Genomic DNA, 43,145 nt, shown 5'->3' on the forward strand with positions numbered 1-43,145 from the left:
CCCCCAGTTGCGAATACACCGCCACCCGCCCCCCGTGCGACTCCACGATCTGGCGGACGATGGCCAGGCCCAGCCCCGTGTGGCGGTCGCGGCGGCTGGCCTCGCCTCGCCAGAAACGGTCGAACACGCGCTGCTGGTCCGCCTCTCCCAGCCCGGGCCCGTCGTCGCGGACCGCCACCCACAACCAGCCGTCCGCCCGACCCGCCGCCACGCGGATCGTGCCGCCCGGCGGCGACAAGCGCACGGCGTTGGAGAGCAGGTTGGCCACGGCGCGGCGCAGCGCGTCGGAGTCGCCGGTCATCTCCAGGCCGGCGCCCAGGTCGCGGGTGATCCGCACGTGGCGGGCCGCGGCCGGGGTGGCGTGCTCCTCGCACGCCTCCGCCGCCACCCTGGCCAGGTCCAGATCGGCGTCGGCGAACGCCGTGCCCTGACGCCTCGCGCTGGCCAGCAGGTCCTCGACGAGCCTGGTCATGCGGGTGGTCGCGCGGTCCACGATGGCCACGGCCCTGGTGCGCTCCTCGTCGCTGGCGTCGGGCGCGGACAGTACGGCGTCCACGTTCGCCCGGATGATCGTCAGCGGGCTGCGCAGCTCGTGCGAGGCGTCGTCGATGAGCTGGCGCTGCGCGCTGAACGCCTCCTCCAGCCGGTCGAGCATGGTGTCGATGGTGTCGGCCAGGTCCTTGAGCTCGTCGCGCGGCCCGTCCAGCTTGATGCGCCGGGTCAGGTCGGTCGCCTGGATCTCCTCCGTGGTGCGGGTGATCGACCTGACCGGACGCAGCACGCGGCCGGCCAGCACCCAGCCGATGCCCAGGCTGGCGAGATAGAGGCCGACGAGCGTGACCAGCGAATAGTCGCGCAGCGTGGCCAGCGTCTTGACGTTGACCGCGTTCTCCACCTCCTGGACGAAGACGACCTCGCGCCTGCCCAGGTACTGGTCTCCCGAGTAGGCCTTGGCGTACTCGGTGGTGTAGGGGCGTTGTTCGGTGGATTTCGAGACGGCGACGTAGATGCCGCCGAGCACGAGCGCGGCCAGCACGAACAGCAGCCCGGAGTAGAGCACCGTGAGCCGGAAGCGGATGGTGTGGATCATGTCGGCTCCTTGAGCCGGTAACCCCGGCTGATCACCGTCTCGATGAGGCCGTCCTCCTGGAGCTTGCGCCGCAGGTTGCCGACCGTGACGCGCACGGTGTTGGTGAACGGGTCGGCGTGCTCGTCCCAGACGTGCTCCAGCAGTTCCTCGCTGGACACCACGTGGCCCGGCCTGGTCATCAGGTAGTGCAGCACTCCGTACTCCTTGGGGGTGAGCGCCAGCGACCTGCCGTCCAGCGACACCTCCAGCCTGGCCGTGTCGATGCGCAGCCCGCCCACCTCCAGCACGGAGGTGCCGCCGACGCTCTCCCTGCGCAGCAGCGCCCGCACCCGGGCCAGCAGCTCGGGGAAGGCGAACGGCTTGACCAGGTAGTCGTCCGCCCCCTCGTCGAGCCCGCGCACGCGGTCGTCGAGCCGGTCGCGGGCGGTCACCATGATGATCCGCACCCCCTGCCCCGCCGCGCGGACGGTGCGGCAGAGCTGGAAGCCGTCGCCACCGGGCAGGTTCAGGTCGAGCAGGACCAGGTCGTACGTGTTGACCTGCAACTTCTCGTTGGCGGACGGCGCGTCGTAGGCCACGTCCACCGCGTAACCGGCGCGGACGAGGCCGACCCGCAACGCATCGACCAGGTCCTCCTCGTCCTCCACCACGAGCAGTCGCATGCTTTCGACCCTAATTTCGCATGAGGCGTTCCGCGATGGGCGCGGCCCGGTCGATGGGGATGGCGAAACCGATGCCGATGTTCCCGCCCCCTCGCCCGGCCGCGATGGCGGTGTTCACCCCCACGACCTCGCCCCGGTCGTTCACCAGCGGCCCACCCGAGTTGCCCGGGTTGATGGACGCGTCCGTCTGCACGGCCGTACGCTGGGCCCCGCCCAGCCGTACCTCCCTGTCCAGGGCGCTGACGATGCCCGCCGTGACCGTGCCGGACAACCCCAGCGGCGAGCCGATGGCCAGCACCCGGTCACCGACGGACAGATCGGACGAGCGGCCGAGGGTGGCGGGCGTCAGCTCACCCGGGCGGTCGGCCACCAGCACGGCCAGGTCCTCGTCGTCGTCCGCGCCGACCACGCGGGCGCTCAGCCTGCGGCCGTCGTTCAGCACCACGGTCGCCATGCCGCTCGCGCCCACCACGTGCGCGTTGGTGAGGATGTGGCCGCTCCCGTCCACCACGAAGCCGGACCCGCCCCGGCTGCCGGCCTCCACGGAGACCACGCTGGGAAGCACCCGCGCCGCCGTCGCGCTCAACCCGGTCAGACCGGACGACGGCGCGGGCGCGACCCGCGGCAGGGCCGCGACGGGGGCCGGCTCGGACACCCCGGAGAGCCGGGCCCCCGCCACTCCCGCCGCCCCGCCGGCGAGCGCCGCGACGAGCGCGGCGACCACCAGCAGGCGTCCTCTGGGCGCCACCGCGCCCTGCCCGTGCCGCGTCCCCGGCGCCGGCGGCTGTCCCTGCACGGGGAGCCCCTGCGTGCCGAGCTGTCCCCGGATGAGCGGCTGTCCCTGGGCGGGCAACCGCCCCTGCGTGGCAAGCCCCTGCGCAAAGGGGCCCTGCGCGGGCCGTGGCTCCAGGATGGGCGGCGGCTGCGCGGGAGGCTGCCGCGGAGGCGGTGGCCCCGGCACGGGTGGCGGCCCCTGGACGAGCTCCTGGGGCCCGCCGAGCGGCACCGTACGGAACTCCGGCCCGCTCGGCCGGCCGAGGCCCTTCACGGCAACCTCGAGAACCACACCATCGACGTCACCGCCGCGATCAGTCCGGACATCAGCCCCGCCGCCACGAACCACTGCCATACCTCCTGCTGCTCGGTGCGGTAGCCGACCGAGGTGCCGATGTCCTCGTACACCGCCTGCAGCTCGCTGCCGCTGGCCGCCTCGTAGAACCCGCCGCCCGCCGACTCGGCCAGCCCGCGCAGGGCGGGGCCGTCCACCGGCACAGGGACCTCCTGGCCGGAGAGGCTGATGGTGCCGTCCGCGGTGCCGTAGGCGATGGTGGTGACCGGGACGCCTCTCGACTGCGCCTCAGCCGCCGCGTCGTTCAGCGTGCGGCCGGTCGTGTTGGAGCCGTCCGACAGCAGCACGATGTGCGCGGGCGGCGCCTCCTCGTCCGAGTCGAGCGCGGCGACGGCCTCCAGCGAGGAGTAGACGGCCTCGCCGATGGCGGTGCCCGAGGCCGTGCTGAGCCGGTCGAGCGCGCTCAGCACCGCCTGCCGGTCCGTGGTCGGCGGCACCGCCACGGAGGCCGACGACGAGAACGACACCAGTCCCAGGTTGAACCTCTCAGGCAGGCCCTCCACGAACTGCCTGGCCGCCTGCCGGGCCACCGAGAACCGGTCGGGGTTGACGTCGGTGGCGCTCATCGACGCCGACACGTCGAACGCCACCATGATCGTGGCTCGTTCCCTCGGCACCTGCACCTCGGCCGTCGGCCTGGCGAAGCCCACGACCGCCAGCGCGAACATGAGCAGCAGCGCCGACGCCGGAACATGCCTGCGCCACCCCGGGCTCCTCGGAGCCACCCGGTCGAGCAGGTCGAGGTTGGTGAAACGGACGGCGTACGCGCTGCGCCGCAGCGACATGAGCACGTAGGCGACGGCGAGCAGCGCCACGGGGATGAGCAGCAGCAACCAGACGGGCGAGATCAGCCTCACGCCACATCACCTCCTGTGCCGGGCGTGCCGCCACCACGGGCGGGCGACATCGGGCTCGGGGCCAGCGCGGCCAGGCGGCGCTGGCGCATGACGTGCTGAACCAGGTCACGCACCCAGTCCCGGTCCGTACGCAGCCGCAGGTGGGCGGCTCCGGCCCGGCGCAGCGCCCGCGCGATGGCGTCGCGCTGCCCGGCCGCCGCCTCCGCGTACCGGCGGCGCAGCCGGGCGCTGCCGGTGGCGACCTCGCGCCGCCGTCCCGTCTCCGGGTCGATCAGCGTGAGGATCCCCACGTCCGGCAGGGTCAGCTCGCGCGGGTCGACCACCTCCACGGCCAGGACCTGGTGTCTGGCGGCGAGCCTGCGCAGCGGCGGCTCCCACGTCTCGGGCGCGTCCAGGTAGTCGGACACGACCACGACCAGGCCGCGCCGCCGTACGACCCGGGCGAGCTGTTCCGCCGCGACGCCGAGCAACGGCTCGGCCACCCCCGGCGGGGTGCGCGGCAGCGCGAACGCCGCCTGCAGCAGCGCCATCAGGTGCGGCCGGCCCGTCCTGGCGGGCAGCGTCCTGACGCCGCCGCCGTGCAGCAGGTGGGTGCCGATGCGGTTGCCGGTCCGCTGGGTGAGGAAGCCGACCGCCGCCAGCGCGGACAGGGCGAGTTCCCGCTTCTCCAGCACCGCGGTCCCGAAGTCCATGCTCGCGGTGACGTCGAGCAGGGCCCACATCTCCAACTCCCGGTCGGCGACCAGCTCCCGCACGTGGGGCTCGTTGGTGCGGGCGGTGACGTTCCAGTCCATCCGCCGCACGTCGTCCCCCGGCTGGTACGGCCGCGACTCCGCGGGCTCGCTCCCGGGACCTGGCACCAGGCCGAGGTGTTCGCCCTGGAGCAGTCCATCCAGCCTCCTGGTGATCGTCAGTTCGAGCCTGCGCAGCGCGGGCTCCGCGATCAGGTACGGCTTCATGCCACCGCGTCCTGCCGCACCGATCCCTGCCGCGCCGATTCCTGTTGGGGCGCGATGAGGGGCAGCGGCACGGTGGCCAGCACCCGGTCCACGATCTGCCGGGGCTCGACCCCGTCGGCCAGCGCGTCGAAGGAGAGCACCAGCCGGTGCGCCATCACGTCGTGCGCCAGGTCGCGTACGTCCTCCGGCAGCACGTAGCCGCGCCCCCTCACGAGCGCCAGCGCCCTGGCGGCCGCCAGCAGGCCGAGCGTGGCCCTGGGGCTGGCCCCGAACGCCAGCAGCCTGCGTACGTCCTGCACCCCGTACCGGTCGGGGTCGCGGGTGGCGTAGACGAGGCGGACGGCGTACTCGGCGATGGCGTGGTGCACGAAGACCTCATCGGCCCGCCGCTGGAGCGCGAGAACCTGCGCCGGGTCGAGGACGGCGGTCGGCTCGGGCGGGTCCACGCTCATGCGGTAGACGATCGCCAGCTCCTCCGATTCGCTGGGATAGCCCACGTCGATCTTCATGAGGAAGCGGTCGCGCTGCGCCTCGGGCAGGTGGTAGACGCCCTCCGACTCGATGGGGTTCTGGGTGGCCAGCACCAGGAACGGCCTCGGCACATCGTGGGTGACGCCGCCGATGCTGACCTGCCGCTCGGCCATGATTTCCAGCAGGGCGGACTGCACCTTGGCGGGCGCCCGGTTGATCTCGTCGGCGAGCAGCAGGTTCACCATGACGGGGCCCAGCTCGATGTCGAACGACTCGGTCGAGGGCCGGTAGATCCGCGTGCCGATGATGTCGGACGGCACCAGGTCGGGCGTGAACTGGATGCGGGCGAACGTCCCTCCGACCACGCTCGCCGTAGTCTCGGCGGCCAGTGTCTTGGCGATGCCCGGCACGCCTTCGAGCAGGCAGTGCCCCTTGGCGATGACCGCGACGAGCAGCCGCTCGACCATGTGGTCCTGGCCGACGATCACCCGCTTGACCTCGAAGAGCGCGCGTTCGAGCAGTGCGGGGTCGATCATGGCTGCACGACCTTGTCGGGGCAGTTGTCCACGACCAGCCGCAGTTCCGACGCGGTCGGCTCAGGTTGGGCGAATGCGGCGCTCCCCGTCATGAGCACCGCGCCCGCGGCGAGCAGCACAAGAGCGAAACGTGATGTACGCATGGTTACCCTCGTCCCTCGTATGGCCGTTTATCGGCTTACGAGGCATGTCATCAGGCAACCGCGAAAACCCGCGTAACCCCCGCCTTTACACGATTTTTCGGTCAGCCAGGCCGTCACGAATGGCCACGGAGCCGGGCAAGAATGCGCGCGTCACGGCGGTGAGGCGGTGAGGCGGTGAGGCGTCTCCCTGGAAGGCCGCAGCACACGGCGGCGGGTGGGGCTCAGACGGCATGCCGTAAAACAACACCGCCCACCCCACCCGAACGCAGACCAGCGGACACGCACCTACCGAAGTACGGCGGTCAGTCGTTCAGGTGCTGGCGCAGGTAGGCGTCGACGCCGTCGATGGAGATGCGCTCCTGGGCCATGGAGTCACGCTCGCGGATGGTCACCGCGTTGTCCTCCAGGGTGTCGAAGTCGACGGTGATGCAGAACGGCGTGCCGATCTCGTCCTGGCGGCGGTAGCGGCGGCCGATGGCGCCGGCGTCGTCGAACTCGACGTTCCACCGGCGGCGCAGCTGCGCGGCCAGGTCGCGTGCCTTCGGCGACAGGTCGGCGTTGCGCGAGAGCGGCAGCACCGCGGCCTTGACCGGGGCGAGCCGGTGGTCGAGCCGCATGACCGTGCGCTTCTCCATGACGCCCTTGGCGTTGGGCGCCTCGTCCTCGCTGTAGGCGTCGATCAGGAAGGTCAGCGTGGCCCGGTCGACGCCGGCGGCCGGCTCGATGACGTAGGGGACGTAGCGCTCCCCGCTGTCCTGCTCGAAGAAGCTGAGGTCGGCGCCGGACGCCTTGGCGTGGGAGGTGAGGTCGAAGTCGGTGCGGTTGGCGATGCCTTCGAGCTCACCCCACTCGGAGCCGACGAAGTTGAAGCGGTATTCGACGTCGACGGTGCGCTTGGCGTAGTGGGACAACTTTTCCTGCGGGTGCTCGTAGAGACGCAGGTTGTCCTTGTTGATGCCGAGGTCGGAATACCACCGGAAGCGCTCGTCGATCCAGTATTGGTGCCATTCCTCGTCGGTGCCGGGCTTGACGAAGAACTCCATCTCCATCTGCTCGAACTCGCGGGTGCGGAAGATGAAGTTGCCCGGCGTGATCTCGTTGCGGAAGGACTTGCCGACCTGGCCGATGCCGAACGGGATCTTCTTGCGCGCCGACTGCTGAACGTTGAGGTAGTTGATGAAGATGCCCTGCGCGGTCTCGGGGCGCAGCCAGGCCAGGCCCGACTCGTCCTCGACCGGGCCGAGGTAGGTCTTGAGCAGGCCGCTGAACTGCCGGGGCTCGGTGAAGGTGCCCTTGTTGCCGCAGTTGGGGCAGGTGATGTCGGCCAGGCCGCCCTCGGGTGTCTTGCCGTTCTTCTCTTCGTAGGCCTCGATCAGGTGGTCGGCCCTGAAACGCTTGTGGCAGGACAGGCACTCGGTCAGCGGGTCGGTGAAGGTGTCGACGTGGCCGCTGGCCCGCCACACCTCGGGCGCCAGGATGACGCAGGAGTCGAGGCCCACCACGTCGTCGCGCGACTGCACCATCGACAGCCACCACTGCCGCTTGACGTTGTTCTTCAGCTCGACGCCCAGTGGACCGTAGTCCCACGACGCGCGCAGTCCGCCGTAGATCTCGCTCGACGGGTAGACGAGCCCGCGGCGCTTGGCGAGGCTGACGATGGTGTCCAGGACGTCGGTGCGTCGTGCCATGTTGGTTGGTTCTCTTTCCGGCTGGAGGTCGGCGAGTGAAATCGGTGAGATCCCAGCTTAGGGGACGCTCGAACGCCTTCGCGCGCGAGTATTGTTACGCGCCGTCCCGAACGTGAACGTCCTCATATGCGCTGGGTTCGTTGACCATGAGGATCATCAGCGGATACATCGTCATCCGCGCGGCGGAGAGCGCTCTGCGGTAGAAGCCGGCGCCCTCCCACTCGCTGACCAGCGCCCACAGGTTGGGCTCGTCGACCGAGCGGGCCAACCGGCCGCGCCGGTAGCCCGGCTGGGTGGCGAGCAGGTCGAGGATGGCGTGGCCCTGTTTGACGAAGTCCTGCGACTGGGACTCTGGAACGGAGTATCGGATCACGGCGAGCACGCGACCAGCCTAGAGGCCCGTCCAGAAGCGCCGCGCCCGCGCGACACGCGTAGGCTCTTCCCGTGACCCCTGACAGTAAGCGCGGCGACAAGCGCACAGGCAGGCAGGGCGGCAAGCGTGCGGTCCCGCAGGGTGAGCAGTTCTTCACGCCGGGCGCGACCGGCCTGCGCAAGGCCGTCGAGCAGCGCAGCGCCGTGCCGATGACGTTCCTGTTCACGCAGGTGCCCCGGTGGGTGGCGCCGGCCGTGATGGTGATCCTGCTGCTGGCGGGGTTCGCCGTGACCAATCCGCTGGGTGGTGTGGCCGTCCTGCCGGTGATCGCGTTCATCGGGTGGCTGGCCTATCTGTCCTGGCCGTCGCTGACCGTCGGCGGGAAGCTGTTGCGGGTCGCCATGCTGACCTTTCTCGTCCTGCTCGCGGCGACCCGCTTCGGCGCCTTCTAGAGGGTTCGCCTCAGGGCACCTTGTCCGGTTCCTGGTGGTCTGGCGGGATCCGTTCTGGGAGAGCGCCTCAGGGCAGGAGCGTGTAGTGCGGGAAGTTGCCCGGCAGGCGTTCGCCGTCGGGGCCGCTCGTCGCGGCGCGCACCAGCAGCTCGCCGCCGACGAACGCGCCGCGCCACGACGCGCCGAGCCCGCCGAACAGCTCCTCGCGGTCGCCGCGCGAGCGGGGTTTGTTGTGGCCCACCTTGAACGCGCGCACCTGGGGTGCGAGGCGGTGGAAGGTCTCCTCCTCGTCGCAGGAGAGGGTGGCGACGAGGGCGCCGTTGCTGGCGTTCATGGCGGCCAGCAGCTCGGCCTCCGTGTCCACCAGGACGATCGTGTCGACGGGGCCGAACGGCTCGGCGTGGTGCAGGGGTGAGGACGGGGGCGGGTTGAGGATCGCGGTCGGAGCGAAGTACGCCGAAATATCCTGCCCCGGGAGGAAATGTCCAGACTCGATGGCCGCACGGTGGACCGGCACGCCGCCCCGCGCCACGGCCTCGTCCACCTGGTCGGCCAGCTCCTTGGCCTTCGAGGCGTTGATCAGAGGGCCGAAGGCGAGCTCCGGCAGCGGGTCGTCCGGCTCGGCCACCGCGAGCGGATGACCGAAGCGCAGCGACCCCACGGCCGACAGGTACGCCCCCAGGAACTCGTGGAACGCCGACCGCTGCACCACGAACCGCGGATAGGCGGTGCACCGCTGCTTGGCGTAGTCGAACGACGCCCGGATCTGCGTCGTGAGCAGGTCCCAGTCGCCGTACTCCCACACCCCCCAGCAGTTCAGCCCTTCCTGCTCCAGCACGTGCCGGCGCCCGAGGTCGGCCAGCGAGGTCGCCACCTTGGCCCCCGCGTCCCTGCCGCCCACGAACGACACGCAGCCCAGCGCGCGCCCGGCCACCAGCACCGGCGACAGCTCGGCCCCTCCCCCGCTGACCAGCGTGAACGGCAGCCCTTCCCGCACGGCCAGCGCGCAGGCCAGCGTGAGGCAGCACAATCCGCCGTCCGTGGGCGTCTTGGCGATCACCGCGTTGCCGGCCAGCGCCTGCACGAGCATGGCGTGCATGAGCACGCTCATCGGATAGTTCCAGCTCGCGATGTTGCTGACCGGGCCGGGCAGCGGCGTGCGTCCCGCGACCATGCGGTCGATTTCGTCGAGGTACCAGCGCACGCCGTCCAGGCAGCGGTCCACGTCGGCACACGCCGTCTTCCACGGCTTGCCGATCTCCCAGACCAGCAGCAGGGCGAGCAGGTCGCGGTGCGCGGCCATGGACTCGACGGCCGCCGCGACCATCGCCTTGCGCTCGGCCATCGGCAGGTAGCGCCACCGGTTGTGCTCCTCCACCGCGCCCGCCACCGCCCGCGCGGCCCCGGCGCGGTCGAGCCGCGGCAGGCCGGCGATGGCGGTGCCGTCGAGCGGCGAGAACCCCGGCACGGGACGACCGTCGCGGCGCCACATGCCGCCCCAGTGGTTCAGCACGCGGTCGTCGTGGAAGGCCTCAGGGGCCGCCGCGTGGCATCGGTCATAGGCGTCCTGCCAGGCCGTACCCGGTTTGAGCTGCATGAGAGCTCCTCTCAGTCGGACCAGTCGGCGGTGATGAGCTCGGGCAGCGGCTCGAACTCCTTGATCTCGTCGAGCGAGGGGCCCATGGCGGCGTTGGCCTCGCGTTCGACCATCACCTCCACCAGCACCGGCACCCGCTCCCGCGCCGACGCGGCCGACGCCCACGCCAGCGCGTCCGGCAGGTCACCCGGCAGCTCCACGCGACGCGCCGGGCAGCCGAACGCCTCCATGGCCTTGACATGGTCGATGCCGCCCTCCCCGTAGTGCAGGTCCACGGCGAAGTTCATGCCGTACGGGATCTCGGCCTGCCGTATGAGGCCCAGATACTCGTTGTTGATCATCACGATGACGAACGGGATGCGGTACTGGGCGGCCACCGCGACCTCCTCCATCAGGAACTGGAAGGAGTAGTCGCCCACCACGGCCACCACCTGCCGCTCGGGATGTGCGCACTTGACGCCCATGGCCGCGGGCACCTCCCAGCCCAGCGGCCCCGCCTGCCCGCAGACCAGGTAGCGGCGCGGCAGGTAGGTCGTCTGGAACTGCCCCGACCAGATCTGGTAGAGCCCGATGGCGGTAACGAACGTGGTGTCCCTGCCGAAATACGCGTTGATCTCCTTGAACACCCTGGGCGGCTTGATCGGCACGTCGTCGAAGTCGTCGCGGCGGGCCATCGTACGGCGCAGGTCGGCGACCTTGCGCACCCATTTGCCGGGCTCCTTCGGCCCGCCGCGCCCGCGCGCCTCGGCCAGCAGGTCGGCGAGCACCGGTTTGGCGTGGCCGACGATCCCCAGGTCGGGTTCGAGGACCCGGCCGAGCTGCATGGGCTCGATGTCCACGTGCACGAATTTGCGCCCGCGACGGTAGACGTCGAGGTCGCCGGTGTGCCGGTCGCCGAAGCGGGCGCCGACGGCGAGCACCAGGTCGCTTTCCAGGAACGCGGCGTTGCCCCATCGAGTCTGCGTCTGGATGCCGGGCATTCCGGCGAACAGCGGGTGGTCCTCGGGGAAGGCGCCCTTGCCCATGAGCGTCACGTGCACCGGCACCTGGAGGTGCTCGGCCAGCGCGCGCAGCTCGTCGCAGGCGTCGGCGATGATCACGCCGCCGCCGGCCAGGATGACGGGTCGCTTGGCCGCCGTCAGCAGGTCCATGGCCCTGCGCACGGCTCCGGGCAGCGGGCGTGGGGTCTCGACGGGCAGCGGCGCGTCCACGTCGCGGTCGTACAGGCAGGTGCCGCGCTGGACGTCGATCGGCAGGTCGATGAGCACCGGCCCCGGCCGGCCCGACCGCGCGACCCTGAACGCCTCGCGGAACACCCACGGCGCCTGGGCGGGCTCCTTGAGCTGCACCGCCCACTTGGTCACGGGCCGGGCGATCTCCACGATGTCGACCGCCTGGAAAGCCTCCTGGTGCAGTTTCGAGGTGGCCGCCTGGCCGGTGACGCAGATCATCGGGATCGAGTCGGCCATCGCCGTGTAGAGACCCGTGATCATGTTGGTGCCCGCGGGGCCTGACGTGCCGATGCAGACGCCCACGTTCCCCGTCACCCTGGCCCAGCCGTCGGCCGCGTGGGTGCCGCCCTCTTCGTGGCGTACCGTGATGTGCCGGATCGAGCTGTTCTGGAGTGCCGCGTAGAGCGGCAGGATGGCCGCGCCCGGGATGCCGAAGACGGTGTCCACGCCCTCCGACTCCAGCACCGCGACCACGGCCTCCATGCAGGGAATGCGAGTCATCCATTCAGCCTTTCGATCACTTTGAGCAGGGCGGAGTGGTCGAGCGAGCCGTGGCCCTGCGCCCTGGCCGCCGCCATGAGCTGGGCGATCTGACCGGTGAGCGGCAGGCTCACCCCGGCCTCGCGGGCTGCGGCGACGGCGATGCCCATGTCCTTGTGGTGCAGGTCGATGCGGAACCCCGGGGCGAACTCGCGTCTGACCATGGTGTGCCGTTTGAGATCGAGGATCCTGGAGCCCGCCAGGCCGGCCGCGAGCACGTCCAGGCCGGCGACCGGGTCCACGCCCGAGGCCTCCAGCAGCACGATGGCCTCCGACACGAGCCCGTACACGCCGCCGACGACGAGCTGGTTGGCCGCCTTGACGGTCTGGCCGGCGCCCGCGGGGCCGACGTGCACCACGGTCGTGCCGAGGCTGCCCAGCACCGGCCTGGCCGCCTCGACGTCCTCGGTGGCGCCACCCACCATGATCGACAGGGTGCCGTCGATCGCGCCGCGCTCGCCGCCGCTGACGGGGGCGTCCAGCGCCCGCACCCCGGCGGCCGCCGCCCGGCGGGCCACCTCGCGGGAGGTCTCCGGCCTGATGGTGCTCATGTCGACGTAGAGCAGGTTCGGCCTGCCGTACTCGACGACCAGCGGCGCGACCTCCTCCACCTGCGGCGAGTCGGGCAGCATGGTGATCACGACGTCCGCGCCGGCGACCGCGTCGACCACGCTCGCCGCGCCCTTGCCGCCCAGCCCGGCGAGCCGCTCGACCCGCTCGGCGCCGAGGTCGTACCCGGTCACGGTGTGCCCGGCCTTGACGAGGTTGGCGGCCATGGGGCTGCCCATGATCCCCAGGCCGACGAAGCCGATGTTCATGTGCGCCTCCAGTCGAATGCGCCCGGCCCCTCGTGCCGGTACTCCAGGCCGACGTGGCCGCGGTAGCCCGCGGCCGTCAGCCGCGCGAAGATCTCCTGGTACGGCATGCGCCCGCTGCCCGGCCGTCCCCTGCCGGGGTCGTCGGCGATCTGTACGTGGCCGAAACGTCCCGCGTGCCCGTCGATGAGCGCGAGCACGTCCTCGCCCATCCGGTGCAGGTGGTAGAGGTCGGCCAGGAAGGCCACGTTGTCCCTGCCGGCCTCGTCGATCAGGTCGAACGCCGCCCGCGACGACGTGATCGGGTATTTCGGGTTCTCGTGGGAGTTGAGCGCTTCGACGACCACGGTCGCGCCGATCCCCGCCGCCGCGTCCGCCGCCCTGCGCAGGTTCGCCACGGCCAGGTCCCTGTCGGTGCCCGGGCCGTTGCCGTACAACGCGTTGAGCACCCCGCAGCCCAGCTCGCCCGCCAGCCGGACCGCGACGTCGATGTTGGCCTGGAACCTGGCCGAGTCGCCCGGCCTGGCCAGCAGCCCGCGATCGCCGGCCGCCATGTCACCGGCGTCGAAGTTGAGCCCGGTGAGACGCACTCCGGCGTCCTCTACGGCCTTGCGCAGCGCCGCGAGCTCGGCATCGCCGGGTTCGGGGCCGTCGAACGGCCACCACAGCTCCACGGCGTCGAACCCCGCCTTGGCCGCCGCGGCCGGACGTTCGAGCAACGGCAGGTCGGTCAGGAGAATGGACAGATTGACGGCGAACTTCACGACGACACCCCGGCGCGGAGGAGACGGGCCGTTTCGGAGGGGGTGCGGCCGACGCGGACGCCGACGGCCTCCAGAGCCTCCTTCTTGGCCTGGGCGGTGCCGGACGAGCCGGACACGATCGCGCCCGCGTGCCCCATGGTCCTGCCCTCCGGCGCGGTGAAGCCGGCGACGTAGGCGATGACGGGCTTGGTGACGTTCGCCGCGATGTAGGCGGCGGCCCGTTCCTCGGCGTCGCCGCCGATCTCGCCGATCATGACGATCGCGTCGGTGCCGGGGTCGTCTTGGAACGCCTTGAGGCAGTCGATGTGGGTGGTGCCGACGACCGGGTCGCCGCCGATGCCGACGGCGGTGGAGAAGCCGAGGTCGCGCAGCTCGTACATCAGCTGGTACGTCAGCGTGCCCGACTTCGAGACCAGCCCGATGCGCCCGGCGGAGGTGATGTCGGCGGGGATGATGCCGGCCGACGACTGGCCGGGGCTGATCAGGCCGGGGCAGTTGGGCCCGATGATCCTGGTGCGGCCGCTCGCCAGGGCGCGGAAACGTACGGCGTCATGCACGGGGACGCCCTCGGTGATGACCACGCACAGCGGGATGCCCGCCTCGACGGCCTCCTCCACGGCGGAGCCGGTGAAGCGGGGCGGCACGAACACCACGGAGACGTCCGCCCCCGTCTCGGCCATCGCCTCGGCCACGGAGCCGAAGACCGGCACCGCGCGTTCGCCGAAGTCCAGCGAGCGCCCGCCCTTTCCGGGGGTCACCCCGGCCACGATGTCGGTGCCCGCGGCGAGCATGCGGGCCGTGTGCCTGCTGCCTTCCGCGCCTGTCATGCCCTGCACGAGCACCCGGCTGTCCTTGGTCAGGAAGATCGCCATCACGCACCTGCCGCGAGTCTGGCCGCCGTCTCGGCGGCGCCGTCCATGGTGGAGACCTGGCGGACGGCCGGGTGCCTGGCGTCGCTGAGGATGCGCCGGCCCACCTCGGCGTTGTTGCCGTCCAGCCGTACGACGATGGGCCTGCCGTGGCCGCGTTCGCCGAGGAGTTCGAGTGCGGTGACGATGCCGCTGGCCACCGCGTCGCAGGCCGTGATGCCGCCGAAGACGTTGACCAGCACCGAGCGCACGTCGGGGTCGGCCAGGATGATCTCCAGCCCGTCGGCCATGACCTTGGCGGACGCGCCGCCGCCGATGTCGAGGAAGTTGGCGGGGGCGGCCCCCGCCCCCGCGACCACGTCGAGCGTGCTCATGACGAGGCCGGCCCCGTTGCCGATCACGCCGACGCGTCCGTCCAGTTTGACGTAGTTGAGTCCTTTGGCCCGGGCGCGGGCCTCCAGGCCGTCCGCCTGTTCCTCCGGCTCCCGTGAGTGCCGGAACGCGGCGTTGTCGTCCAGGGTCACCTTGCCGTCGAGCGCCACGATGCGCTGGTCGGTGGTGCAGATCAGCGGGTTCACCTCGACCAGCAGGGCGTCCTCCGCGACCAGCACCCGCCACAGCTGCTCCAGCACCCCGGCCGCCTGCTCGGGCAGGCCCGCCTTGGCGGCGAGAGCCCGCGCGGTCTCCGCGTCCACCCCGGACACCGGGTCGACGGGCAGCTTCACCAGAGCGTCGGGGTCGGTGGCGGCGAGCTCCTCGATCTCCATGCCTCCCTGGCTCGACACCATGGCCAGGAACCCGCCCTCGGCCCGGTCGACCAGGAAGGCCGCGTAGTACTCCTCGAACGGCACGGTCGCGGTCTCGACCAGCACGGCGCGCGCGACGTGCCCCTTGATGTCCATGCCGAGGACGCGGTCGGCCTCCACCTCCGCGGTGACCGGCCCCGCCGCGCTCCTGATGCCACCCGCCTTGCCGCGCCCACCGGTCTTCACCTGGGCCTTGATGACAACGGGCGCGTTCAGCTCGGCCGCGATCGCGCCGGCTTGCGCGGGGGTGGTGGCGACCCTGCCGGCGGGGACCGGGATCCCGTGACGCCCGAAGAGCTCCTTCGCCTGGAATTCGTACAGGTCCATTCGAGCCTCCTTTGTAGACGGTATACCGTATGGAATATCCCTCGTCTAGGGTCTCGACAGGGAGCCGTCTACTGGATATTCCATACAGTATGGAGAATCCAGTCAGAGACTGGCGCGGCCGCTCGTACCTTCCCGGGCCCGTCCCCGCCGACCGCACGCGCATGTTCCGGCTGGCCTGGGCCGCGATGGCCGCGATCAGCCCGCTCCAGTACGGCTACGCCGCGCTGCTCGCCCAGAAAGGCGCCGGGCTGACCCTGCTGGCCGTCTGGATCGCCTGTCAGGCGGCGGGCGCGCTGCCCGCCCTGCACTTGGTGCGGCGCGGGCGCCTCAGCGTACGCGTGAGCCTTGCGCTCGGGGCCGCGCTGAGCGGGCTCGGCCTCGTCACGGCCGCCCTCACGAGCGGCGCGTCGCTCGCCGCGGCCGGGCAGGCGGCGCTCGCGGGCGGCGGCCCCGTGAGTCCGGCCGCCCTCGTCGGCTACGGGCTGCTCGGCGGGCTGGGCGCGGGCCTGGTCTACGGCGTCTGCGGCGAGGTGGTCTCCTCCTGGTTCCCCGAGCGCCCCGCCGCCCGGGTCGGCCTGATCACCGGCGCCTTCGGGTACGGGGCCGTGCCGCTGCTGGTCTGGGCCGGGATCGCCCCCGACGCCACGCCGGCCGCCTTCCTGACCGCCGCGGCCGTCGCCGTGGCCGTCATCGGGACGGCGGCCCGCCACCTGCGGCTGCCCCCGGCCCTGTGGTGGCCCGCCGACGTGGACCCGCGTACGCACGCCCTCGACGCCGCGCGGCTGCGCGTCACCCCGGAGGCGGCCAAGCAGTTCCTGCTCGCCCAGGCGCTGCGCACGAGGACGTTGCCCGCGCTCGCCCTGATCCTGACGTGCGCCGGCGCCGTGTCGGTCTTCGACGTGATCGTGGTCGCGGGCACGGGGACGTGGGGCGCGGTGGCCCTCATGGTGGCGCTGAACGGCGCCAGCAGGGCGGTGGCCATGCGCTGCTCGGAGTTGTTCGGCCGCAGGCGGGTGCTGGCCGCCGTGCTGGGCGCGCTCGCGGCCGGCCAGGTGCTGCTGACCGCCGGCGGCGCGCACGTGGGCGGCCTCCCCGGGCCGGCGAACGTCAGCGCTCCCCTGCTCTGGCTCGGCGCGATCGCGGCCGGGCTGGGCGGCGGCGCCTTCTACCCGCTGCTCGCCAGCCTCGTACGCGAGTTCTTCGGCACCGAGCGGGCCGGCGAGATCCACGCCGTCATCTACAGCGCCAAGGCCCTGGCAGGTGTCGGCGCCGTGGCCCTGGCCACGGCGGCACTGGCCGCCCCCGGCGCCGCGCTGCTGGTCGCCGCCGTCCTGGCCGCGCTGCCCGCGCTGGCCGCCTCCCGCCTGCGTCTACCCGGCCTGCCCGCGACGATCCCCCTGTGATGAGACTCACGACCATGGACAACGCGCGGCCGGTATGCTGTAGGCAGTCGACTAAAAACTTTTCAGCTCAGTCCTGGAGACGTGCCCATGTTGCTGTCGGATCAGGCCGGTCAGACGGCGGCCGCGAAGATTCCCCGTCCTGCCACGCTCCGTGAAAGCGTCATAGAGGCTATCCAAGAGCTCATCGTCTCCGGGCAGCTCAAACCCGGCCAGCACCTCGTCGAGAGCGAGCTGGCCGAGCTGCTGGGGGTCTCCAGGCAGCCGGTCCGCGAGGCGTTGCAGCAGCTCAGCGGCGAGGGCTGGGTCGATCTGCACCCGGGTCAGGGCGCGTTCGTGCACGTCCCGACATTGGAGGAGGCCGACCAACTGCTGGCCGTCCGCACCCTGCTCGAGACCGAGTCCGCCCGGCTGGCCGCCGAGCACGCCGGCGAGGACGGCGTGAAACGGCTGCGCGCGTTGTGCGCCCGCGGCATCGCCGCGGTGCAGTCCGACGACGTCGACGCGGCCGTGGCCACCAACTCGGAGCTGCACGCGCTGGTGACCGACCTGTCTGGCAACAAGGTCCTGGCCGAGCTGGCCGCCCAGGTGGCCAGGCGCGTGCGGTGGTATCACACGCCCGTGGCCCGCCAGCGCGGCATGGCCTCATGGGACGAGCACACCTCGCTGATCGACGCCATCGAGGCGGGCGACGAGCGCCGCGCTGCGAAGATCATGCGTGAGCACACCGAGCACACCCGCGCCTCCTACATGGAGCAGCGGGAGAACGAGCCCGTGGAGCCCGCGCCCAAGCCGGTGCGCCGGCGACGTCCGCGCACCCCCTCCGCCGGCTAAAGACCCCGAAGACCCTCGCGGGGCGTCCCGCGAGGTGCGTCGAGCACGCCTGCGCGAAATCGCCGTGGGGTGACCTGCGGGGACGACCGCGGGGAGATCTGACGTTCACAGAAGACGACATGCTGCGTAACACCTCGGGCAGAGGATGCGTGGCAGAGATTGGAGGTGCATGACCGTGAAGGCGTTCATCCGCTTTCTCCTTGGTGATCCGGCAGGCCATCCGGCCGACGGCCGGGTGATCGGCCTCGGCCTCAGCACGGCGCTCAGGAAGCACCACTCCGCCGACGACGCGGAGCGCTACCTGCGCCAGTGGACCGCCGAGCACGACGTACGCAAGAGTCCCCGGCCGTAGGACGTCCGGTGAGGCACGTCCCGTGAGCACGGTCGTCGCGGGCACACCGCAGAGCCGCGGCAGGGGAGGGTTCGCCCCCGCGCGCGGCCCCGGTTCGGGGTGGGTCAGCGATCGGCGGTTTCCTGCTCCACCACCTCCGCCCTGGCGTCGCGAGCCGACTTCACCAGGCTCAGCACCGTGGTGACCGCGAGGGTGCCGACGATGACGCCGAGAGAGACCAGGATCGGGATCTCCGGCGCCCACGACACACCGTCGTGGTGCAGGGCCTCGAGGATCAGCTTCACCCCGATGAAGGCCAGCACCACCGACAACCCCTTGCTCAGGTAGACGAGCCGGTCGAGCAGCCCGCCGATGAGGAAGAAGAGCTGCCGCAGCCCCATGAGGGCGAAGGCGTTGGCGGTGAAGACCAGATAGGGCTCCTTGGTGAGCCCGAAGATGGCCGGGATGGAATCGAGGGCGAACAGCAGGTCGGTCGTCCCGATGGCGACCATCACGATCAGCATCGGGGTGACCATCCTGCGGCCCAGGTGCACGGTGAGCCGGGCGCCGTGATAGGTGTCCGTGGTCGGGAGCACCCGGCGCACCGTGCGCAGGGCGATGTTCTCGGAGAACTCCGCGTCGTCGTCCTCGTGACCGATCAGCTTCCACGCGGTGTAGACGAGGAACGCGCCGAAGACGTAGAAGAGCCAGTCGAACCTGGTGACCGCCTCGGCGCCGGCCGCGATGAAGACGCCGCGCATCATCAGCGCCAGGATGATGCCGATGAGCAGCACCTTCTGGCGATATTCGCGCGGCACCCGGAATCGGCTCATGATCAGCAGGAAGACGAAGAGGTTGTCCACGCTGAGCGAATACTCGGTGATCCACCCGGCGAAGAACTCCCCGCCGTGCGCGGGGCCCGACAACAGGAGCAGGCCGACGCCGAAGGCCGCGGCCAGGCCCACGTAGAACGACACCCAGCCCACACATTCCCTGAACGAGGGTTCGTGCGGGTTGCGGGCGACGAGGTAGAAGTCGAACGCGAGCACGATGCAGAATCCGCCGATCGTGGCCAGCCAGACCCAGACGGGCAGGTTCATCGACGCGACCCCTTCCTGGTCGCCTGCAGCGCCTGGGCGTGCTTGATGTACTGGCCGAGCAGCGCCTTGGCCTCAGGGTTCGCGCCGGCCCTGCGCATCAGCCAGTGCGGCATGAGCCGCTCGTGCAGCCAGACGAAGCCGATCGCGAAGCCGAGCGCCACCATCGCCTGGTACGCCAGGAACGGCAGCACGCCGTCGGCCATGCCGACCCCGGCCAGGCTCTCCTGGACGAGCCGGGACACGGGGAAGGCCACCATCCAGAACAGTCCGACGGGGCCGAAGGTACCCGGCCGGAACACGCCGTGGCCCAGGAGCACCCCGTACAACCCGCCGAAGAGGCCGAGCGGCACGGAGAGCGCGAGGGCCGACAGCGCGGCCATCCCGGTGGGCTGCCCCGCGAGCAGGGTCAGCCCACCGGCCATGGCACCGGCGGCGGCTCCGATCGACGCCCCTGGCAGGGCGAGTTCGAGGCTGTGCCGTCCGATCATCAGCCCACGACCACGCCGTAGGCGAACAGGCTGTAGAACAGCATCCCCAGGTAGAACACCGCGCCGAATCCGATGATCATGTTGGTCCACCACTTGGGCCTGATCGGTTTGGGCAGCATGCGGTTGTTCACCAGGAGCAGCGTCACGCAGTACGCGCCCATCGCGAACGTCGACAGGAACGCCAGCGTGTCGAGGATCCCGCTGGGTCCGTCGGCCGGGCCGAGCAGCAGGATCAGGATGCCGAAGATGATCACGCCCCAGAGGAAGATGGCGTACAGGTGCGACATGCGGACCTTCTTCGCGCCGGGCACGAAGTTGTACGTCATGTCGGCCTGACCTCTGGAGAAGGAGTCGAACAACCCCAGCGTCGCGTTCAGGCCGATGAGCGCGATGAACCCGAGGAAAACGACCCCGAGTACCGAGCTGCCCGCGGAGGAGACCGCGTCCGCCATCGCGGTGAGCGCCACCTCCTGGTCATCGCCTGCGATCACGTCGCGCACGCCCGGGTTCTGCCGCACCGCCGACTGGGCGATCACCGTGAAGGAGATCGTGACCAGCATGGTGATGCCCCAGAACAGCAGGAGGGCGTCGAAGGTGACCCAGCGCCGCCACCCCCTCCACTTGGCCATCTCCGCCGGGTTGTCGGTGTCGAACATGAACCCGCGCGCGGGCATCTCCTCCTGCTCGCCCGCGTGCCGCAGCCCGCGGACCTTCGGCATGTGCGCGCCCATGCCGGCGCCGGAGTCACGCAGGTGCAGCGTGTACCACATCTGCTGCATGCCCGACGGGCCGGCGAACGCGCACGCCCCGACGATCACGGGGAACCAGGCCGCGGTCATGGCCTCCGGCGGCAGGTAGCCGAAGGAGAACATGCCCGTGATCGTGGTGACCACGTCGTTCCAGGTGCCGACCATGGCGGCGACCACGGCGGTGCCGAGCACGAGTGCGCCGATGAGCAGCGACAACACGTTCTCCAGCACGTTGTAGATCACCTTGGCCAGGCTGAAGATCACTCCGACGAGGATCAACCCGGCGACCGCGGTCACCACCCAGGGGATTCCGGATATCTCCTCGAACGCCGCCGCTCCCGCCGACAGGTGTCCCGGCCAGATGTAGACGGCGATGGCGACGATGAAGAAGAACCACATCAGCGGCTTGAACACCCTGGCCGCGCCGGAGAAGATGCTCTCCCCCGTGGCCATGGCGTAGCGCGCCATCTCCAACATCACCACGGCCTGCAGGCTGACGCCGATCAGGAACAGCCACCGGATCTCCGGCCCGAACAGCAGCACCAGCCGGGGCCACATGTACGACTCGCCCATGCCCACGCCCAGGGCGACGAGAAAGACCGTCGGCCCGAGAATGTGCACCGAGGGAGGCGCGTCGGGGAGCTTCCTGATGGGCATCGGCTCAAGCCGGCCCGCTTTCCATACTCGTTCGTCCTCCGCCGGTGGCGCGGTCTGCGCCGCCGGTGGTGTGTTCGATGTGTCCACCTACGGACCTCCTGGGGGGTTGTTGCCTTTCTGCGCTGCTGCCCCGAAATGGCCCCCTCGCCTGGCTGCTGTGCGGTCAATCGGCTCTAGCGCAGCAGTCCGGCAGCCCTGGCCCAGCGGTACTTCGCACCGAGGACCGCCACGGGCTTCTCTGTCGTGTACGGGTACGCGACCACGCCATGCTCGAACAGGTACTCGCTGGCCTCCTCAACTTCGGTGTCCCCGGCGAGCGACGCCACGACCGGCTTGACGTTGCCCTTCTGCCGCTCCTCCGCCACGACGCGGGCGATGAGCTCGGCGAAGACCATCGGCGGCGTCACGATCGTGTGCCAGTAGCCCAGGACGAGCGCGTGGATGCGCTCGTCGGCCAGGCCGAGGCGGACCGTGTTCTCGTACGTCGATGGCGGTTCGCCGCCGGTGATGTCGATGGGGTTGCCCGCCGCCCCGAACGGGGGGATGTAGGCGCGGAAGGCCTCGTCCAGGTCGGGCGGGATGTCCATGAGCGTCAGGCCCGCGTCGACGATGGCGTCGGAGAGCAGCACGCCCGAGCCGCCGGCCCCGGTGATGATGACGACGTTCTCACCCTTGGGCGCGGGCAGGATCGGCAGCGCGCGGGCGTACTCCAGCATGTCGTTGAGTCCCGGCGCGCGCACCACCCCGGCCTGCCGGAGGATGTCGTCGTAGACCTTGTCGTTGCCGGCCAGGGCCCCGGTGTGGGAGCCGGCCGCCCGCGCGCCCATCGCGGTGCGTCCCGCCTTGAGCACGATGACCGGCTTCTCCTTGACCACGCGGCGGGCGGCGTCGACGAAGCCGCGCCCGTCCTTGAGGTCCTCCAGGTGCATGGCCACGGCCTTGGTGTTGTCGTCCTGCTCGAAGAAGGTGAGCAGGTCGTCCTCGTCCACGTCGGCCTTGTTGCCGACGCCGACGATGGCGGAGACGCCCATCTTGGTGGTGCGGCTGAAGCCCAGGATGGCCATGCCGATACCGCCGCTCTGCGAGGTCAGCGCCACGCTGCCCTTGACGTCGTACGGCGTGCAGAACGTCGCGCAGAGGTTCTCCGGCGTGTAGTAGTAGCCGTAGATGTTGGGCCCGAGCATGCGCACGCCGTGCCTGCGCGCGATCTCGACGATCTCCTGCTGACCCTCGACGTTGCCGGTTTCGGCGAAGCCCGACGGGATCATGACGGCGCCCGCCACGCCCTTCTTGCCGGTCTCCTCCAGCGCCGCCGCGACGAACTTGGCGGGGATGGCGAACACGGCCACGTCCACGTCGCCGGGGACGTCGGAGATGCTCTTGTACGCGGGCAGCCCCATGATCTCGTCGGCCTTGGGGTTGATCGGCAGGATCTGCCCCTGGTAGCCGCCGTTGATGAGGTTGCGCATGACGGAGTTGCCGATCTTGCCGGTCTCGGCTGAGGCGCCGATGACCGCGACCGAGCGCGGCTTGAAGATCCGCGTCATCTGCCGGAGGATCTCCTCGCGCGACAGCCGGGCGACCTCGGCGGGCCTGTCGCCGATGAGGATGCGCACGTCGGCGGCGACCGCTCCGCTCGCGTCGGCGAAGACCGGGTTGAGGTCGATCTCGACGATCTCGGGGACGTCGGTGACCAGCCGGCCGACCCGCTCGATCAGGCCCGCGAGCGCCTCCCGGTTGGCGGGTTCGGCGCCGCGAGCACCACGGAGGACCTCTGCCGCCCTGATGTCGTCCAGCATGCCAAAGGCATCTTCACCCGAAAGCGGGGCAAGCCTAAAGGTAACGTCTTGCAAAACTTCGACCAGGACACCGCCAAGCCCGAAGGCGACGACCTTGCCGAACGTGGGATCGGTGACGGCGCCGACGATGACCTCGTGGCCGCCGCCGACCAGTTGCTGCACCTGGATGCCGTCGATCTTCGCGTCGGGGTTGTAGGCGCGGGCGTTGGCCAGGATCGTGTCGTAGCCCTCCCGCACCTCGTCGGCGCTCCTGAGGCCGACCAGCACGCCGCCGGCGTCCGTCTTGTGCAGGATGTCAGGCGAGACGATCTTGAGAACGACCGGGAGCCCGATCTTCTCGGCGACCTCCGCCGCCTCCGCCGCCGACGTGGCCAGCCCTTCGCCCGGGGTCGCGATGCCGTACTCCTCGCAGAGCCTGCGCCCTTCCGGTGCGGTCAGAGCCGTCCGCCCTTCGGCGAGCGCCTTGTCGATGACCTCCCTGGCCACGCTTGTGGTCGCCACTTAGATGACTCCGTTCGTCTTGAGTTCGGCGAGCTCGTCCGCGCTGACGCCCAGCTCGCCGTAGATGTCCTGGTTGTGCTCACCGAGCAGCGGCGGGGTGACGACGTCCACCGGCGAGTCCGACAACTGCAGCGGGCTGCCGACCGTCACGAACTCACCGCGTTCCGGGTGGTCGACCTTGACGACGATGCCCTCCTCGCGCAGGCTCTCGTCCTCCACCAGCTCCTTGGTCGACAGGATCGGCCCGCACGGGACGTTGGCGCCGTTGAACCGGTCGAGCACCGTCCACTTGTCGTGGCGGATCGTCCACTCCTCGATGAGCTGGAACATCTTGTCCAGCTTGGTCAGCCGCGCCTCCGGCGTCGCCCACTCGGGGTCGGCGGCCAGCTCGGGACGGCCGATGATGTTCGCGATCGGCTCCCAGCCGACCGGCTGCACGATCACGTAGATGTAGTCGTTGGGACCGCCGGGCGCGCAACGCACCGCCCAGCCCGGCTGGCCGCCGCCGCTGGCGTTGCCCGAGCGCGGCACCTCGTCGCCGAACGTCTTGTTCGGATATTCGCGCAGCGGGCCGTGCGCCAGCCGCTGCTGGTCGCGCAGCTTGACGCGGCACAGGTTCAGCACGGCGTGCTGCATGGCCACCTGGACGCGCTGGCCGCGCTGGGTCTGCTGGCGCTGGTAGAGGGCGGCCAGGATGCCGGCGACCGCGTGGATGCCGGTGCCCGAGTCGCCGATCTGCGCCCCGGTGGCCAGCGGCGGGCCCTCCTCGAAGCCGGTGGTGCTCATCGAGCCGCCCATCGCCTGCGCGATCACCTCGTACGCCTTGAACTTGGCGTACCGGCCGGGGCCGAAGCCCTTGATCGAGGCGTAGATGAGGCCGGGGTTGAGCTCCTGGAGGCGTTCCCAGGTGAAGCCCATGCGGTCGACGGCGCCCGGCCCGAAGTTCTCCACCAGGACGTCCGCGCTCTTCACCAGTTCGGTGAAGAGCTCCTTGCCGCGCTCGCTCTTCATGTTGAGGGTGATGCTGCGCTTGTTGCAGTTCAGCATCGTGAAATACAGGCTGTCTACGTCTGGCACGTCACGGAGCTGCTGTCGGGTGATGTCGCCTTTGGGAGCTTCCAGCTTGACCACGTCGGCGCCCAGCCACGCGAGCATCTGGGTGGCGGACGGGCCCGACTGGACGTGGGTCATGTCGAGGACGCGGACACCTTCGAGAGCCTTCATGTCGCTGTTTCCCCTACTTGTACATGGTCTGGTTCATCGTTCCGGGGGCGTAGACCTCCGGATCGACCCATACGTTGATCAGTGAGGGCTTGCCCGACTCCCTGGCCCGCTCCAGCGCGGGCCGGATCTCGGACGGGTCGCGGACCTCCTCGCCGTGGCCGCCGAGGAGCTTGGCGAACTCGCCGTAGCGGATGTCGCCGAGGGTGTTGCCGACGCGCGCGCGGTCCTCGCCGTACTTGGCGGCCTGGCCGTATCTGATCTGGTTCATCGAGGAGTTGTTGCCGATGATCCCGATGAACGGCAGGTCGAAGCGGACCATCGTCTCGAAGTCCCAGCCGGTCAGGCTGAAGGCGCCGTCGCCGAACAGGCACAGCACCTCCTTGTCCCGCCGCGCCTGCTTGGCCGCCATCGCGAAGGCCGTGCCGACGCCGAGCGTGCCGAGCGGTCCCGGGTCCATCCAGTGGCCGGGCGACTTCGGCTGCACGACCTGGCCGGAGAAGGTGACGATGTCGCCGCCGTCGCCGATGTAGATGGTGTCCTCGGTGAGGAACTCGTTGATCTCGTGCACGAGGCGGTAGGGGTCGATGGGCCGGGCGTCGGAGTGCTGGCGGGGCAGGCGCTTCTCGTACGCCTGGGTCTCGACCGTGCGCAACTCCTCCAGCCACGCCTTGCGCTTGGCTGCGGCGTCCCCGATGCGGCCGCTCGCGGCCTGGGCGGCGGCGGACAGGACGAGGCCGGCGTCGCCGACGATGCCGAGGTCGATGTCCCTGTTCTTGCCGACGGTGCGGTAGTCGAGGTCGATCTGGACGACCGTCGCGGTCGGCGACAGGCGTTTGCCGTAGCCCATCCGGAAGTCGAACGGGGTGCCGACGATGATGATCAGGTCGGCCTCGGTGAAGGCGTACCTGCGGCTGAGCTGGAAGTGGTGCGGGTCGCCCGGCGCGAGCGTGCCGCGGCCCGAGCCGTTCATGTACGCGGGCACGTTGAGCGACCTGACGAAGCCGGTCGCCGCGTCCGTCGCCCGGCACGTCCAGACCTGGCTCCCGAGCAGGATGGCCGGCTTCTCGGCGTGCGCGAGCAGGTCGGCGAGCCGCTCGATCGCCTCGGGGTCGCCCGCCTGGCGGGTGGAGGCGCGGTAGCGGCCGGCCTCGGGGATCCGCGCCTTCTCCAGCGGGACCTTCGCGTCGAGCACGTCGCGCGGGATCTCCAGGAACGACGGGCCGGGAGCGCCGTGGTAGCACTCGCGGAAGGCCATGGACACGATGTCGGCCACCCGTTCCGTGCTGGGCACCGTGGCCGCGAACTTGGTGATGGGCGCCATCATGTCCACGTGGGGCAGGTCCTGGAGCGAGCCCATCTTGTGCTGGCTCAGAGCCCCCTGGCCGCCGATGAGCAACATGGGGCTCTCGGCGCGGAAGGCGTTGGCCACGCCGGTGACCGCGTCGGTCGTGCCCGGTCCGGCGGTGACCACCGCGCAGCCGGGCTTGCCGGTGATGCGCGCGTATCCGTCCGCGGCGTGCGCGGCTACCTGTTCGTGGCGTACGTCGATGACCTCGATGCCCTCATCGACGCAGCCGTCATAGATATCGATGATGTGGCCGCCGCAGAGCGTGTAGATCACTTCTACGCCCTCGGCCTTGAGTGCCTTGGCTACGAGATGACCGCCAGAGATCGTTTCCGACATCCTTCAAACCCTTTCCCGGGGACGGATCGCCTGTCTTCCGCATACTGCATACCGTATGAACGCAATGGTTACTCCCTCCTGAACGGCCTGTCTAGCCCCCCAGGGGCAACTCGATCAGCTCGATCTGCTCACCGGACCACCCCGGAGGCACCACGGCCAGCGCATCCGCGAGCGCTGCGCCCCACAACGAACCCGGCCGGTCATGTCCCACAGGCACGGCCCCGCGGCCGGATCTCCTCACCGGCACCAGCCGGGTGTCCCTCGGGTGCACCCTGACCGGGCCGGCCAGCGCGCTCGTCTCCCGGCCCGCCGCCGTGCCGGCCGCCTCGCGTACCAGCGGGGCCAGCAGCGTGAGCGCGGCGGCGAGGGCCGCGAACGGGTTGCCGGGCAGGCCCACGACGAGCCCGCCGCCCGGCAGGCGGGCCAGCATCTGTGGATGCCCAGGACGTACGGCGACGCCGTCGACGAGGAGCTCCGCCCCGAGCCGCGCCAGCACACCCCGGAGGTGGTCGGCCGGCCCCTTCGACGACGCCCCGCACACGACGGCCACCTCACCCGCGCCCGTTCCCGGCGCCCCATCCGCGAGAGCGGCGCGGAGAGGGCCGGGGCCGTCGGGGAGGCGGGTCTCGCCGGCGACCCGGCCGCCCGCCCACTCCACGAGACCGGGCAGGAACGGCCCGATGGCGTCGCGGACCCGGCCCGGCGCGGGCAGCCCCGCGTGCACCACCTCGTCGCCGGTGACCAGCACCGTCACCCGGATCCGCGGACGTACGAGCAGGGTGTCGTGACCGAGCGAGGCGGCAAGCCCGAGTACGGCGGGGGTGACCATGGCGCCCGCGCCGAGCACGACCGCGTCCTCGGCGATGTCCTCGCCCCGCCGCCGGATGTGCCGCCCGGCCTCGACCGCGCCGTCCACCCACGTGACGGGTTCGTGCCCGGCGCCCCCATGCCCTGGAGGCGGTGCCGCGACCGTGTGCTCGTAGGGCAGCACCGCCTCCGCCCCCGCCGGGGCCGGGGCGCCGGTGGCGATCTCCACCGCCTCCCCGGCCCGCAGCGCTTCCCCGTACGGCGCTCCCCCGGCCAGGACGCCGCCCACGACCAGCCACGGGCCCCGTCCCGCCACGGCGTAGCCGTCCATCGCCGCCACGTCCACGCCGGGCACCGGCACGAGCGCCGCCAAGGGGGCGGTCAGGCGGCGGCCGAGGGCCTCCTGGAGCGGCACCCGCGCCGGCTCCAGCCGCCCCGCCGACCGCGCCGCGAGGGCCCGCGCGGCGGCCCATGGCATCGCTTCCACCACTGGTTCATGCCGAACAACGGTCACAGATACGCTCCTTGACCCGACTTTTTCCATACTGTATACCGAATGCACAGTCGCCCGCCTCCAGCGGGCCGCGTGAACGGTCGGCCGCGGCGGCGGTCCACCGCTGTACGGGGGCCGTACAGACAGTCCGACGCGAGAACGGAGCGGATGATGAAGGTCGCTGTTCTTGGCGCCGGCGCCATCGGCGCATACGTGGGGGCCGCCCTCCACAGAGCGGGAGTCGAGGTGCACCTCATCGCCAGAGGCGAGCACCTGCAGGCGATACGCTCCGCCGGTGTGCGGGTGCTCACCCCCAGGGGCGATTTCGTCGCCCATCCCCATGCCACCGACGACCCCACCGAGGTCGGCCCGGTGGACCACGTCTTCCTGGGCCTCAAGGCGAACAGTTACGCCGCCGCGGGCCCCATGATCCAGCCGCTTCTGCACGAGACCACGAGCATCATCGCCGCGCAGAACGGCATCCCGTGGTGGTACTTCCACGGACTGAAGGGCCCGCACGAGGGCTACCGCATCGAAAGCGTCGACCCGGGCGGCGCGGTGACGGCCGCGCTGCCGCTGCACCGGGCGATCGGCTGCGTCGTCTACGCCGCCACCGAGATCGAGAGGCCGGGCGTGATCCGCCACCTCGAAGGCACCAGGTTCTCCATCGGCGAGCCGAACGGCGAGCCGACCGAGCGGTGCGCCGCCTTCAGCCGGGCGGCGGTCGAGGGCGGCCTGAAGTGCCCGGTGGAGCCGGATCTCCGCCGGGATGTTTGGATCAAACTCATGGGCAACATCGCCTTCAACCCCATCAGCGCGCTCGCCAGAGCGACGATGGCCGGGATCTGCCGCCACGACGGCACGAGAGGGCTGGTCGTGGCCATGATGCAGGAGACGGTCGAGGTCGCGAGGCGGGTGGGCTGCGATCCGGGCATCTCGATCGAGCGCCGTCTGCGAGGCGCGGAGAAGGCCGGCGAGCACAAGACGTCCACGCTTCAGGACCTGGAGAAGGGGAAACCGCTGGAGCTCGACGTGCTGCTGGCTGCGGTGGTCGAGCTGGCCGATCTCACTGGAGCGGAGGTGCCGACGCTGCGCGCGATCCACGCTGTGAGCGATCTGCTGAACGCGAACCTTGTCCGCGCGGTCTAGCTGGGAATACCGTGATTGTATACAGAATGGAGGGATCATGAGCTATGACCGCCTGACCCATCCACTGGTGCGCGAGAACGGCGTACTGCGCCAGGCGAGCTGGGAGGAGGCGCTGGAGCGCGCTGCGGAGGGCTTCCGCCGCAACGTCGCCGAGCACGGGCCCGACTGCTTCGCCATGTTGTCGTGCGCCCGTTCCACCAACGAGATGAACTACGTCGGGCAGAAGTTCACCCGCGTGGTAATAGGCACCAACAACGTGGACTCCTGCAACCGCACCTGCCACGCGCCCAGCGTGGCAGGGCTGTCGGCGGTGTTCGGCAGCGGCGGCGGCACCTCCTCCTACCAGGAGGTCGAGGACACCGACGTGATCGTCATGTGGGGTTCGGCGGCCAGGAACGCCCACCCCATCTTCTTCCAGCACGTGCTCAAGGGCATCCGCAAGGGCGCGCGCATGTTCGCGGTCGACCCCCGCCGCACCGGCACGGCCCAGTGGGCCGACCTGTGGCTGGGGCTCAACGTCGGCACGGACATCCCGCTCGCCCACGCGGTGGCCCGCGAGATCATCCACGCCGGCCTGCACAACGAGGCGTTCATCGAGCGGGCCACAAGCGGCTTCGAGGAGTTCAAGGAGTCGGTCGAGCCGTGGACGCTCAGCGTGGCCGAGCAGGTCACCGGCGTGCCCGCGGCCGCCATCCGCGAGCTGGCCCACTCCTACGCCCGCGCCGACCGCGCCCAGCTGTGCTGGACGCTCGGCATCACGGAGCACCACAACGCCACCGACAACGTACGGGCGCTCATCAACCTGTCCCTGCTGACCGGCCACGTCGGCCGCTACGGCTCGGGCCTGTCGCCGCTGCGCGGGCAGAACAACGTGCAGGGCGGCGGCGACATGGGAGCCATCCCCAACCGCCTGCCCGGCTTCCAGGACATCCTCGACCCCGGCATCAGGGCCAGGTTCGAGAGCGCGTGGGGCCGGCCGATCCAGCCGAGGTACGGGCACAACCTCACCGAGATGCTGGAGGCGATGGCCGAGGGCGAGGTCACCACGTGCTATCTGATCGGTGAGAATCCCGTACAGTCGGAGGCCGACTCGCTGGCCTGCATCAAGCGCCTGTCGATGCTCGACCACCTGGTGGTGCAGGACATCTTCCTCACCAAGACCGCCCAGATGGCCGACGTCGTGCTGCCGGCCAGCGCCGCCTGGTGCGAGGCCGACGGCACGTTCACCAACAGCGAGCGCCGCGTCCAGCGGGTGCGCAAGGCCCTGGAGCCGCCGGGCGAGGCCCGCGACGACATCTGGATCATGTGCGAGATCGCGCGCAGGCTGGGCCACGACTGGCACTACGACGGCGCGGAGGAGGTCTGGAACGAACTGCGCGCCCTGTCCCCGCAGCACACGGGCATGACCTACCAGCGGCTGGCCGACCTGCAGGGCATCCAGTGGCCCTGCCCGTCGGAGGACTCGCTGGAGCCCCCCTACCTGCACGGCAGGCTGTGGGAGAACGACCCGTCAAAGCGCGGCACGCCGGCGCCGTTCGCGGTGCTGCGGCACTCGCCGCCGGTGGACCTGCTCGACGACGAATATCCGCTGCGGCTGACCACCGGCCGCCGGCTCGACTCCTACAACACCGGGGTGCAGTCGTCCGGGTTCGCCTCGCCGCTGCGCCGTGGCGAGACCGTCGAACTCTGCCCCGAGGACGCCGAGCGGCTCGGCCTCACCGAGGGCGAGGAGGTGCGGATCACCTCGCGGCGAGGCTCGGTGACCGCGCCGGTCTACATCGACCCCGCCCTGCGGCCGGGGCTCGTGTTCATGACGTTCCACTTCCCCGACGAGGTGGACACCAACTCCTTGACCATCGAGGCCACCGACCCGATCTCGGGCACGGCCGAGTTCAAGGCCGCCGCCGTACGTGTCGAGAAGCTCGTCAAGGCCGGGTGATCAGATGGATCTGAGATTTCGTGGGGCGGAGCCGTCCGAGGAGGAGCGCGCGGCGATCGACGCCCTGCTCGGGCCGCCCGCCTCCGCCTGGGACGGCGGCGCGAGGACCGAGCAGGACCTGCGCTTCGCCGCCCGCGCGGAGGCCGCCCGGGACCAGTTGCTGCCCGCGCTGCACGCGGTCAACGACCGGGTCGGGTGGATCAGCGAGGGGGCGCTCGAGTACATCTGCCGGCGCCTGACGATCCCCCCGGCCGAGGCGTACGGCGTGGCCACGTTCTACGCGCTGTTCTCCGTGCAGCCCAGGCCGAAGCGGGTGCTGCACGTCTGCACCGACCTGGCCTGCCAGGCGAAGGGCGCGGAGTCCGTACGCAGGCGCGTCGAGGACCACTTCGGCCCGGCGGGCACGTCGTGGCAGGAGAGCCCCTGCCTGGGCATGTGCGAGCGGGCCCCGGCCGCGCTGGCCCTGGAGGCCGGCACGCCCCCCGTGGCGCAGGTGTACGCCCCCGCGACCCCTGAAACGATCACCACCATGGCCGAGGCGCCGCCGAACTCCAACGGCAGCACGCCGAGCGTCAAGGTCACCGGCGAGACCCCGGAGCGGGCGGCGGTGCCGCAGACCGGGCAGGACGGACTGCTCCTGCTCAGGAGAATCGGCACCGTCGACCCGGCCAGCCTGGACGACTACCGGGCGGCCGGCGGCTACACCGCGCTGCGGCGGGCCTTCGAGCTCGGGCCCGCAGGCGTGATCCGCGAAGTGCTGGAGTCGGGCCTGGTCGGCAGGGGCGGCGCGGCGTTCCCGACCGGGCGCAAGTGGGACGCCACGGCCCGCCAGCCGGACCACCCCCACTACCTGGTCTGCAACGCCGACGAGAGCGAGCCGGGCACGTTCAAGGACCGGGTCATCATGGAGGGCGACCCGTACGCGCTCGTCGAGGCCATGACGATCGCCGCCTACGCCACCGGCTGCGCCAAGGGATACCTCTACATCAGGGGCGAATATCCCCGGGCGGTCGCGCGGCTCCAGCACGCGATCGCGACCGCCCGCGCGCGGGGCCTGCTCGGCGACGACATCCTCGGCAAGGGCCTGTCCTTCGACATCGAGCTGCGGAGGGGCGCGGGCGCCTACATCTGCGGCGAGGAGACCGCGATCTTCAACTCGATCGAGGGGCAGCGGGGCGAGCCGCGCAGCAAACCGCCGTTCCCGGTGGAGAAGGGGCTGTTCGGCAAGCCGACCGTGGTCAACAACGTCGAGACGCTGGTCAACGTGCTGCCGATCCTGGAGCGCGGGGCGCAGGCGTACGCGGCGGCCGAGCCCAAGCTGTTCTGCGTCTCGGGCGCGGTGGAACGCCCCGGCGTCTACGAGCTGACGTTCGGCGCCACGCTGCGCGAGCTGCTCGACCTGTCGGGCACCACCGGCACGACCAGGGCGGTGCTGCTGGGCGGCGCGGCCGGCGCGTTCGTCACCGATCTGGACATCCCGCTCACCTTCGAGGGCACCAGGGCCGCCGGCGCGACGCTCGGCTCGGGTGTGGTGCTCGTCATCGACGACGGCGTGGACCTCAAGAGCCTGCTGCTGCGCATCGCGGAGTTCTTCCGCGACGAGTCCTGCGGCCAGTGCGTGCCCTGCCGGGTGGGTACGGTACGCCAGGAGGAGGCCCTGCACCGGTTGTCGCGCCGGGTCGACGACGATGATCTCGTGCTGCTGCGCGAGGTCGGGCAGACCATGCGTGACGCCTCCATCTGCGGCCTCGGACAGACCGCCTGGAACGCCGTCGAATCAGCCATCGACCGCCTGGGAGTTTTCAGATGATCCCGCTCCAGCCGCCCCGCCGGCTCATCGACGTCGAGATCGACGGCGAGACCGTGCGCGTGCCAGAGGGCTCGACGATCCTCGACGCGTGCGCCGTGGCGGGCAAGGACATCCCGACGCTCTGCTACGGCGACACGCTCACCCCGAAGAACGCCTGCCGGGTCTGCGTGGTGGAGGTGGAGGGCGCGCGGACGCTGGCGCCCGCCTGCTCCAGGAAGGCCGAGAAGGGCATGAAGGTCGGCACCGACACCGAGCGCGCCCGGCAGAGTCGCAAGGTGGTGCTGGAACTGCTCGCGTCCTCGGTGGACCTGTCGACCACCCCGAGGGCCGCCGAGTGGACGAAGGAGTACGACGCCGACCCGGCCAGGTTCGGCGACGACGCCGCCACCGTCGAGCAGCCCGCCAAGGTCGACAACGAGCTCTACGTACGCGACTACAGCAAGTGCATCATGTGTTACAAGTGCGTGGACGCCTGCGGCGACCAGTGGCAGAACACCTTCGCCATCGGCGTCGCGGGCCGGGGCTTCGACACGACGATCTCCACGGAGTTCGACGCCCCGCTCACCGACTCGGCCTGCGTCTACTGCGGCAACTGCGTCGAGGTGTGCCCCACGGGCGCGCTGTCGTTCAAGAGCGAGTTCGACATGCGGGCCGAGGGCACCTGGGACGAGTCGAAGCAGACGGAGACCACGACGATCTGCAGCTACTGCGGTGTGGGCTGCAACCTGACCCTGCACGTGCAGGACAACAAGATCGTCAAGGTGACCTCGCCGCACGACAACCCGGTCACCAAGGGCAACCTCTGCGTCAAGGGCCGCTTCGGGTACGGCTATGTCTAGGGTCTCCGTCAAACGCCGCATCCTGCGGGTGAAGGACACCGCCCGCACCCGCAGGATCGACTCGCTGGCCGCCGAGGAGCCGCTGGAGATCCGGCTCAACGGCACGCCGCTGACGGTCACCATGCGCACGCCCGGCGACGACTTCGACCTGGCCGCGGGCTTCCTCGTCAGCGAGGGTGCCGTGGGATCGCCGGACGACATCGCCACGATCCGCTACTGCGCGGGCGCGACGGTGGACGGCGGGAACACGTACAACGTGCTCGACGTGCGGCTCGCGCCCGGCGTCCCGGCGCCGGAGCCGCGTAACTTCTACACCACCTCCTCCTGCGGCGTCTGCGGCAAGGCGTCGCTGGAGGCGGTGCGCACCGTGGCGCGCTGGAGCGCCGGCGACGACCCCGTCGAGCTGACGCAGCCGGTGATCGCGTCGCTGCCGCTGCGGCTGCGGGCGGCCCAGCGGGTCTTCGACAGGACCGGCGGGCTGCACGCGGCGGGCCTGTTCACGGCCGACGGCGAGGCGTTGTGCGTGCGCGAGGACGTGGGCCGGCACAACGCCGTCGACAAGCTGCTCGGCTGGGCGCTCAGGAACGGCCGGCTGCCGTTGCGGGGCACCGTGCTGATGGTGTCGGGGCGGGCGTCGTTCGAGCTGGTGCAGAAGGCGGTCATGGGGGGCGTCCCCGTGCTCGCCGCGGTGTCCGCGCCCTCCTCGCTCGCGGCCGAGCTGGCCGCCGAGGAAGGGCTGACGCTCATCGGCTTCCTCCGGGGTGACTCGATGAACGTCTACGCGGGCGAACACCGGCTGAGCGAGGAGGCCCTGCTCCCCGACTGATCACCCCATTCCGCGAGGCGCGGCCGGGCCGGCCGGCGCCTCGCGGCCGCGAACGTCGCTCCGGGCACCGGCAACGGCTCTGCCGGCGCACGACCACCGGGGCGACCGCGGGATGCCGAGCGGCGTGCCCGGGCCCCCAGCCGCCGTCCGGCATCCTGTCTTCCTGGCCTGGAACGCTCCCGCCGCCGCGTCACCCTGCGCGGAGATTTTGACAATCATTTTCATTCTGCAGCATAATGGGTGCATGATTTCAGGATTTTCCCGGTCTTGTGCTGCACGCCTGCTGGCGGGAGCCGCGCTGGTCACCACCACCGCCGCGTGCGGCGCCGGCTCCGCCATCACAGAGGCGGAGGGCGGCAGGCCCGAGGTGGTCGCCGCCTTCTACCCGCTCCAGTGGCTGACCGAGCAGGTCGGGGGATCCGACGTGCAGGTGACGAGCCTGACCGCGCCCGGCGTCGAGCCCCACGATCTGGAGCTGGGCATCCAGCAGGTCACCGCGGTCAGGAACGCCGCGCTCACCGTCTACGTCAAGGGTGTGCAGCCGGCCGTGGACGACGCCGTGGAGCCCGACACGAGCTTCGACGCCGCGACCGCCGTCAAGACGATCCCGGCGGCCGGCGGGCACGCGGAGGAGCACGGGCACGCCGAGGAAGGCGCCGAGGAGCACGAGCACGAGGTCGCCTACGACCCGCATCTGTGGCTCGACCCGTCCCGCCTGGCCACCGTCGCCACGAAGCTGGGCGAGCGGCTGGCCGCCGCCGACGCCCCGCGCGCCAAGGCCTACCAGGACCGCGCCGCGAAGACGGCCGCCGCGCTCGGCACACTCGACCAGGAGCTCGCCCAGGGCCTCGGCACATGCAAGACGAGGACGCTGGTCACCGCGCACGAGGCGTTCGGATATCTGGCGGATCGTTACAAGCTCAAGCAGGTCGGCATCACGCTCGACCCCGAGACCGAGCCGTCGCCCACCCGCATCTCCGAGGTGGCCAAGCTCGCCAAGGCCGAGGGCGTGACCACGATCTTCACCGAGACCCTGGTCAGCCCGAAGGTGGCCGAGGTGCTCGCGAGCCAGGTCGGCGCGAGGACGGCCGTGCTCGACCCGCTGGAGAGCAAGCCCTCGGGCGATTACATGTCGGCCATGCGCGATAACCTCAGAACCCTACAAACAGCACTGGGGTGTACGGCATGAGCGAAACGGCCTTCGCGATGACCGGCGGCCGGGTCTCCTTCGAGGGCAAACCCGTCCTCCAGGGGATCGACCTGACCGTCCGTCCCGGGGAGGTCGTCGCCCTGCTGGGCGCCAACGGCTCGGGCAAGTCCACGCTGGTCCGCGCGCTGCTCGGCCTCACGCCGCTGTCCGGCGGCTCGACCCTGGTGTACGGCTCGCCGCCCGCCAGGTTCCGCGAGTGGTGGCGCATCGGCTACGTGCCGCAGCGGCTCCACGTGGGCGGCGGCGTGCCCGCCAGCGTGCGCGAGGTCGTGGCCTCCGGCCGGATCGCCAGGCAGAGCAGGTTCCGCAGGACCAGCGTGGTGGACAGGGCCGCCGTGGCGAGCGCGCTGGAGGCCGTCAGGCTGGCCGACCGCGAAGGTGATCCCGTCCAGTCGTTGTCCGGGGGCCAGCAGCAACGGGTGCTCATCGCCCGCGCGCTGGCCGGGGAGCCGGACACGTACGTGATGGACGAGCCGACCGCGGGCGTGGACGCCGAGACGCAGAAACTGCTCGCCGACACCCTGGCCGCGCTGGTGCTGGACGGCAAGACCGTGGTGCTGGTCGCGCACGAGCTGGGCCCGCTGGAGCCGATCATCACGCGCGGCGTCGTGATCCGCGAGGGCCAGGTCGTGCACGACGGCAGGCCGCCGCGTCCCGAGGGCGACTGCGCCCGGCCGGGGCACGAGCACCAGCACCCGCACGCGCCCGTCGAACCGGGCGCGGGACCGCTCACGGGGTGGCAGGGAGACCCACGGTGATCATCGAGTTGCTTCAGGAGGAGCTGTTCCAGCTCGCGCTGATCGCGGCGCTGCTGGTGGGGCTCTGCGCGCCCGCGGTCGGCACGTTCATCGTGCAGCGCAGGTTGTCGCTGCTCGGCGACGGCATCGGGCACGTGGCGCTGACCGGCGTGGCGCTCGGTTTCCTCACCGGCACCGCTCCCGTGCTGACCGCGGTGATCGTGTCCGTGCTCGGCGCCGTGGCCATCGAGCTGGTCAGGGCGCGCGGCCGCACCAGCGGCGACGTGGCGCTGGCGCTGCTGTTCTACGGCGGGATCGCGGGCGGCGTCATGCTCATGGGCATCGCGCCCGGCGGCAGCACCACCAAGCTCAACTCCTACCTGTTCGGCGCCATCGCCAGCGTCACCCCCGGGGACATCTGGGTCATCGCCGCGCTGGCCGCCGCGGTGATCGCGGTCGTGGTGATCTTCGGCAGGGAGTTGTTCGTGCTCTGCCAGGACGAGGAGATGGCCAGGGCCAGCGGCCTGCCGGTGCGTTTCCTCAGCCTGCTGATCGCGGTCACGGCGGCGCTCACCGTCGTCATCGCCATGCGCGTGGTCGGCCTCCTGCTGGTCAGCGCGCTGATGGTGATCCCGGTGGCCACCAGCCAGCAGTTGACGCGGGGCTTCCGCACGACGATGCTGCTGGCCATGGTGTTCGGGGTGCTCGCCTCCGTGGGCGGTCTGCTGGCCTCCACCTACTCGGCCAAGGTCCCGCCGGGGGCCGCGATCGTGCTTCTTGCGCTCGCCGGCTTCGTCCTGGCCCTCGGGGTCGGTAGATTCGTACGGCGAGGCCGTACCCAGGAGTCACCATTGAGCGAGCGACCAAAGCTGCGCGTCGAGGAGGTCGCATGACGACGAGACGCGATGCCGTGCACGACACCCTGCGCAGGAGCGAGGGTTTCCGCAGCGCGCAGGACGTCTATGCCGAGATGCGCCTGCACGGCGCCAAGATCGGCCTGACCACGGTCTACCGCGCTCTGCAGGCGCTGGCCGACGGCGGCCAGGTCGACGTGCTGCGCACCGACGAGGGCGAGTCGGTCTACCGCGCCTGCGCGAGCGACACCCACCACCACCACCTGGTGTGCCGCCGCTGCGGCCGCACCGTGGAGGTCGACGGGCCCGCGGTCGAGCGCTGGGCCGAGACGGTCGGCAGCGAGCACGGGTTCACCGAGATCACTCACACGGTCGAGGTCTTCGGCACCTGCTCGTCCTGCTCGGCCCCGGCCAGGACGGGCTGAGCCCGGCGAGAGCCGTAGAGCACGCCGAGCACGATGATCGCGCAGCCCGTGAGCTGCAACACCGACGGGCGCTCCCCGAGCGCCAGCGCGGAGATGCCCACGGTCGTCATGGGCTGGATCAGCAGCAGCAGCGCGGTGAGCGCGGCGGGCTGGCGCGGCAGCGAATACGTGATCAGCGACCATCCGAGCACCTGCGGTCCCAGCGCGAGCAGCAGCAGCCAGCCGTGCGCCGGCCAGTCCGGAGTGAAGTCCGCGCCGCCGAACACGGGGCTGAGCAGCGCGATCGTCGCGGCGGTCACCACGGTGGCGTGCGCCAGCGGGCCCGCGCCTCGATCCGGCCCCGCCTTCATCAGCAGCAGGAACACCGCGTACGACAACGACGTGGCGACCCCCGCGAGCACCCCCATCATGGGGTCGCTGCCGTAGGCCGCGCTGTCGAACACCCCGGAGATCAGCACCACGCCGCCGAACACGACCGGCGTCCCTACCATCAGCCGCGTGGACGGCCGCTCCCCGAACACCGCCCAGGCGGCGAACGCCACGATGAACACCTGCAGGTTGCCCAGCACGGTGGCCAGCCCCGCGCCGACGTACTCGATGGCGTGGTGCCAGAACAGCAGGTCGAGCGCGAACACCGCGCCCGCCGAATAGGCCGTCAGGAGCGCCTTGCGCGGCATCGGGCCTAAGCGGCGCCGCTCCAGCCAGGCCAGCACGAGCATCGGCGGCACGGCGTACGCGCATCGGAAGAACGCGGAGGTCGCGGGTGACACGTCGGCCATGCGGACCATGGGGCCAGAGGTGGAGATGATGAGCGCCCCGGCGATCGCGACCATGACGATACGCCGATGTGCACTCACGGAAACCCCCGATGCCCCGTGCAGGAGATACGCTGCGACAACGCTAGAACCCGGCGCGTACAGGAGTCAACATGCCGTTTGGCCATGACATGGTGCATTCGTTGGCCACCGTTGTCGAGCTGGTCAACACCTCGCCCTCCACCGGCGGCGACGAGGGCCTGGCCGGCCTGGCCGAACTGCAGGCGTTCGTTGAGTCCCGCGAGATCAGCGGCGTGGGCCGGCTCACGGTCCGCGACCTGGGGCAGGTGCGGATGGTGCGGGAGGCGTTCCACCGCGTCTTCACCGCCACCGACCAGCCGAGCGCCGTCCGCCTCCTCAACGCCCTGCTGTCGGAGACGCGCATCACGCCCAGGCTCACCGAGCACGACGGGCATCCGCTGCACGTGCACTATTTCGCCGCCGACGCGAAGCTGGCGGAGCACGTGGCGGCCGACTGCGGGGTGGCGCTGGCCCACCTGCTGGTCGAGGGCGAGGCCGAGCGCCTGCGCACGTGCGCGGCGCCCGACTGCGACCGGGTGTTCGTCGACGAGTCCCGCAACCGCTCGCGCGTCTACTGCGACAGCCGCACGTGCGGCAACCGCATGCACGTCGCCGCCTACCGCGCCCGCCGCCGGGCCTGAGCCGCTAGACCTGGTTGGGCATGGCCCCGCCATAGCGGCGGTCGCGCTTGGCGTAGATCTCGCACGCCTCCCACAAGTCTCTGCGATCGAAGTCGGGCCAGAGCCGGTCGAGGAACACCATCTCGGCGTAGGCCGACTGCCACAGCAGGAAGTTGGAGAAGCGCTGCTCTCCCGACGACCGTACGAACAGGTCGACCTCGGGAATCCCCGGCTCGTCGAGATAGCGGGCGAACACCTTCTCGTTGACCTTGGACGGCCTGACCCGCCCGGCCGCGATGTCCTGGGCCATCCGCACCGCCGCGTCGACGATCTCGGCCTGCCCGCCGTAGTTGACGCAGAACTGCAGCGTCAGCGTACGGTTGTCGACGGTCATCTCCTCGGCCGTCTGCAGCTCGGAGATGACGCTCTTCCACAACCGCCCCGGCCGGCCGGCCCAGCGCACGCGCACGCCCATGGCGTTGAGCTCGTCGCGGCGCCGCCGGATCACGTCGCGGTTGAAGCCCATGAGGAAACGCACCTCGTCGGGAGAGCGCTTCCAGTTCTCCGTCGAGAACGCGTAGGCGCTCAGATAGGGGATGCCCAGCTCCAGAGCCCCCTCGATGACGTCGAACAGCGATGACTCGCCTGCCTTGTGCCCCTCGGTGCGCGGCAGCCCCCGCGCCTTGGCCCAGCGGCCGTTTCCGTCCATGACGATGGCGACGTGCCGGGGCACCAGCTCGCGCGGGATCGGCGGCGGCGTCGCGCCTGACGGATGCGGGGACGGTGGTCGGACGTTCACGCGGGCTCCCTTTCGACGTGTCGGAGAGAGCGTATGCCGTGTTCGAGGTGCCACTGCAGATAGGCGGCGACCAGACCGCTGCACTCGCTGCGATGGCGCGACTCCGACACGTCGGCCGCCGCCCAGTCGCCCCGCAGCAGCGCCGCCATGAGCCCGATCGTCTCTCCCGCGGGCACGGCCGACCCGGACGGTTTGCACGCCCCGCACACCACGCCGCCCGCGACGATGGCGAACGCCCTGATCGCCGGGGCCCGGCACTTGGCGCACGCGTCGAGCGCGGGGGCGTAGCCCGCCACGGCCAGGGAGCGCAGAAAATAGGCGTCCAGCACCAGCCTGGCCTCGTGGTCCCGGTCGGCGAGCGTGCGCAGCCCGCCCACCAGCAGCAGGAACTGCCGCAGCGCCGGCTCCTTCTCCCCGTGCGTCAGCCGGTCGGCGGTCTCCAGCATCGCGGTGCCCGCGGTGTAGCGGGGATAGTCGGCGGCCAGCGCCTCCCCATAGGGTCTCAGCGTCTCCGCCTGGGTGACGACGTCGAGGGTGCGCCCGGTGTGCAGCTGCAGGTCGACGTGCGTGAACGGCTCAAGCCTCGCCCCGAAACGCGATGTCGTGCGGCGCACGCCCTTGGCCACCGCGCGTACCTTGCCGGTGCGCTTGGCCAGGATGGTGACGATGCGATCGGCCTCACCGAGTTTCTGTGTACGCAGGACCACGCCTTCGTCACGGTAGAGACTCACTCGGACATCTTACGGCCACTCTCGGTACCGACGGGCGAACGTTACGGGCATGCTCTGTTGACGCAACTTTGCGTAACCCTCACTAGACTTTGACGCCTGTCCCCGCATCACCCGTTGTTCAACCCCCCGCAACCGCCTCGAAAGGGAGACATGACCCGCGTGGTCCTGCTGGGCGCCTCGCCCGGCCCCGAAACCTCTCCGACCGGCCTGAGGCTGGCCGCGCTAGCCGGCAACCCGACTGTGGCCGAGCGACTACGCAGCCAGGTCACCTCCATGGATCCGCGGCCCGCCACCATCGAGTCAGGCGATGTGGCCGCCGCCCTGCGAGCCCTGGCCGATGTCGCAGCATCAGCAACGGAAAACCTCTTCATCATCCCCACCAACTCCGTCGTCCACGACGAGCTGATCTACCAGATCACCAAGTCCAAGCGCGGTGCGCTGGCGCTCGTCGCGAAGGAGCCGCGCTACGGGATCTCCGAGGAGGCGCAGGAGGACACCGGTCAGGAGGACAACGGTCCTGAAGACGGCGACGACGAGCCCGCCCAGGAGGGGCGCGTCCCGATCTCGGAGGCCGAGCCCGAGATCGGCTACGAGCGCCTCGAAGGCCTGCCCGTCCGCGCCCGCATCGGCAAGTCCTCACGTGTGGTCTCGGTGGGCACCGCCTACCACGCCGTCACCAGGCCCAACGCGGCCCTGCTCGGCCCGCTGCACGTGAGCGCGCGCAACGCCCCCGTGCTGGCGCAGACCTGCCGCGAGCTGGCCGAGATCGCCCACCGTTTCGGCGATGACGACGACCTGGTGCAGCTCATTGTGTTCGGGCTCGTGCGCAACGGCGTGTCGGTCGGCATCCGCGGCCGCCGCGACCTGTTCTACCGCCGGGTCACCACCCAGGAGGAGGTGAACGAAGCGGGCGCCGAGATGACCGGCATGAACGAAGACCGCTCCAGGCTCAACAACGCGGTCAAGGGCGCCGACGGCTTCTTCACCACCTACTTCGTCTCCACCTACTCCCGCTTCATCGCCCGCTGGGCGGCCAGGCGCGGGTGGACACCCAACCAGGTCACGCTGATCTCGATCGCGCTCGGCGTGGCAGCGGCCGCCTGCTTCGCGACGGGCGATCGCCCGTGGATGGTGGCGGGCGGCATCCTGATCTACTTCGCGTTCGTCTTCGACTGCGTCGACGGCCAGGTGGCCCGCTACGCCCGCAAGTTCGGCGTGCTGGGGGCGTGGCTGGACGCCACGTTCGACCGGTTCAAGGAATACGTGGTCTTCGCCGGCCTGGCCATCGGCTGGGTCGTCTCCGGCAACAGCGAGGACATCTGGATCCTGGCGCTGGCCGCGATCGGCCTGCAGTCGGTGCGCCACCTGCTCGACTTCTCCTTCGGCATCTCCAACCGCCGCAAGCCCCCGGCCAAGCTGCCCACCCTGGCGCTCGACGTGCCTGACGACCGCGACCTGCGCGAGGCGCTGACGCGGCGCAAGGTCGAGCGCAACCAGGGCGTGCGGGGCGTGCTCAAGATGTGGAGCAAGGCGGGCAAGCACCGCGCCGTCCACTGGGCGCGCAAGATGATCGTGTTCCCCATCGGCGAGCGGTTCGCGGCCATCGCGATCACCGCCGCCCTCTTCGACGCCCGGATCACCTTCCTCACCCTGGTGATCTGGGGCTCCGTCGCCGCCATCTACACCCTCACCGGACGCCTCATGAGGTCGCTCGTATGATCACCCAACCGCAGGCCATGGCCACTCCCACGCCGGACCCCGACGAGGAACGCCGCCGCACCCAGACCGCCCGCCTGCTCGCCTACCGCGACGACGGACCACTAACCCACGCGCTGGCCGGCAAGCTCGGCAAGGGCCTGCCGCCCGTCCCAGCCACGCTCGTCGCCCTGCTGGCGATCGTCGGCCTCATCGTCGCCGGCGTGCTGGAGCCGGGCCCGATCCTGCTCCTGCCCGTGGCGATCATGCTGCTGCTGGTGCTGCCCACCGCGCCGCGCGACCACCTGGGCCGCTTCGACTGGCTCACCCCGCCGCTGTTGCGCGGCACCGAGTTCCTCACCATGATCGCCGTCGGTCTCGTGGCCGACGCGCCGAGGTGGCTGCTGTTCGTGCTGGTGTACGTCGTGGGCTACCACACCTACGACACCGTCTACCGCACCCGGCAGAGCATCTGGCCGCCCGCCTGGGTGTTCTACGCGGGGCTCGGATGGGAGCTTCGGCTGCTCATCATCGGCGCCGGGGCCGCGCTGGAAGCGCTGACCCCGGTGCTGGCGGTGCTGACGGCCTACCTGTTCGTGTTGTTCGCGGTGGAGAGCGTGACGAGCTGGGTCCGCCTCGACAAGGCCTCCGCCGCGGGCGCCGACGCCGAGCAGGACCTCGAAGCCTCTCCGGAAGAGGCTATGGAGCAGGCGCAGGCCAACGGCGAGGCCAAAGGCTGACCGGGTCACCGCCGCGGCACCGGCCCCGCTCGGTGCCGCAGCGTCCCCCCGCGCTCCAGACAGTGGCCCGGGATGCGCTTGCCTTGTCTCAAAGGCCGGTCTCCAGGGCCTGTCTCAAGGCCACACCGGCGCAGAACCACCCGTGCGAGCCGCCATCACCCGGAAATGAGCACTTAGTCTGGGGGCCAGGGACACTCGGGCCGGGTTCCGGTCCGGCCGGAGCCAGGAGAGACGCGGATGGCGTTCTTGTCACGGCTGTTCAGGCGGGGCGATCCGCTGGCCGAGCGTGAAGAGGCACGCCGGCAGGGGATGCGGGACGCCCGGCGGCATCCGCTGGGCGAGTTCACCGATCCGGAGTTCCAGCCCGCGTACGTGACGGAGATCCGTGCCCGGGCCCGTGAGCAGATCACCGAGGTCGACCGGCGGCTGGCCGCCACCCGGACGGCGCTGACGGAACGCGCGCTCGGCGAGCGGGAGATCATCCTGCGGGAGCTCGGCAGGAGCGACACCCTGCCCCAGCCGTCCCCGAACGGCCACACCTCCGAGCCCCACCCGGGC

The 43,145-nt window shown here is 70.9% G+C and carries 42 protein-coding genes; 17 read left to right on the top strand and 25 right to left on the bottom strand.

Annotated features, from left to right (window positions below; all coding sequences use genetic code 11):
- The 9 genes from E1267_RS17770 to E1267_RS17805 form a co-directional block, all read right to left on the bottom strand.
- A partial coding sequence (locus E1267_RS17770) for a HAMP domain-containing sensor histidine kinase (protein ID WP_132333688.1) occupies nt 1–1,090 on the bottom strand: 1,090 nt, incomplete at its 3' end.
- The gene (locus E1267_RS17775) at nt 1,087–1,752 is read right to left on the bottom strand and encodes a response regulator transcription factor (RefSeq protein ID WP_165959659.1); all 666 of its coding nucleotides are present in this window, start codon (nt 1,750–1,752) and stop codon (nt 1,087–1,089) included. The genes E1267_RS17775 and E1267_RS17770, both read right to left, overlap by 4 nt.
- A gap of 10 nt (nt 1,753–1,762) precedes the next feature.
- Complete coding sequence (locus E1267_RS17780; protein ID WP_246063985.1) at nt 1,763–2,818, bottom strand: S1C family serine protease; 1,056 nt, start codon at nt 2,816–2,818, stop codon at nt 1,763–1,765.
- Nucleotides 2,797–3,738 (bottom strand): VWA domain-containing protein, encoded by a 942-nt coding sequence (locus tag E1267_RS17785; protein ID WP_132333690.1) that lies wholly within the window; start codon nt 3,736–3,738, stop codon nt 2,797–2,799. Before E1267_RS17785 ends, E1267_RS17780 begins: the two co-directional genes overlap by 22 nt.
- Nucleotides 3,735–4,697 (bottom strand): DUF58 domain-containing protein, encoded by a 963-nt coding sequence (locus E1267_RS17790; protein ID WP_132333691.1) that lies wholly within the window; start codon nt 4,695–4,697, stop codon nt 3,735–3,737. Before E1267_RS17790 ends, E1267_RS17785 begins: the two co-directional genes overlap by 4 nt.
- Nucleotides 4,694–5,704 carry an AAA family ATPase gene (locus E1267_RS17795; RefSeq protein WP_132333692.1) on the bottom strand — a complete coding sequence of 337 codons (1,011 nt, stop codon included), beginning with the start codon at nt 5,702–5,704 and terminating at the stop codon, nt 4,694–4,696. Before E1267_RS17795 ends, E1267_RS17790 begins: the two co-directional genes overlap by 4 nt.
- Nucleotides 5,701–5,847 (bottom strand): hypothetical protein, encoded by a 147-nt coding sequence (locus E1267_RS44380; protein ID WP_165959660.1) that lies wholly within the window; start codon nt 5,845–5,847, stop codon nt 5,701–5,703. The genes E1267_RS17795 and E1267_RS44380 overlap by 4 nt, the downstream gene beginning before the upstream one ends.
- A 302-nt stretch (nt 5,848–6,149) precedes the next feature.
- On the bottom strand, nt 6,150–7,535 hold the full coding sequence (locus E1267_RS17800) for a glycine--tRNA ligase (RefSeq protein ID WP_132333693.1): 1,386 nt from the start codon (nt 7,533–7,535) through the stop codon (nt 6,150–6,152).
- A 94-nt stretch (nt 7,536–7,629) separates the two neighbouring features.
- A complete protein-coding gene (locus E1267_RS17805; protein ID WP_132333694.1) occupies nt 7,630–7,917 on the bottom strand; it encodes an antibiotic biosynthesis monooxygenase family protein in 288 nt (95 codons plus the stop codon).
- Between the two features lie 62 nt (nt 7,918–7,979).
- Here E1267_RS17805 and E1267_RS17810 point away from each other — a divergent pair, with 62 nt between their 5' ends.
- Entirely contained in the window at nt 7,980–8,360 is a 381-nt protein-coding gene (locus tag E1267_RS17810) for a DUF6703 family protein (protein WP_132333695.1), read from the top strand.
- Nucleotides 8,361–8,427: 67 nt separating this feature from the next.
- On the opposite strand, the gene E1267_RS17815 is transcribed toward E1267_RS17810, so the two are convergent.
- Genes E1267_RS17815 through sucC form a run of 6 tightly spaced genes read right to left on the bottom strand, consistent with a single transcriptional unit; the run spans nt 8,428 to nt 15,310 of the window.
- Nucleotides 8,428–9,957: an aldehyde dehydrogenase family protein gene (locus E1267_RS17815; RefSeq protein WP_132333696.1), complete on the bottom strand. Its 1,530-nt coding sequence runs from the start codon at nt 9,955–9,957 to the stop codon at nt 8,428–8,430.
- Between the two features lie 11 nt (nt 9,958–9,968).
- The gene (gene gcl, locus E1267_RS17820; RefSeq protein WP_132333697.1) at nt 9,969–11,690 is read right to left on the bottom strand and encodes a glyoxylate carboligase; all 1,722 of its coding nucleotides are present in this window, start codon (nt 11,688–11,690) and stop codon (nt 9,969–9,971) included.
- Entirely contained in the window at nt 11,687–12,547 is an 861-nt protein-coding gene (locus tag E1267_RS17825) for an NAD(P)-dependent oxidoreductase (RefSeq protein ID WP_132333698.1), read from the bottom strand. Before E1267_RS17825 ends, gcl begins: the two co-directional genes overlap by 4 nt.
- Complete coding sequence (locus E1267_RS17830) at nt 12,544–13,308, bottom strand: hydroxypyruvate isomerase family protein (RefSeq protein WP_132333699.1); 765 nt, start codon at nt 13,306–13,308, stop codon at nt 12,544–12,546. The genes E1267_RS17825 and E1267_RS17830 overlap by 4 nt, the downstream gene beginning before the upstream one ends.
- Nucleotides 13,305–14,180 carry a succinate--CoA ligase subunit alpha gene (sucD, locus tag E1267_RS17835; protein WP_132333700.1) on the bottom strand — a complete coding sequence of 292 codons (876 nt, stop codon included), beginning with the start codon at nt 14,178–14,180 and terminating at the stop codon, nt 13,305–13,307. Before sucD ends, E1267_RS17830 begins: the two co-directional genes overlap by 4 nt.
- Nucleotides 14,180–15,310, bottom strand: coding sequence for an ADP-forming succinate--CoA ligase subunit beta (gene sucC, locus E1267_RS17840; RefSeq protein WP_132333701.1), 1,131 nt, complete (start codon nt 15,308–15,310; stop codon nt 14,180–14,182). The genes sucD and sucC overlap by 1 nt, the downstream gene beginning before the upstream one ends.
- A gap of 89 nt (nt 15,311–15,399) precedes the next feature.
- Between sucC and E1267_RS17845 the strand changes: the two genes are divergently transcribed.
- From E1267_RS17845 to E1267_RS44385, 3 genes are all read left to right on the top strand, one after another.
- On the top strand, nt 15,400–16,713 hold the full coding sequence (locus tag E1267_RS17845) for an MFS transporter (RefSeq protein ID WP_132333702.1): 1,314 nt from the start codon (nt 15,400–15,402) through the stop codon (nt 16,711–16,713).
- A gap of 87 nt (nt 16,714–16,800) precedes the next feature.
- Complete coding sequence (locus E1267_RS17850) at nt 16,801–17,544, top strand: GntR family transcriptional regulator (protein WP_132333703.1); 744 nt, start codon at nt 16,801–16,803, stop codon at nt 17,542–17,544.
- Nucleotides 17,545–17,719: 175 nt separating this feature from the next.
- A complete protein-coding gene (locus E1267_RS44385) occupies nt 17,720–17,896 on the top strand; it encodes a hypothetical protein (protein WP_161714432.1) in 177 nt (58 codons plus the stop codon).
- Nucleotides 17,897–18,000: 104 nt separating this feature from the next.
- On the opposite strand, the gene E1267_RS17855 is transcribed toward E1267_RS44385, so the two are convergent.
- The 7 genes from E1267_RS17855 to E1267_RS17885 form a co-directional block, all read right to left on the bottom strand.
- The gene (locus tag E1267_RS17855; protein WP_132333704.1) at nt 18,001–18,975 is read right to left on the bottom strand and encodes a TerC family protein; all 975 of its coding nucleotides are present in this window, start codon (nt 18,973–18,975) and stop codon (nt 18,001–18,003) included.
- Nucleotides 18,972–19,463 (bottom strand): hypothetical protein, encoded by a 492-nt coding sequence (locus E1267_RS17860; RefSeq protein WP_132333705.1) that lies wholly within the window; start codon nt 19,461–19,463, stop codon nt 18,972–18,974. Before E1267_RS17860 ends, E1267_RS17855 begins: the two co-directional genes overlap by 4 nt.
- The gene (locus E1267_RS17865; RefSeq protein WP_165959661.1) at nt 19,463–20,956 is read right to left on the bottom strand and encodes an Nramp family divalent metal transporter; all 1,494 of its coding nucleotides are present in this window, start codon (nt 20,954–20,956) and stop codon (nt 19,463–19,465) included. Before E1267_RS17865 ends, E1267_RS17860 begins: the two co-directional genes overlap by 1 nt.
- An 86-nt stretch (nt 20,957–21,042) precedes the next feature.
- Nucleotides 21,043–23,169 (bottom strand): acetate--CoA ligase family protein, encoded by a 2,127-nt coding sequence (locus E1267_RS17870; RefSeq protein ID WP_132333706.1) that lies wholly within the window; start codon nt 23,167–23,169, stop codon nt 21,043–21,045.
- A complete protein-coding gene (frc, locus tag E1267_RS17875; RefSeq protein WP_132333707.1) occupies nt 23,170–24,393 on the bottom strand; it encodes a formyl-CoA transferase in 1,224 nt (407 codons plus the stop codon).
- 13 nt (nt 24,394–24,406) lie between these two features.
- The gene (locus E1267_RS17880) at nt 24,407–26,077 is read right to left on the bottom strand and encodes a thiamine pyrophosphate-binding protein (RefSeq protein WP_132333708.1); all 1,671 of its coding nucleotides are present in this window, start codon (nt 26,075–26,077) and stop codon (nt 24,407–24,409) included.
- Nucleotides 26,078–26,168: 91 nt separating this feature from the next.
- Complete coding sequence (locus E1267_RS17885) at nt 26,169–27,362, bottom strand: molybdopterin-binding protein (RefSeq protein ID WP_132333709.1); 1,194 nt, start codon at nt 27,360–27,362, stop codon at nt 26,169–26,171.
- A 186-nt stretch (nt 27,363–27,548) separates the two neighbouring features.
- Between E1267_RS17885 and E1267_RS17890 the strand changes: the two genes are divergently transcribed.
- The 9 genes from E1267_RS17890 to E1267_RS17930 all read left to right on the top strand — a co-directional run bounded on the left by E1267_RS17890 (nt 27,549) and on the right by E1267_RS17930 (nt 37,166).
- Nucleotides 27,549–28,526: a 2-dehydropantoate 2-reductase gene (locus tag E1267_RS17890; protein ID WP_132333723.1), complete on the top strand. Its 978-nt coding sequence runs from the start codon at nt 27,549–27,551 to the stop codon at nt 28,524–28,526.
- 37 nt (nt 28,527–28,563) lie between these two features.
- The gene (locus tag E1267_RS17895; RefSeq protein ID WP_132333710.1) at nt 28,564–30,465 is read left to right on the top strand and encodes a molybdopterin oxidoreductase family protein; all 1,902 of its coding nucleotides are present in this window, start codon (nt 28,564–28,566) and stop codon (nt 30,463–30,465) included.
- Between the two features lie 4 nt (nt 30,466–30,469).
- Nucleotides 30,470–32,275 carry an NAD(P)H-dependent oxidoreductase subunit E gene (locus E1267_RS17900; protein ID WP_132333711.1) on the top strand — a complete coding sequence of 602 codons (1,806 nt, stop codon included), beginning with the start codon at nt 30,470–30,472 and terminating at the stop codon, nt 32,273–32,275.
- Nucleotides 32,272–33,114, top strand: a complete 843-nt coding sequence (locus E1267_RS17905; RefSeq protein ID WP_132333712.1) for a 2Fe-2S iron-sulfur cluster-binding protein — start codon at nt 32,272–32,274, stop codon at nt 33,112–33,114. Before E1267_RS17900 ends, E1267_RS17905 begins: the two co-directional genes overlap by 4 nt.
- A complete protein-coding gene (fdhD, locus tag E1267_RS17910; RefSeq protein ID WP_132333713.1) occupies nt 33,107–33,940 on the top strand; it encodes a formate dehydrogenase accessory sulfurtransferase FdhD in 834 nt (277 codons plus the stop codon). The genes E1267_RS17905 and fdhD overlap by 8 nt, the downstream gene beginning before the upstream one ends.
- A 244-nt stretch (nt 33,941–34,184) precedes the next feature.
- A complete protein-coding gene (locus E1267_RS17915) occupies nt 34,185–35,129 on the top strand; it encodes a metal ABC transporter substrate-binding protein (RefSeq protein ID WP_165959662.1) in 945 nt (314 codons plus the stop codon).
- A complete protein-coding gene (locus tag E1267_RS17920) occupies nt 35,126–35,908 on the top strand; it encodes a metal ABC transporter ATP-binding protein (RefSeq protein WP_132333714.1) in 783 nt (260 codons plus the stop codon). Before E1267_RS17915 ends, E1267_RS17920 begins: the two co-directional genes overlap by 4 nt.
- Entirely contained in the window at nt 35,908–36,780 is an 873-nt protein-coding gene (locus E1267_RS17925) for a metal ABC transporter permease (protein ID WP_132333725.1), read from the top strand. The genes E1267_RS17920 and E1267_RS17925 overlap by 1 nt, the downstream gene beginning before the upstream one ends.
- Nucleotides 36,777–37,166, top strand: coding sequence for a Fur family transcriptional regulator (locus E1267_RS17930; protein WP_132333715.1), 390 nt, complete (start codon nt 36,777–36,779; stop codon nt 37,164–37,166). Before E1267_RS17925 ends, E1267_RS17930 begins: the two co-directional genes overlap by 4 nt.
- On the opposite strand, the gene E1267_RS17935 is transcribed toward E1267_RS17930, so the two are convergent.
- The gene (locus tag E1267_RS17935; protein ID WP_132333726.1) at nt 37,106–37,999 is read right to left on the bottom strand and encodes a DMT family transporter; all 894 of its coding nucleotides are present in this window, start codon (nt 37,997–37,999) and stop codon (nt 37,106–37,108) included. The two genes, E1267_RS17930 and E1267_RS17935, sit on opposite strands and share 61 nt — an antisense overlap.
- A gap of 116 nt (nt 38,000–38,115) precedes the next feature.
- Between E1267_RS17935 and E1267_RS17940 the strand changes: the two genes are divergently transcribed.
- On the top strand, nt 38,116–38,643 hold the full coding sequence (locus E1267_RS17940; RefSeq protein WP_342774839.1) for a CGNR zinc finger domain-containing protein: 528 nt from the start codon (nt 38,116–38,118) through the stop codon (nt 38,641–38,643).
- A 4-nt stretch (nt 38,644–38,647) separates the two neighbouring features.
- Here the strand turns inward: E1267_RS17940 and E1267_RS17945 are convergent, their stop codons facing one another.
- Entirely contained in the window at nt 38,648–39,421 is a 774-nt protein-coding gene (locus E1267_RS17945) for an isoprenyl transferase (RefSeq protein WP_132333716.1), read from the bottom strand.
- A complete protein-coding gene (recO, locus tag E1267_RS17950; protein WP_132333717.1) occupies nt 39,418–40,152 on the bottom strand; it encodes a DNA repair protein RecO in 735 nt (244 codons plus the stop codon). Before recO ends, E1267_RS17945 begins: the two co-directional genes overlap by 4 nt.
- Nucleotides 40,153–40,302: 150 nt before the next feature.
- Between recO and E1267_RS47265 the strand changes: the two genes are divergently transcribed.
- From E1267_RS47265 to E1267_RS17965, 3 genes are all read left to right on the top strand, one after another.
- On the top strand, nt 40,303–41,871 hold the full coding sequence (locus tag E1267_RS47265) for a CDP-alcohol phosphatidyltransferase family protein (protein ID WP_132333718.1): 1,569 nt from the start codon (nt 40,303–40,305) through the stop codon (nt 41,869–41,871).
- Nucleotides 41,868–42,587, top strand: a complete 720-nt coding sequence (locus E1267_RS47270; RefSeq protein ID WP_132333719.1) for a DUF5941 domain-containing protein — start codon at nt 41,868–41,870, stop codon at nt 42,585–42,587. The genes E1267_RS47265 and E1267_RS47270 overlap by 4 nt, the downstream gene beginning before the upstream one ends.
- Before the next feature lie 237 nt (nt 42,588–42,824).
- The coding region (locus E1267_RS17965) for a hypothetical protein (protein WP_132333720.1) at nt 42,825–43,145 on the top strand (321 nt) is incomplete at its 3' end.

The sequence above is a fragment of the Nonomuraea longispora genome (assembly GCF_004348345.1).
In the GTDB taxonomy this organism is placed as follows: domain Bacteria; phylum Actinomycetota; class Actinomycetes; order Streptosporangiales; family Streptosporangiaceae; genus Nonomuraea; species Nonomuraea longispora.

Coding starts and splice junctions, on each gene's coding strand:
- E1267_RS17860 (WP_132333705.1), bottom strand. CDS start 19,463: ATGATCGGACGGCACAGCCTCGAACTCGCCCTGCCAGGGGCGTCGATC.
- E1267_RS17815 (WP_132333696.1), bottom strand. CDS start 9,957: ATGCAGCTCAAACCGGGTACGGCCTGGCAGGACGCCTATGACCGATGC.
- frc (WP_132333707.1), bottom strand. CDS start 24,393: ATGAAGGCTCTCGAAGGTGTCCGCGTCCTCGACATGACCCACGTCCAG.
- E1267_RS17885 (WP_132333709.1), bottom strand. CDS start 27,362: ATGCCATGGGCCGCCGCGCGGGCCCTCGCGGCGCGGTCGGCGGGGCGG.
- sucC (WP_132333701.1), bottom strand. CDS start 15,310: ATGGACCTGTACGAATTCCAGGCGAAGGAGCTCTTCGGGCGTCACGGG.
- sucD (WP_132333700.1), bottom strand. CDS start 14,180: ATGGCGATCTTCCTGACCAAGGACAGCCGGGTGCTCGTGCAGGGCATG.
- E1267_RS47265 (WP_132333718.1), top strand. CDS start 40,303: ATGACCCGCGTGGTCCTGCTGGGCGCCTCGCCCGGCCCCGAAACCTCT.
- E1267_RS17935 (WP_132333726.1), bottom strand. CDS start 37,999: ATGGTCGCGATCGCCGGGGCGCTCATCATCTCCACCTCTGGCCCCATG.
- E1267_RS17900 (WP_132333711.1), top strand. CDS start 30,470: ATGGATCTGAGATTTCGTGGGGCGGAGCCGTCCGAGGAGGAGCGCGCG.
- E1267_RS17800 (WP_132333693.1), bottom strand. CDS start 7,535: ATGGCACGACGCACCGACGTCCTGGACACCATCGTCAGCCTCGCCAAG.
- fdhD (WP_132333713.1), top strand. CDS start 33,107: ATGTCTAGGGTCTCCGTCAAACGCCGCATCCTGCGGGTGAAGGACACC.
- E1267_RS47270 (WP_132333719.1), top strand. CDS start 41,868: ATGATCACCCAACCGCAGGCCATGGCCACTCCCACGCCGGACCCCGAC.
- E1267_RS17775 (WP_165959659.1), bottom strand. CDS start 1,752: ATGCGACTGCTCGTGGTGGAGGACGAGGAGGACCTGGTCGATGCGTTG.
- E1267_RS17930 (WP_132333715.1), top strand. CDS start 36,777: ATGACGACGAGACGCGATGCCGTGCACGACACCCTGCGCAGGAGCGAG.
- E1267_RS17895 (WP_132333710.1), top strand. CDS start 28,564: ATGAGCTATGACCGCCTGACCCATCCACTGGTGCGCGAGAACGGCGTA.
- E1267_RS17850 (WP_132333703.1), top strand. CDS start 16,801: ATGTTGCTGTCGGATCAGGCCGGTCAGACGGCGGCCGCGAAGATTCCC.
- E1267_RS17905 (WP_132333712.1), top strand. CDS start 32,272: ATGATCCCGCTCCAGCCGCCCCGCCGGCTCATCGACGTCGAGATCGAC.
- gcl (WP_132333697.1), bottom strand. CDS start 11,690: ATGACTCGCATTCCCTGCATGGAGGCCGTGGTCGCGGTGCTGGAGTCG.
- E1267_RS17825 (WP_132333698.1), bottom strand. CDS start 12,547: ATGAACATCGGCTTCGTCGGCCTGGGGATCATGGGCAGCCCCATGGCC.
- E1267_RS44380 (WP_165959660.1), bottom strand. CDS start 5,847: ATGCGTACATCACGTTTCGCTCTTGTGCTGCTCGCCGCGGGCGCGGTG.
- E1267_RS17855 (WP_132333704.1), bottom strand. CDS start 18,975: ATGAACCTGCCCGTCTGGGTCTGGCTGGCCACGATCGGCGGATTCTGC.
- E1267_RS17915 (WP_165959662.1), top strand. CDS start 34,185: ATGATTTCAGGATTTTCCCGGTCTTGTGCTGCACGCCTGCTGGCGGGA.
- E1267_RS17790 (WP_132333691.1), bottom strand. CDS start 4,697: ATGAAGCCGTACCTGATCGCGGAGCCCGCGCTGCGCAGGCTCGAACTG.
- E1267_RS17880 (WP_132333708.1), bottom strand. CDS start 26,077: ATGTCGGAAACGATCTCTGGCGGTCATCTCGTAGCCAAGGCACTCAAG.
- E1267_RS17920 (WP_132333714.1), top strand. CDS start 35,126: ATGAGCGAAACGGCCTTCGCGATGACCGGCGGCCGGGTCTCCTTCGAG.
- E1267_RS17795 (WP_132333692.1), bottom strand. CDS start 5,704: ATGATCGACCCCGCACTGCTCGAACGCGCGCTCTTCGAGGTCAAGCGG.
- E1267_RS17890 (WP_132333723.1), top strand. CDS start 27,549: ATGAAGGTCGCTGTTCTTGGCGCCGGCGCCATCGGCGCATACGTGGGG.
- E1267_RS17845 (WP_132333702.1), top strand. CDS start 15,400: ATGGAGAATCCAGTCAGAGACTGGCGCGGCCGCTCGTACCTTCCCGGG.